This is a genomic window from Enterobacter cloacae complex sp. HYC074_NIDB (genome assembly GCF_056673345.1).
In genome coordinates, this window is the sequence record NZ_CP114214.1 from 1,372,107 (window position 1) to 1,429,777 (window position 57,671).

Annotated in this window: 51 protein-coding genes, 7 tRNA genes and 1 pseudogene (2 of these 59 cut by a window edge); 10 read left to right on the forward strand and 49 right to left on the reverse strand. The window is 54.8% G+C overall.

The window, feature by feature from the left end:
• Positions 1-215: the 5' portion of a fluoride efflux transporter CrcB gene (crcB, locus tag O1724_RS06740; protein ID WP_017382474.1), read on the reverse strand. 169 nt of this gene lie to the left of the window's left edge; the window shows 215 of its 384 coding nt (coding positions 1-215); the start codon lies at positions 213-215; its stop codon lies off the left edge, out of view.
• A gap of 67 nt (positions 216-282) precedes the next feature.
• Between crcB and O1724_RS06745 the strand changes: the two genes are divergently transcribed.
• Both O1724_RS06745 and tatE read left to right on the forward strand, forming a co-directional pair.
• Positions 283-1,071: a deaminated glutathione amidase gene (locus O1724_RS06745; RefSeq protein ID WP_050870439.1), complete on the forward strand. Its 789-nt coding sequence runs from the start codon at positions 283-285 to the stop codon at positions 1,069-1,071.
• 125 nt (positions 1,072-1,196) lie between these two features.
• Positions 1,197-1,400, forward strand: a complete 204-nt coding sequence (tatE, locus tag O1724_RS06750) for a twin-arginine translocase subunit TatE (protein ID WP_003858723.1) — start codon at positions 1,197-1,199, stop codon at positions 1,398-1,400.
• 80 nt (positions 1,401-1,480) lie between these two features.
• Here the strand turns inward: tatE and lipA are convergent, their stop codons facing one another.
• The 14 genes from lipA to leuS form a co-directional block, all read right to left on the reverse strand.
• Complete coding sequence (gene lipA / locus O1724_RS06755) at positions 1,481-2,446, reverse strand: lipoyl synthase (protein WP_006809637.1); 966 nt, start codon at positions 2,444-2,446, stop codon at positions 1,481-1,483.
• A gap of 207 nt (positions 2,447-2,653) precedes the next feature.
• Positions 2,654-3,607, reverse strand: coding sequence for a YbeF family transcriptional regulator (locus O1724_RS06760; RefSeq protein ID WP_023315623.1), 954 nt, complete (start codon positions 3,605-3,607; stop codon positions 2,654-2,656).
• 291 nt (positions 3,608-3,898) lie between these two features.
• Positions 3,899-4,540 carry a lipoyl(octanoyl) transferase LipB gene (lipB, locus tag O1724_RS06765; protein ID WP_022650601.1) on the reverse strand — a complete coding sequence of 214 codons (642 nt, stop codon included), beginning with the start codon at positions 4,538-4,540 and terminating at the stop codon, positions 3,899-3,901.
• A 94-nt stretch (positions 4,541-4,634) separates the two neighbouring features.
• A complete protein-coding gene (gene ybeD / locus O1724_RS06770; protein WP_003858718.1) occupies positions 4,635-4,898 on the reverse strand; it encodes a DUF493 family protein YbeD in 264 nt (87 codons plus the stop codon).
• 107 nt (positions 4,899-5,005) lie between these two features.
• The gene (gene dacA / locus O1724_RS06775) at positions 5,006-6,217 is read right to left on the reverse strand and encodes a D-alanyl-D-alanine carboxypeptidase DacA (RefSeq protein WP_003858714.1); all 1,212 of its coding nucleotides are present in this window, start codon (positions 6,215-6,217) and stop codon (positions 5,006-5,008) included.
• A gap of 138 nt (positions 6,218-6,355) precedes the next feature.
• Positions 6,356-7,462 (reverse strand): endolytic peptidoglycan transglycosylase RlpA, encoded by a 1,107-nt coding sequence (gene rlpA / locus O1724_RS06780; protein WP_126296968.1) that lies wholly within the window; start codon positions 7,460-7,462, stop codon positions 6,356-6,358.
• A gap of 16 nt (positions 7,463-7,478) precedes the next feature.
• On the reverse strand, positions 7,479-8,591 hold the full coding sequence (gene mrdB / locus O1724_RS06785) for a peptidoglycan glycosyltransferase MrdB (protein WP_015571139.1): 1,113 nt from the start codon (positions 8,589-8,591) through the stop codon (positions 7,479-7,481).
• 2 nt (positions 8,592-8,593) lie between these two features.
• Positions 8,594-10,495, reverse strand: coding sequence for a peptidoglycan DD-transpeptidase MrdA (gene mrdA, locus O1724_RS06790; protein ID WP_015571138.1), 1,902 nt, complete (start codon positions 10,493-10,495; stop codon positions 8,594-8,596).
• Positions 10,496-10,523: 28 nt separating this feature from the next.
• Complete coding sequence (rlmH, locus tag O1724_RS06795) at positions 10,524-10,991, reverse strand: 23S rRNA (pseudouridine(1915)-N(3))-methyltransferase RlmH (protein WP_003858701.1); 468 nt, start codon at positions 10,989-10,991, stop codon at positions 10,524-10,526.
• 3 nt (positions 10,992-10,994) lie between these two features.
• Positions 10,995-11,312, reverse strand: coding sequence for a ribosome silencing factor (gene rsfS / locus O1724_RS06800; RefSeq protein ID WP_003858696.1), 318 nt, complete (start codon positions 11,310-11,312; stop codon positions 10,995-10,997).
• Between the two features lie 268 nt (positions 11,313-11,580).
• Entirely contained in the window at positions 11,581-12,246 is a 666-nt protein-coding gene (nadD, locus tag O1724_RS06805; RefSeq protein ID WP_032608857.1) for a nicotinate-nucleotide adenylyltransferase, read from the reverse strand.
• A complete protein-coding gene (holA, locus tag O1724_RS06810) occupies positions 12,239-13,270 on the reverse strand; it encodes a DNA polymerase III subunit delta (RefSeq protein ID WP_100154326.1) in 1,032 nt (343 codons plus the stop codon). The genes nadD and holA overlap by 8 nt, the downstream gene beginning before the upstream one ends.
• Positions 13,270-13,839: an LPS assembly lipoprotein LptE gene (gene lptE, locus O1724_RS06815; RefSeq protein ID WP_022650604.1), complete on the reverse strand. Its 570-nt coding sequence runs from the start codon at positions 13,837-13,839 to the stop codon at positions 13,270-13,272. The genes holA and lptE overlap by 1 nt, the downstream gene beginning before the upstream one ends.
• Positions 13,840-13,853: 14 nt before the next feature.
• Positions 13,854-16,436, reverse strand: a complete 2,583-nt coding sequence (gene leuS, locus O1724_RS06820) for a leucine--tRNA ligase (protein WP_022650605.1) — start codon at positions 16,434-16,436, stop codon at positions 13,854-13,856.
• A 214-nt stretch (positions 16,437-16,650) separates the two neighbouring features.
• On the opposite strand from leuS, the gene O1724_RS06825 reads away from it, so the two are divergent.
• Entirely contained in the window at positions 16,651-17,133 is a 483-nt protein-coding gene (locus O1724_RS06825; RefSeq protein ID WP_003858689.1) for a zinc ribbon-containing protein, read from the forward strand.
• Between the two features lie 56 nt (positions 17,134-17,189).
• On the opposite strand, the gene rihA is transcribed toward O1724_RS06825, so the two are convergent.
• The 10 genes from rihA to miaB form a co-directional block, all read right to left on the reverse strand.
• Positions 17,190-18,131 carry a pyrimidine-specific ribonucleoside hydrolase RihA gene (rihA, locus tag O1724_RS06830; RefSeq protein WP_126296967.1) on the reverse strand — a complete coding sequence of 314 codons (942 nt, stop codon included), beginning with the start codon at positions 18,129-18,131 and terminating at the stop codon, positions 17,190-17,192.
• Between the two features lie 119 nt (positions 18,132-18,250).
• The gene (locus O1724_RS06835) at positions 18,251-18,976 is read right to left on the reverse strand and encodes an amino acid ABC transporter ATP-binding protein (RefSeq protein ID WP_006809622.1); all 726 of its coding nucleotides are present in this window, start codon (positions 18,974-18,976) and stop codon (positions 18,251-18,253) included.
• Positions 18,976-19,650, reverse strand: a complete 675-nt coding sequence (gene gltK, locus O1724_RS06840) for a glutamate/aspartate ABC transporter permease GltK (protein WP_003858686.1) — start codon at positions 19,648-19,650, stop codon at positions 18,976-18,978. The genes O1724_RS06835 and gltK overlap by 1 nt, the downstream gene beginning before the upstream one ends.
• Positions 19,651-20,391: a glutamate/aspartate ABC transporter permease GltJ gene (gene gltJ / locus O1724_RS06845; protein ID WP_015571133.1), complete on the reverse strand. Its 741-nt coding sequence runs from the start codon at positions 20,389-20,391 to the stop codon at positions 19,651-19,653.
• Positions 20,392-20,546: 155 nt separating this feature from the next.
• Positions 20,547-21,452 (reverse strand): amino acid ABC transporter substrate-binding protein, encoded by a 906-nt coding sequence (locus O1724_RS06850; protein WP_003858681.1) that lies wholly within the window; start codon positions 21,450-21,452, stop codon positions 20,547-20,549.
• A gap of 383 nt (positions 21,453-21,835) precedes the next feature.
• The gene (lnt, locus tag O1724_RS06855; RefSeq protein WP_126296966.1) at positions 21,836-23,374 is read right to left on the reverse strand and encodes an apolipoprotein N-acyltransferase; all 1,539 of its coding nucleotides are present in this window, start codon (positions 23,372-23,374) and stop codon (positions 21,836-21,838) included.
• 5 nt (positions 23,375-23,379) lie between these two features.
• Positions 23,380-24,258 carry a CNNM family magnesium/cobalt transport protein CorC gene (gene corC, locus O1724_RS06860; RefSeq protein ID WP_003858679.1) on the reverse strand — a complete coding sequence of 293 codons (879 nt, stop codon included), beginning with the start codon at positions 24,256-24,258 and terminating at the stop codon, positions 23,380-23,382.
• An 84-nt stretch (positions 24,259-24,342) separates the two neighbouring features.
• Positions 24,343-24,810, reverse strand: a complete 468-nt coding sequence (ybeY, locus tag O1724_RS06865; protein WP_003858677.1) for an rRNA maturation RNase YbeY — start codon at positions 24,808-24,810, stop codon at positions 24,343-24,345.
• On the reverse strand, positions 24,807-25,853 hold the full coding sequence (locus O1724_RS06870; protein ID WP_003858674.1) for a PhoH family protein: 1,047 nt from the start codon (positions 25,851-25,853) through the stop codon (positions 24,807-24,809). The genes ybeY and O1724_RS06870 overlap by 4 nt, the downstream gene beginning before the upstream one ends.
• A 163-nt stretch (positions 25,854-26,016) precedes the next feature.
• Complete coding sequence (miaB, locus tag O1724_RS06875; protein ID WP_003858672.1) at positions 26,017-27,441, reverse strand: tRNA (N6-isopentenyl adenosine(37)-C2)-methylthiotransferase MiaB; 1,425 nt, start codon at positions 27,439-27,441, stop codon at positions 26,017-26,019.
• A gap of 135 nt (positions 27,442-27,576) precedes the next feature.
• On the opposite strand from miaB, the gene ubiF reads away from it, so the two are divergent.
• Complete coding sequence (ubiF, locus tag O1724_RS06880) at positions 27,577-28,752, forward strand: 3-demethoxyubiquinol 3-hydroxylase (protein ID WP_045345763.1); 1,176 nt, start codon at positions 27,577-27,579, stop codon at positions 28,750-28,752.
• Positions 28,753-28,860: 108 nt separating this feature from the next.
• Here ubiF and O1724_RS06885 read toward each other — a convergent pair.
• From O1724_RS06885 to nagB, 12 genes are all read right to left on the reverse strand, one after another.
• A tRNA-Gln gene (locus tag O1724_RS06885) sits at positions 28,861-28,935 on the reverse strand.
• A gap of 34 nt (positions 28,936-28,969) precedes the next feature.
• Positions 28,970-29,044: transfer RNA gene (locus O1724_RS06890), tRNA-Gln, on the reverse strand.
• 41 nt (positions 29,045-29,085) lie between these two features.
• Positions 29,086-29,162, reverse strand: a tRNA-Met gene (locus O1724_RS06895).
• A gap of 17 nt (positions 29,163-29,179) precedes the next feature.
• Positions 29,180-29,254, reverse strand: a tRNA-Gln gene (locus O1724_RS06900).
• Between the two features lie 32 nt (positions 29,255-29,286).
• Positions 29,287-29,361 (reverse strand) — tRNA-Gln (locus O1724_RS06905).
• Between the two features lie 23 nt (positions 29,362-29,384).
• Positions 29,385-29,469: transfer RNA gene (locus tag O1724_RS06910), tRNA-Leu, on the reverse strand.
• Positions 29,470-29,477: 8 nt separating this feature from the next.
• Positions 29,478-29,554: transfer RNA gene (locus O1724_RS06915), tRNA-Met, on the reverse strand.
• Between the two features lie 225 nt (positions 29,555-29,779).
• On the reverse strand, positions 29,780-31,444 hold the full coding sequence (gene asnB, locus O1724_RS06920) for an asparagine synthase B (RefSeq protein WP_003858669.1): 1,665 nt from the start codon (positions 31,442-31,444) through the stop codon (positions 29,780-29,782).
• Positions 31,445-31,694: 250 nt separating this feature from the next.
• On the reverse strand, positions 31,695-32,447 hold the full coding sequence (gene nagD, locus O1724_RS06925) for a ribonucleotide monophosphatase NagD (protein ID WP_003858667.1): 753 nt from the start codon (positions 32,445-32,447) through the stop codon (positions 31,695-31,697).
• A gap of 45 nt (positions 32,448-32,492) precedes the next feature.
• Positions 32,493-33,713 (reverse strand): DNA-binding transcriptional regulator NagC, encoded by a 1,221-nt coding sequence (gene nagC, locus O1724_RS06930; protein WP_126296965.1) that lies wholly within the window; start codon positions 33,711-33,713, stop codon positions 32,493-32,495.
• An 8-nt stretch (positions 33,714-33,721) separates the two neighbouring features.
• Positions 33,722-34,870 (reverse strand): N-acetylglucosamine-6-phosphate deacetylase, encoded by a 1,149-nt coding sequence (nagA, locus tag O1724_RS06935; protein ID WP_126296964.1) that lies wholly within the window; start codon positions 34,868-34,870, stop codon positions 33,722-33,724.
• A gap of 55 nt (positions 34,871-34,925) precedes the next feature.
• Positions 34,926-35,726, reverse strand: coding sequence for a glucosamine-6-phosphate deaminase (gene nagB, locus O1724_RS06940; protein WP_003858663.1), 801 nt, complete (start codon positions 35,724-35,726; stop codon positions 34,926-34,928).
• Between the two features lie 325 nt (positions 35,727-36,051).
• Between nagB and nagE the strand changes: the two genes are divergently transcribed.
• From nagE to chiQ, 4 genes are all read left to right on the forward strand, one after another.
• Positions 36,052-38,001 carry a PTS N-acetyl glucosamine transporter subunit IIABC gene (gene nagE, locus O1724_RS06945; RefSeq protein ID WP_126296963.1) on the forward strand — a complete coding sequence of 650 codons (1,950 nt, stop codon included), beginning with the start codon at positions 36,052-36,054 and terminating at the stop codon, positions 37,999-38,001.
• A gap of 169 nt (positions 38,002-38,170) precedes the next feature.
• Positions 38,171-39,838, forward strand: a complete 1,668-nt coding sequence (gene glnS / locus O1724_RS06950; protein ID WP_023315634.1) for a glutamine--tRNA ligase — start codon at positions 38,171-38,173, stop codon at positions 39,836-39,838.
• A 447-nt stretch (positions 39,839-40,285) separates the two neighbouring features.
• Entirely contained in the window at positions 40,286-41,683 is a 1,398-nt protein-coding gene (chiP, locus tag O1724_RS06955; RefSeq protein WP_003858660.1) for a chitoporin ChiP, read from the forward strand.
• A 47-nt stretch (positions 41,684-41,730) separates the two neighbouring features.
• Positions 41,731-42,057: a ChiQ/YbfN family lipoprotein gene (gene chiQ / locus O1724_RS06960; protein ID WP_126296972.1), complete on the forward strand. Its 327-nt coding sequence runs from the start codon at positions 41,731-41,733 to the stop codon at positions 42,055-42,057.
• A gap of 89 nt (positions 42,058-42,146) precedes the next feature.
• On the opposite strand, the gene fur is transcribed toward chiQ, so the two are convergent.
• The 4 genes from fur to ybfF all read right to left on the reverse strand — a co-directional run bounded on the left by fur (position 42,147) and on the right by ybfF (position 44,760).
• Positions 42,147-42,593, reverse strand: coding sequence for a ferric iron uptake transcriptional regulator (fur, locus tag O1724_RS06965; protein WP_003858655.1), 447 nt, complete (start codon positions 42,591-42,593; stop codon positions 42,147-42,149).
• Positions 42,594-42,884: 291 nt separating this feature from the next.
• Positions 42,885-43,415, reverse strand: coding sequence for a flavodoxin FldA (gene fldA, locus O1724_RS06970; RefSeq protein ID WP_003858653.1), 531 nt, complete (start codon positions 43,413-43,415; stop codon positions 42,885-42,887).
• Positions 43,416-43,570: 155 nt separating this feature from the next.
• A complete protein-coding gene (gene ybfE, locus O1724_RS06975) occupies positions 43,571-43,858 on the reverse strand; it encodes a LexA regulated protein (protein ID WP_003858652.1) in 288 nt (95 codons plus the stop codon).
• Positions 43,859-43,986: 128 nt separating this feature from the next.
• Positions 43,987-44,760, reverse strand: coding sequence for an esterase (ybfF, locus tag O1724_RS06980; RefSeq protein WP_003858651.1), 774 nt, complete (start codon positions 44,758-44,760; stop codon positions 43,987-43,989).
• Positions 44,761-44,943: 183 nt separating this feature from the next.
• Here ybfF and seqA point away from each other — a divergent pair, with 183 nt between their 5' ends.
• Both seqA and pgm read left to right on the forward strand, forming a co-directional pair.
• Entirely contained in the window at positions 44,944-45,489 is a 546-nt protein-coding gene (gene seqA, locus O1724_RS06985; protein WP_003858650.1) for a replication initiation negative regulator SeqA, read from the forward strand.
• 24 nt (positions 45,490-45,513) lie between these two features.
• Positions 45,514-47,154 carry a phosphoglucomutase (alpha-D-glucose-1,6-bisphosphate-dependent) gene (gene pgm / locus O1724_RS06990; protein ID WP_003858649.1) on the forward strand — a complete coding sequence of 547 codons (1,641 nt, stop codon included), beginning with the start codon at positions 45,514-45,516 and terminating at the stop codon, positions 47,152-47,154.
• Between the two features lie 103 nt (positions 47,155-47,257).
• On the opposite strand, the gene potE is transcribed toward pgm, so the two are convergent.
• From potE to kdpA, 8 genes and pseudogenes are all read right to left on the reverse strand, one after another.
• A complete protein-coding gene (potE, locus tag O1724_RS06995; RefSeq protein WP_003858648.1) occupies positions 47,258-48,571 on the reverse strand; it encodes a putrescine-ornithine antiporter in 1,314 nt (437 codons plus the stop codon).
• Positions 48,568-50,767, reverse strand: a pseudogene (gene speF / locus O1724_RS07000) (ornithine decarboxylase SpeF). The gene potE and the pseudogene speF overlap by 4 nt, the downstream one beginning before the upstream one ends.
• Positions 50,768-51,022: 255 nt before the next feature.
• Positions 51,023-51,127, reverse strand: coding sequence for a leader peptide SpeFL (speFL, locus tag O1724_RS07005; protein WP_003858645.1), 105 nt, complete (start codon positions 51,125-51,127; stop codon positions 51,023-51,025).
• 277 nt (positions 51,128-51,404) lie between these two features.
• Positions 51,405-52,082, reverse strand: a complete 678-nt coding sequence (kdpE, locus tag O1724_RS07010; RefSeq protein WP_003858643.1) for a two-component system response regulator KdpE — start codon at positions 52,080-52,082, stop codon at positions 51,405-51,407.
• Positions 52,079-54,766 (reverse strand): two-component system sensor histidine kinase KdpD, encoded by a 2,688-nt coding sequence (gene kdpD / locus O1724_RS07015; RefSeq protein WP_023324324.1) that lies wholly within the window; start codon positions 54,764-54,766, stop codon positions 52,079-52,081. The genes kdpE and kdpD overlap by 4 nt, the downstream gene beginning before the upstream one ends.
• Positions 54,767-55,342 carry a potassium-transporting ATPase subunit KdpC gene (gene kdpC, locus O1724_RS07020; protein ID WP_003858641.1) on the reverse strand — a complete coding sequence of 192 codons (576 nt, stop codon included), beginning with the start codon at positions 55,340-55,342 and terminating at the stop codon, positions 54,767-54,769. It abuts the gene before it with no gap.
• A gap of 12 nt (positions 55,343-55,354) precedes the next feature.
• Entirely contained in the window at positions 55,355-57,403 is a 2,049-nt protein-coding gene (kdpB, locus tag O1724_RS07025; RefSeq protein WP_022650611.1) for a potassium-transporting ATPase subunit KdpB, read from the reverse strand.
• Between the two features lie 18 nt (positions 57,404-57,421).
• On the reverse strand, positions 57,422-57,671 hold the final stretch of the coding sequence (gene kdpA / locus O1724_RS07030; protein WP_063401314.1) for a potassium-transporting ATPase subunit KdpA. The gene runs 1,430 nt beyond the window's last position; 250 of the gene's 1,680 nt are visible here — the last part of the coding sequence; the start codon falls outside the window, past its right edge; the stop codon is at positions 57,422-57,424.

Below are 57,671 nucleotides of genomic sequence, written 5' to 3' on the forward strand. Positions count from 1 at the left end.
CCGGTTGTAATCAGAACCTTCCACATAGGGTCGATGTTGGTCATGCGATTAAACCAGGCCAGCCCCATCCCAATAATAAACGCCCCGATCAGATTTGCCGCCAGTGTCCCCATCGGAATGGCCTGATGCAGAGGGTTAAACCGCATGCTTAAGAGCCACCGCGCAACGCTACCCGTGCCTCCACCAATAAAAACGGCTATAAGTAGTTGTAACACTGTCAGTACCTGCTATTTGCTGTGTAAGTGCGTCGAGTGTAACGCTGTTTTTGACCGGGAGACAATTATGTATGTTGCAGTAGGGCAGTTCGCGGTGACGCCGGACTGGAATGAAAACGCGGAAAAATGCGTCTCCCTGATGCATGCGGCGAAGCAAAAGGGGGCGTCGTTGCTGGTACTTCCCGAGGCGTTACTGGCCCGTGATGATGGCGATCCGGACCTGTCGGTAAAGTCTGCGCAAACGCTGGAAGGGGCGTTTCTGAAACGACTGCTGGCCGAAAGCGTTGGCAGCGCGCTCACCACGATATTGACGGTCCATATTCCGTCCTCGCCGGGGCGCGCGGTGAACACGCTGGTGGCGATACGTGAGGGTGCCATTGTCGCGAGCTACGCCAAACTTCATCTGTATGATGCGTTCAGCGTTCAGGAGTCGCGCCTGGTCGATCCGGGGAGTGTAATTCCGCCGCTGATTGAGGTGGAGGGTTTTAAGGTTGGCCTGATGACCTGCTACGATATCCGTTTTCCCGAGCTGGCGCTGAACCTGGCATTGCAGGGGGCGGAGGTGCTGGTTCTGCCCGCCGCGTGGGTCAAAGGACCGCTTAAGGAGCATCACTGGGCGACGCTGCTGGCAGCACGCGCGCTGGATACCACCTGTTACGTGGTAGCCGCGGGTGAATGTGGTAACAAAAATATTGGGCAGAGCAGGGTTGTCGATCCGCTGGGGGTGACGGTTGTTGCGGCAGCGGAGACGCCTGCGTTATTGCTGACGGAGATAATTTCAGCCCGAATAGCGCTTGCGCGGCAGCAATTACCTGTTCTGCGCAACCGCAGGTTTGCGCCACCGCAATTAATGTGATGTTTTTTTCAACAATGCTTGATTCACCTTGTTACAGATTGCTATTGTGTGCACGCACCAAATGACCGTTAATACGTTCAGGTTTTTTGGCGGAATGCAGCCTGTTTCATGTAAAGAAGGTATTTATGGGTGAGATTAGTATTACCAAACTGCTGGTGGTTGCCGCACTGGTCGTCCTGCTGTTCGGTACCAAGAAGTTACGCACGCTGGGTGGAGACCTGGGTGCTGCCATTAAGGGCTTTAAGAAAGCAATGAACGATGACGACGCGGCAGCGAAGAAAAGTGCCGAAGATGACATCACTGCACAGAAGCTTTCACACAAAGAGTAATGGCAATGCTGCAAGGCTTGCATAAAAAAACCGGCTCACGAGGCCGGTTTTTTGTTTTACTGTAAATAAATTTTACAGCTTTATTTCACTTCTTCGCCCTTCGCCTGCATATCGGCGTGATAAGAGGAGCGAACAAACGGACCGCACGCGGCATGGGTAAAGCCCATCGCCATCGCTTCGGCTTTCATTTCATCGAACTCATCCGGGCTTACGTAACGCTGTACAGGCAGGTGGTGACGGCTTGGCTGGAGGTACTGGCCCAGCGTCAGCATGGTGACGCCGTGGCGGCGCAGATCGCGCATCACTTCAATGATCTCAGCGTTGGTTTCACCCAGGCCGACCATCAGACCAGACTTGGTTGGAATATGCGGATGGGCTTCTTTAAAGCGTTCCAGCAGCTTCAGCGACCAGTTGTAGTCTGCACCGGGACGTACCTGACGGTAGATACGCGGTACGTTCTCCAGGTTGTGGTTGAACACGTCTGGTGGCGTCGCGGTCAGGATATCGAGCGCGCGATCCATACGGCCACGGAAATCCGGCACCAGCGTCTCAATCTTAATGTTCGGGCTTTTTTCGCGGATGGCGGTAATACAGTCAGCAAAATGCTGAGCACCGCCATCGCGCAGATCGTCACGGTCAACGGAGGTAATAACAACATAACGCAGCGCCATATCGGCAATCGTCTGCGCCAGTTTTTGCGGTTCGTTAGCGTCTGGCGCAACAGGACGGCCATGGGCAACGTCACAGAACGGACAGCGGCGGGTGCAGATGGCACCCAGAATCATAAATGTCGCGGTACCGTGATTGAAACATTCAGCAAGGTTAGGGCACGAGGCCTCTTCACAGACAGAGTGAAGACCATTTTTGCGCATCGCCGCTTTGATCCCCTGGATACGCGAAGAGTCGGCCGGAAGTTTGATTTTCATCCATTCCGGTTTTCTTAACAGCGCCTCGCGCTCTGTAGCCACGTTTTTAACCGGGATAAGGGCCATTTTATCGGCATCGCGGTATTTAACACCGCGTTCCATCACAATGGGTTTACTCATAGCGTGCGTGTTCCAGTTGCGAATATCGAAGGAAAGCGTTTCAATTCAAGGGAATGTTGTAATTATCAACTATTTTTGAACGAACGACAGGCAGTATATCATTTAAAGGGGCGATAAAGCAGCCTGCCAGGTCGCCAATTTGTAAAATAGTTGTTGTTTTGTGCCTTTTGCCCCGCTTGCGGCAGGGGCTTGCGCTGAAAGGCGGGATCAGAAAGCCTGGCGGATCACGTTAATGACGTTTTCCAGCACCGGATCGCGCAGGCTTAGCTTGTTGTAATGCAGTGAGATTTCAACAGATTCCGTCGTAAGTTGACTCAATGGAATGCTCTCCAGCGGCCAGCATTTTTGAAGTAAAGCGAAGAGACGCACAGGCATAATACAGAGCAAATCGCTGCTGCCAATCAGGGCCGCGAGGGTAAACATATTGTAACTGCTGAAGCTGATCAGACGGTCCGGGAACAGTTCGTCAATACGCTGGCGCAGCGGATCCGGGCCCTGCCCCTCGGACATAAAGGTTGCATGTTCGTAATGACGCAAATTTTCAGGCGTCAAAGGTGCGCTCAATACAGGATGATTCTGACGACAAACGAGCGCCAGAGAGTCGGTATAGAGAACGTTATGCCCTAATGCTCTGGCCGCGAAGCTGTTGCTGTCGATGATCAGGTCCGTCTGGAATTGCGCCAGCTGAGTTTCCGGATCGTTAACGGGCACATTGCGGATCAGCAGCTGTGGCGCATGCTGTTTAACAGCCTGGTAAATAGCGGGCATGACCAGAACGCCCACAGAGGGAGAAGTGCCTATGGTGATGGTTCGTTGCTTATCGTAACTGCCGGTGAGATCCAGCGCGCCCAGAATCGATTCCAGACCCTGGCTGATGTACTCATGCAGATGGGTTGCGTACGCGGTGGGGGTTACGCCCTGGCCTTTACGAATAAATAAGGGATCGGGAAATATCGCGCGCAATTTTTGAATTGACTGGCTAATAGCAGAGGGTGTGAGATTAAGAATTTTCGCAGCATTAACGATACCTTTGTGGACATATACCGCCTCAAAAATAGTCAATAAATTGAGATCAATATTACGTAAAGTCCGGAAAATTTGCGGCTTATCTTCGCCGCTGGTTTCATTCAGGCGTTTGGCTGGTAAATTAGTAGGCTCCACGCTCTTACTCCGTATCCATTCACAATATGAATGATAGTTGAATTTATTTATTATGCTTGCAGAGATTAGTAAAGTGTTTCGTAAGTTTCCCTTGTTTATCGAAAACAAGCAGTTGGGTGATTATCACGCACGTTACACGATACCCGGTGATGGTACTATTAAGGTTCTAATTAATATGGGACGCTAATATATGGGCGACTCGAAAATATAGAATATGCGGTTTATTGTAAAGCGTAAATGCGGCAATTAAGCAGTGGCTGGTCAAATAACCGAACCACTGCCGGAAGTGTGTTAAGCAGCAATATATTCGTAGTCAGGATTGTTAAGCAGCGCTAAAAACTTCTTCAAAAGCACGGGGCGGATATTCTCAGGCGTGGCGGTAGCGACCCACTGGCGCATTTGCGTCATTTCCATACCCGCATACCCGCATGGGTTGATGCGCTGGAAAGGGGTCAGATCCATATTGATATTCAGCGCCAGCCCGTGGAACGAGCAGCCTTTACGGATACGCAGCCCCAGCGAACAGATTTTCTTCTCTCCCACGTAGACGCCCGGGGCATCGGCGCGAGGATGAGCGTCGATACCGTACTCAGCGAGCGTGTTCACCACGGTCTGTTCCAGTAAGGTCACGAGCTCACGTACGCCCAGCTTTCTGCGTTTCAGGTTAAGCAGGACATACATTACCTGCTGGCCCGGGCCGTGGTAGGTTACCTGTCCACCGCGATCGCTCTGGATCACCGGGATATCACCCGTCATCAATAAATGTTCGGCTTTTCCTGCCTGGCCCTGAGTAAACACCGGCATGTGTTCAACCAGCCAGATTTCATCAGGGGTGGTGTCATCGCGCATATCGGTAAAGTCATGCATAGCCTGAGAGACTGGCTCGTAAGGCTGTATCCCAAGATGGCGAACAAGAATTTTATCCTGGTACAAAAGGACGTCTCCGAAGACAAGGGAGAATAGGTAACGCGGAGTATATCACAGCGGGGAAGTGGGTTACCCGGCAAACCGGGTAACCGCAGAGGGACTACAGCACCATACGAACAATTTCGATATTGCCGAGCTCTTCGTACAGCGTCTCAACCTGCTCAATGTGTGTCGCAGTGATGGTGATTGAGACCGAGTGGTAATTACCTTTGCTGCTCGGTTTGACTGATGGAGAGTAGTCGCCCGGCGCATGGCGCTGTACCACTTCAACCACCTGATCAACCAGCTCAGGTTTCGCCAGACCCATTACTTTGTAAGTAAAAGGGGTAGGGAATTCAAGCAGTTCGTTAAGTTTGGTTTTCATGTCAGCTCCGGCGTGTGTGTAAAAAATAATAACTCCCGCCACGGGGCGGGAGTTTTACTGATACGTAGTATATGGGGATCAAAATCACACTTTCAAGTGTTCAATTTTTAACCAAACCAGTGATGGAACATCAGCTTAATGTAATCAATGATTTTGCCGAAGAAATTGCCTTCAGGAATCTCCTCCAGCACCACCAGCGGGCGTTGATCGATGGTTTTGCCATCCAGCTGGAAGTTGATAGTACCCACGACCTGATTCTTTTGCAGCGGGGCGTGCAGCTCGGTGGTATTCAGCACATAGCTGGCTTTCAGATCTTTCATACGACCGCGTGGGATAGTCAGATAGAGATCTTTGTCCACGCCCAGGGAAGCGCGGTCGTTATCGCCAAACCAGACAGGTTCAGAGGCAAATTCTTTACCGGCTTTCAGCGGGTTCACGGTTTCGAAGAAGCGGAAGCCCCAGGTCAGCAGTTTTTTGCTTTCCGTTTCGCGTCCTTTAAACGTACGCCCCCCCATCACGGCAGAGATCAGACGCATCTGGCCTTCAGTGGCGGAGGCCACCAGGTTATAGCCAGCTTTATCGGTGTGGCCGGTTTTGATACCGTCGACGTTCAGGCTGTTGTCCCACAGCAGGCCGTTACGGTTGGTCTGACGAATGCCGTTGAAGGTGAACTCTTTCTCTTTGTAGATAGAGTACTCGTTTGGCACGTCGCGGATCAGCGCCTGACCGATCAGCGCCATGTCACGCGCGGAGCTGTACTGACCCTCGGCGTCCAGGCCGTGAACGGTCTGGAAGTGGCTGTTTTTCAGACCCAGCGCGGAGACGTAGCTGTTCATCAGGCCCACAAACGCGTCCTGGCTGCCCGCGGCAAAATCAGCCATGGCCACGCAGGCGTCGTTACCGGACTGCAAGTTGATGCCACGGATAAGCTGAGAGACCGGAACCTGCATGCCAGGTTTCAGGAACATCAGCGATGAACCTTTGAACACGGGGTTGCCGGTTGCCCACGCATCGTTACCGATAGTCACCAGGTCGGTTTCTTTGAATTTACCTGCTTTCATAGCCTGACCGATAACATAGCTGGTCATCATTTTGGTCAGGCTGGCCGGATCGCGGCGGGCATCGGCGTTCTGTTCTGCCAGAACTTTGCCGGAGTTGTAATCAATCAGGATGTAGGATTCCGCGTCGATCTGCGGAACGCCAGGGATCATGGTCTTGATGTTCAGGTCATCCGCGTGAGCTGCGGAGAACGCAGCAGCGCAAAGGGCCGTGGTCAGCGCCATGCGCTGCACAAAACGAGCAGAAAAAGTGGTCTTCATGGTCAGAACTACGACATCCGTGATGGAATTAAAAAAGTGCCTTACTATAGCAAATGCTATACAGGCAGGCATCCGACTTTCATCATGAGAGTGTTAACGTGATTTACACAAACTGACATTTCGGATACCACCGAATAATTATTTTGCAACAGCGATAAACGACTGGAGCTGCGCCTCGCTCTGCAAACGCTGTTGCAGGGATGCTGCCTGCGATTTGCTGGCAAACGGACCCATCTGGATACGCCATACCGCACCGTTTTGCTCAACGCGGCCTGGCACGCCAAACTGTTTGCTTAAACGCTGCTGATATTGCTCTGCACGGGTCCGATCGCTGACAGCGCCAACCTGAACCACGTAGCTGCCGCTCGCCGTCGCAGGCGCCGCAGTCTGCGTAGCAGCAGGCGCGGTCACCGGGGCGGGTTGTGCAGCGGGTGCAGCAACGACGGGCGCAGGCGCTGGGGCAGGTTCATTTGATTCAATCACGCCCGGCGCTAACGTGGTGGGTGCGCCAAGGAAACCACTGCTTTTCACCGGGGCGCCTGTCGCGTCTTCACTTTGCAGCGTATCGTTGCTGATGGCGCGCACTACACCCTGAGGCTGCGCGGGCTCTGCCGGCGTTGAAGCCCCCCCCATACCACCGCTCAGATCCGGGCGAGCGGGCAGGGCATAGGTCTGTTTCGCTACCGTGGTACAGGCCGTGCCCGGGCCAGACAGCGAACCATCCTGCGCCACGATAATTGGGTCGATACGCACTTTAGTATTGTTTGAGGTGTTCAGACGGTCGGCCGCCGCGCGGGACAGGGAGATGACGCGATCGGTGCCGTAAGGACCGCGATCGTTGATACGCACCACGATCATTCGGCCATTCGCCAGGTTAGTGATGCGTGCATAGCTCGGAACAGGCAGCGTCGGGTGTGCAGCCGTGATCTGCATCGGATCGAAGGTTTCACCCGACGCGGTCAGGTTGCTGCCGGGCTCAGCGTCATAGATGGCAGCAAAGCCAGCCTGGCTGAAACGGGAAGGATCCTGAACGATTTTATAGCTTTTACCGTCGCGCTGATAATCCTGATTCACGCTGGCGTTCAGCGGTTCATAAACGGGATCGGCACCGCTAATCTCGACAATCGGGCCATTACAGACCGCAGGCTGCGGCGGCGCGACGGTTGCCTGTTGCTGACCATCATCACTTGTACAGGCGGCAAGTAAACTTGCTGCGATGCAGATCCCCAGCCACTGCTTACGCATTGCGATCCCCTTATTTTTATACGCTTTTGGACAACATTTTCCTGTGGGTATGGATCGACATGACGATACCAAACCCGGCCATCAACACGATCAGTGCCGAGCCCCCGTAACTCACCAGCGGCAGCGGTACGCCGACAACCGGCAGAATCCCACTCACCATACCAATATTTACGAAGACATAAACGAACAAAATCAACATTAATCCGCCTGCCATCACGCGACCAAAGGTGGTTTGGGCGCGTGCGGCAATCCACAAACCTCGCATGATCAGCAGCACGTAGAGTGCAAGCAGAACCAGGATGCCAACCAGCCCTAACTCCTCAGCCAGAACGGCAAAGATAAAGTCGGTGTGGCGTTCCGGTAAAAATTCGAGCTGCGACTGCGTACCGTGCAGCCAGCCTTTGCCGCGCAGGCCGCCGGAGCCAATCGCAATCTTCGACTGAATAATATGATAGCCTGCGCCCAGCGGATCGGTCTCGGGATCGAGCAGCATCATAACGCGCTGACGCTGGTAATCATGCATCAGGAAGAACCAGAGGATAGGAATAAACGCGGCAACCAGCACCACGGCGATACCAATCAGACGCCAGCTCAGGCCGGACAGGAACAGGACGAACAGGCCGGAGAGGGCGATAAGAATCGAGGTGCCGAGGTCCGGCTGTGCGGCCACGAGCAGCGTCGGCAGGAAAATCAGCACCAGCGCAATGGCGGTATTTTTCAACGACGGCGGGCAGACGTCGCGGTTAATAAAGCGCGCCACCATCAGCGGGACGGCGATTTTGGCGATTTCCGACGGCTGGAAGCGGACAATCCCCAGATCCAGCCAGCGTTGTGCCCCCTTCGAGATGGCGCCGAAAGCATCTACTGCCACCAACAAAATGATACAGAAAATATAGAGATAGGGCGCCCAACCCTCGTACACGCGCGGCGGTATTTGCGCCATCACCACCATAATAACCAGACCCATGGCGATCTGGCCGATTTTACGCTCCATCATGCCGATATCCTGGCCGCTGGCGCTCCAGATAACGAGGGCGCTATAGACCAGCAGAGCCAGCAGAATCAGCAGCATGGCTGGGTCGATGTGGATCTTGTCCCACAGCGATTTTTTATTCGGATTATCCGTCATGATTATTGGTCCTCCGCCGCAGCGGCTGCCGGGTTTTCAGCTGGCAGTTCGGTGTTGTTGTCACCCAGCATGATGTGGTCGAGGATTTGACGCATGATGGTACCCACCGCCGGGCCTGCGCCGCCGTTCTCCAGAATCATCGCCACCGCAACCTGCGGGTTATCATAAGGGGCAAACGCCGTCATGAGCTTGTGGTCACGCAGACGTTCGGCAATTTTATGTGCGTTGTAAGTTTCATTCGCTTTAAGACCGAAGACCTGAGCCGTACCTGATTTCGCGGCTACCTTATACGGTGCGCCAGCGAAATATTTGTGCGCCGTCCCGTTAGGGCGGTTGGCTACACCGTACATCCCGTCTTTCGCGATTTCCCAGTATCCGGAATGAATGTCACCCACCGGCGGCTCGTGCGGCTGTATCCATGGCACTTTTTTGCCGTCTTCAACGGTGCTTTGCAGCAGGTGCGGCACTTTCACGACGCCATCGTTGATGAGGATCATCATCGCCTTGTTCATTTGCAGCGGCGTTGCCGTCCAGTAGCCCTGGCCGATCCCCACCGGAATGGTGTCACCCTGATACCAGGGTTTTTTAAAGCGCTTCAGCTTCCATTCGCGGGTTGGCATGTTGCCGGAACGCTCTTCCGCCAAATCTATACCGGTGTAATGCCCGTAGCCGAACTTGCTCATCCATTCAGACAGACGGTCAATACCCATGTCGTAGGCGACCTGATAGAAGAAGGTATCCGCCGACTCCTCCAGTGATTTGGTCACGTTCAGATGGCCGTGGCCCCATTTTTTCCAGTCGCGGTAGCGTTTCTCAGAGCCAGGCAACTGCCACCAGCCGGGGTCAAACAGACTGGTATTACGGGTGATGACGCCCGCGCTCAGCGCAGACACGGCCACATACGGTTTAACCGTTGAAGCTGGAGGATAAACCCCCTGCGTCGCGCGGTTTACCAGCGGCGTGTTTGGATCGTTGAGCAGGCCGGAGTAATCCTTGCTGGAGATGCCATCCACGAAGAGGTTCGGATCGTAGCTTGGCATCGAAACCATCGCCAGAATGCCGCCGGTACGCGGGTCGGTCACAATAACCGCAGCACGGCTACCCGCCAGCAGCGTCTCGATATACTGCTGTAGCTTCAGGTCGAGCGTCAGATAGACGTCATGCCCCGCCTGCGGGGGCACCTCTTTCAGTTGTCGGATCACACGGCCACGGTTGTTAACTTCAACCTCTTCATACCCGGTCTGACCGTGCAGCACATCTTCGTAATAACGTTCGATCCCCAGCTTGCCAATATCATGGGTTGCGGCGTAGTTAGCCAGCTTGCCATCTTTATCAAGGCGTTCGACGTCTTTATCGTTGATTTTGGAGACGTAACCAATGACGTGCGTCAGCGCGGAGCCGTAAGGATAGTAGCGGCGTTTATAGCCTTTGACTTCCACACCGGGGAAACGGTACTGGTTAACGGCAAAACGGGCGACCTGCACTTCCGTCAGGTTGGTTTTTACCGGAATGGAGGTGAAGCGGTGAGAACGTGCGCGCTCTTTTTTGAACGCAGCGATATCGTCATCAGTCAGGTCGACAACGCTTCTCAGCGCGTTCAGGGTATCCTGCACGTTATCCACTTTCTCGGGCATCATCTCTATCTGGTAGATGGTGCGATTAAGCGCCAGCGGCGTGCCGTTACGATCGTAGATAATGCCGCGGCTGGGCGCGATGGGCACCAGCTTGATACGGTTTTCGTTTGAGCGGGTCTGGTAATCGGTATAGCGGACAATTTGCAGATTATAGAGGTTGGCGATCAGCACGCCGGTAAGCAGCAAAATCCCCGTAAAGGCGACCAGCGCCCGGCGCACAAACAGCGCGGACTCAGCCGTATAGTCGCGAAAAGAATTCTGTAGTTTCATCCGCTGCTTAAATTACCCTGGTCAGTCATTACTCGCGGTGATAAGGGTGGTTGGTAGTGATGCTCCATGCGCGATACAAACTTTCTGCCACGAGAACCCGTACAAGCGGGTGGGGCAGCGTCAGCGCCGAGAGTGACCAACTTTGTTCTGCTGCCGCTTTGCAGGCGGGAGATAACCCCTCTGGTCCGCCAATCAACAGACTGACGTCCCGACCATCCTGCTTCCAGCGCTCCAGTTCGTGCGCCAGCTGCGGCGTATCCCAGGGTTTGCCCGGGATATCGAGGGTCACGATGCGGTTTTTGCCTGCGGCAGCCAGCATCAGCTCTCCCTCTTTATCGAGAATACGTTTGATATCTGCGTTCTTGCCGCGCTTTCCTGCTGGGATCTCCACCAGTTCGAACGGCATATCTTTTGGGAAACGACGCAGATACTCAGTAAAACCGGTTTGTACCCAGTCCGGCATTTTGGTGCCGACGGCGACCAGTTGCAACTTCACGCATTAACCCCAGAGTTTTTCCAGCTCATACAGGCGACGACTCTCTTCCTGCATGACGTGGACAATCACATCGCCGAGATCGACAACCACCCAGTCAGCGGTCGCTTCACCTTCAACGCCCAGCGGAAGCAGCCCTGCCGCGCGCGATTCCTGAACAACATGGTCAGCAATCGAAACAACGTGACGAGTTGAGGTGCCGGTGCAGATGATCATGCAGTCGGTGATGCTGGATTTACCCTTAACGTCGATAGCGATGATGTCCTGACCTTTCAGGTCATCAATTTTGTCGATAACAAAATCCTGGAGTGCTTTACCCTGCAAGTTTTCCCCCTGGGTGAATGAGATTGTACAACTATGAATTCGTGGCCAGTCAGTATACCTGAACTGACGCCAGTCGCGGGACAAATGTCACCGCCCGGCTTTTGAAGGCGGGTATCATCCCACCCTCCGCCTGAGATTGCATCGCCATTTTTGTAAAACAATTTCTGTAAAGCAGCGATCGGCGGGAAAGTCTGGCAGCGGAGGATATCAGTATGGCTTAGCCTGTCAAGGCAGGATAATCATTAACGGACAATTTCGCCGGCGATGCTCAGACATCTGTACTTTTCTGATACAGACCGTGCGCAAGGATATAGGCCAGCACGGGCGAGGGGAGGAGATCGTCACAGTCTAAACCCTGCTGGAGACGCTCGCGGATGAGGGTCGCGGAAATATCAAACCACGGCGTTTCAGCGAGGTAAATTTTCCCGGCGGGGAGACTGTGCAGGTCTTCTATATTGTCCGTCAGATGTGCGTCAAGCCACTGCTGATGCTGCGCGTCGCGCATGGTCAGCGGGTAGCCCGGACGGCGGCAGACCAGCAGATGACTGTTTTCCAGAATGGTTTCGTACTGGTACCAGCTGGGAAAGTTGAGCAAGGAATCCTGGCCGATGATAAACGCCAGCGGTTTCATGGGCCCCTGCTCAGCGCGCCACTCCCGCAGCGTTTGCGATGTCCAGGAAGGGGTATCCCTGCGCAGTTCACGCTCATCCAGCGTGAAGAGAGGCTTATCGGCGATAGCCAGCGCGAGCATCGCTTTACGCTGCTCGCTGGTTGCTTCTGGCTGAGGACGGTGCGGCGGAACATTGTTGGGCATGATGATTACCCGCTGCAACCCAATCAAATTCGCGAGGATTTCTACCGGCTTAAGATGCCCATAGTGCACCGGGTCGAAGGTCCCGCCATACATTGCCTGTAAAGAATGCATATCACCCATCGATAAATACGTCTGCCAGCGCCTTATGGCAGAGCAGCAAAGAGAGACTCTCCAGCTCCGCCCAGACAGACTGACCGTAATCCTGTTTTAACGTCAGTTCGGCGCGCATCAGAAGTTGCACTGCCTGACGCAACTGCTCCTGGCTCAGGCGATTTATCGCCTCCGTTGTCATCGCCCGACGGTTTTGCCAGACGCGATGTTTGTCGAATAAGGCGCGCAGGGGCGTGTGTGCTGACTGGCGTTTAAGGTTGTTCAGCAGCAGTAATTCGCGCTGGAGCGTACGGAGCAGGATGACCGGCTCACTCCCTTCCAGGCGCAACTGTTGCAGGATGTGCAGAGCACGTTTACTTTTCGCCGACAGCAGCGCATCAACCCAGTGGAAGGGGGTAAAGTGCGCGGCATCATTCACCGCCTGTTCCACGCGCGGCAGCGTCAGCTTGCCATCGGGCCACAGCAGGGCGAGCCTGTCCAGCGCCTGCGCCAGTGCCAGAAGGTTGCCTTCGTAGCAGTAGCAAAGGAGCTGACTGGCGGCCTCATCCAGCTGCAAATTGTGCTGCTTTGCTCGCGCGGCAACCCATTTTGGCAGTTGCGCCTGCTCTGGAGTCTGGCAGGAGACAAGCACCGCACTGGGGGTTAGCCGGGTAAACCAGGCAGCGTTTTCCTGCGCTTTTGTGAGTTTGTTGCCGCGTACGATAAGCAGCAGATCGCCGTGTAACAAACTCACCAGCATAGCCAGCTGTTCATTGATGGCAGCGTTAGGACCATTCTCAGGCAGCAGGATCTGGATTGTCTGACGAGAGGCAAACAGGCTCATGGCCTGACAAAGCGAGAAGATAGCGTTCCAGTCGGTACTGTTATCGATCTGGAACGTATGATGCTCATCGAAACCCTGCGCGGCTGCCGCATGGCGAACCGCATCAAGGCTTTCCTGTAGTAACAGGGGGTCGTTGCCGAGTAGCAGATAGGCCGCGCGCAGCCCTTCGTTGAGCTGCGCGCGGAGTTGTTCAGGATACAACCTGATCATCAGTTACCCAGAGACGTTGGCATATCCGGCGTGCTGGCATCCGGTGTTTCGATAACGTCAGCGCCTTTTTTCGTCGACGCGGCAATGGCAGGCAGCCTGCGGATCAGCTGTTCCGCGGCCTTATCATACATTTCCTTGATGATAATCTGCTGTTCGGCGTCTTTTGCCAGCGCCGTCTGCGGGTTATCGAAGAACGAGCGGTAGACTTTGGTATTGATAGGGTAAATATCTTTACCTGGCATCAAGACGGCCGCATCAACGGTAAGCACCATCTGATATTCCGCCGTCCGCCCATCCTGGAAGATCGAGGCCGTATCTTGTGACAGCGTTGATTTCAGGACACGGAGCGAAGGAACATCCTGACGTAGGGTTCCCTTCTCGATCAGCTTAACATCGTTCAAACGCAGCTGGTTACGAATGGCCCGGCTCAGCGGTCCGTTCGGATCGGATGAGTCGAAGATCATCGTTTTCATCTGCGCAGGCACTGCCGTGGTGTTGCGCAGGTGCCAGCCGCAGCCAGCGGTGACAAGCACCGCCAGAGATAAGAGTATTGTTGCCAGTTGTCGCACGTTTCCTCCCGCGCTTAGCCAACGACCAGATTCAGCAGTTTACCAGGTACGTAGATCACTTTACGTACGGTAACGCCCTCAAGGTATTTAGCGACCAGATGCTCCTGGCCTGCGCGCTCGCGAACCTGTTCTTCGGTTGCGTCGACCGCGACGGTAATTTTACCGCGCACTTTACCGTTAACCTGCACCACCACCAGCGTGGTGTTTTCCACCATAGCGGATTCATCCGCCACTGGCCACGGCGCATTGTCGATATCGCCTTCGCCTTTCAGTTCCTGCCACAGGGTAAAGCTAACGTGCGGCGTGAACGGGTTCAGCATGCGAACGACCGCCAGCAGCGCTTCACGCATTAACGCGCGATCCTGCTCGCCATCCTGCGGGGCTTTCGCCAGCTTGTTCATCAGTTCCATAATAGCCGCAATTGCGGTATTGAAGGTCTGACGACGACCAATATCATCGGTGACTTTCGCAATAGTTTTATGAACATCACGACGCAGCGCCTGTTGATCTTCAGTCAGTGCAGCTACGTTCAGCGCTGGCGCATCGCCCTGAGAGGTGTGCTCGTAAACCAGTTTCCAGACGCGCTTCAGGAAGCGGTTGGCCCCTTCAACGCCGGATTCCTGCCACTCAAGGGTCATATCTGCCGGGGAAGCGAACATCATGAACAGACGCACGGTATCCGCACCATAACGCTCAACCATCACCTGCGGGTCGATGCCGTTATTTTTAGACTTGGACATCTTGCTCATGCCGGTATAAACCAGTTCATGACCTTCAGCGTCTTTCGCCTTCACGATACGGCCTTTCTCGTCGCGCTCGACAATCGCATCAACCGGAGAAACCCAGTTACGCTCGCCGTTCGCGCCAACGTAGTAGAACGCATCTGCCAGCACCATACCCTGACACAGCAGCTGTTTTGCCGGCTCGTCGGAGTTGACCAGGCCTGCGTCACGCATCAGTTTGTGGAAGAAGCGGAAGTAGAGCAGGTGCATGATGGCGTGTTCAATGCCACCGATGTAAATGTCTACCGGCAGCCAGTAGTTTGCTGCATCAGAATCCAGCATGCCTTCTTTGTACTGCGGGCAGGTGTAGCGCGCATAGTACCAGGAGGATTCCATAAAGGTGTCAAAGGTGTCGGTTTCACGCAGCGCTGGCTGACCGTTGACGGTGGTTTTCGCCCACTCAGGATCGGCTTTGATCGGGCTGGTGATGCCGTCCATGACCACGTCTTCCGGCAGGATCACCGGCAGCTGATCTTCCGGCGTTGGCATCACGGTACCATCTTCCAGCGTCACCATTGGGATTGGCGCACCCCAGTAACGCTGACGGGAAACGCCCCAGTCGCGCAGACGGTAGTTCACTTTACGCTCGCCCACGCCCAGGGAGGCCAGCTTGTCGGCGATGGCGTTGAAGCCCTCTTCGAAGCTCAGGCCGCTGAACTCACCGGAGTTAAACAGGGTGCCTTTTTCAGTCAGCGCTTGCTCAGAGAGATCGGGTTCAGAGCCGTCAGCAGCAAGAATAACAGGCTTGATGGTCAGGCCGTATTTGGTGGCAAATTCGTAGTCGCGCTGGTCGTGACCCGGCACGGCCATCACGGCGCCTGTGCCGTATTCCATCAGTACGAAGTTGGCGGCCCAGACAGGGATCGCTTCGCCTGTCAGCGGGTGAATAGCTTTAAAGCCGGTATCAACGCCTTTTTTCTCCATCGTCGCCATGTCGGCTTCGGCCACTTTAGTATTGCGGCATTCGTCGATGAAGGTCGCCAGTTCTGGATTGTTTTCTGCCGCTTTCTGCGCCAGCGGGTGACCTGCGGCCACGGCCAGGTAGGTCGCGCCCATGAAGGTGTCCGGGCGGGTGGTGTAGACGGTCAGGGTCTGATCGTAGTTCTCAACGTTGAAGGTAATTTCCACACCTTCGGAACGACCGATCCAGTTGCGCTGCATGGTCTTAACGGTATCTGGCCAGTGGTCCAGATTGTCCAGATCGTTCAGCAGTTCGTCAGCGTAGGCGGTGATTTTGATAAACCACTGCGGGATCTCTTTACGCTCTACTTTGGTGTCGCAGCGCCAGCAGCAGCCATCGATAACCTGTTCGTTCGCGAGAACGGTCTGGTCATTTGGGCACCAGTTAACGGCAGAGGTCTTCTTGTACACCAGGCCTTTTTTATACAGCTCGGTGAAGAATTTCTGCTCCCAGCGGTAGTATTCCGGGGTACAGGTTGCCAGCTCACGGCTCCAGTCATAGCCGAAGCCCAGCATTTTCAGCTGGTTTTTCATGTACGCGATGTTGTCGTACGTCCACGGAGCCGGTGCCGTGTTGTTTTTCACCGCCGCGCCTTCAGCAGGCAGGCCGAACGCATCCCAGCCGATAGGCTGAAGAACGTTTTTGCCCAGCATGCGCTGGTAGCGTGCAATCACGTCACCGATGGTGTAGTTACGCACGTGGCCCATGTGTAGTCGACCAGAAGGATAGGGAAGCATCGACAGGCAGTAATACTTCTCTTTGCTCTCGTCTTCGGTTACTTCAAAGGTGCGCTTCTCGTCCCAGTGTTGCTGGACTTTTGATTCTATCTCTTCCGGGCGGTATTGCTCTTGCATGGCAGCCAGTGGTCCTGTGTTCAATACAGCTACAAATGTAGCCAATGGATGTGGTAATTCAGATCCGCATAGCATAGCCCAAACGCCCGCGTCAAAACAGCCTTTCACGCAAATGCACTTTGCAGGAATTTACCGGGTCTGTGCTTCACCTGACAAAGCGGCGACGAAATAAGGTCTATTATTAGAGACAGTTACTTACCCGGGAGGCAAAATGATGAACAAGGTTGCTCAATTTTACCGTGAACTGGTAGCGACTCTGACGGAACGGCTGCGTAACGGCGAGCGTGATATCGACGCGCTGGTCGAACAGGCACGCGCACGCGTGACGCAAACGGGTGAGTTAACGCGAACCGAAGTGGAAGAGGTAACGCGCGCCGTGCGCCGCGACCTGGAGGAGTTCGCGCGAAGCTATGAAGAGAGCCAGGACGAGATCGCCGACAGTGTTTTTATGCGGGTCATTAAAGAGAGCCTGTGGCAGGAGCTGGCGGATATTACCGATAAAACTCAACTGGAGTGGCGCGAGGTGTTCCAGGATTTAAACCACCACGGTGTCTATCACAGCGGCGAAGTAGTGGGGCTGGGGAACCTGGTGTGTGAGAAGTGCCACCACCATATTGCCGTTTATACGCCGGAGGTGTTGTCGCTGTGTCCGAAGTGCGGGCACGACCAGTTCCAGCGTCGGCCGTTTGAGCCGTAGGTAAAAGCAAAACTGTTTGCACCCTCTCCCTGTGGGAGAGGGTCGGGGTGAGGGCATCAGGCCGCAGAATAATAAGCCAGCCGCTCCGCCAGCAAATCCACAAACGCTTCCCGATCGATATCCACCATCACCGTGGTATTCGGCTTGTTTCCCGTTAGCGAGTAATAGTCCACCACCGTCATTCCCTGGGTATATTTCCCCTGTGTTTCCACACCAACCCAACGCTCGACCGTGGTAAACATTTCCGGCTTCAGCAGCCAGGCGATGGTGCATGGGTCATGCAGCGGGGCGCCGTGGAAGCCCCACTTCTCGGCTTTGTGATACTCCATAAAGAAGTCGAGCAGCTCTGCCACGGTCGTTGCAACCGGGTTGCCCACAGAACGGAATCGTTCAATGTCCTGCGCCATAATTTGTACGCGGTGGGTAACGTCCAGCCCCGCCATCACAATCGGCAGGCCCGACTGGAAGACGATTTCCGCGGCTTCCGGGTCAACGAAGATGTTGAACTCTGCTGCTGGCGTCCAGTTCCCCAGCCCCATTGCCCCGCCCATGATGACGATACGGGCGATGTTGCTGTGCAGTTCAGGATGGCTGTTCAGCAGCAGCGCTACGTTGGTCTGCGGGCCGGTAGCCACCAGCGTCACGGGCTCTGCGCTCTCACGCAGCACCTTCGCCATGAGCTCGACGGCAGTGCAGTTTTGCGGTGCGAAATCCGGCTCCGGCAGCGCCGGACCATCCAGCCCACTTTCACCGTGAACGTTATCCGCAATGATCAGCTCGCGCATCAGCGGCTTAACGGCGCCACCTGCGACAGGAATATCGGTGCGTTTCAGCAGCGTCAACATGCGCAACACGTTTCGCAAGGTTTTATCCGGCGTCTGGTTTCCGGCGGAGGAGGTGATAGCTTTTACGTCCAGTTCAGGGGAAGCAAGAGCAAGGACGAGTGCGATCGCGTCATCATGACCCGGATCGCAGTCGAGAATAATTGGCTGTGCCATAGCGTTCTCCATTCTCAGCATTATTTGTGACAAGGTTAACGCTGTGATGTGAAGCCGAATAGAAAAAGAGATCTAAATCGTGAAGCAGTGCGCAATCCGCAGATTGCGCACTAAAAAGATTAATGCAGGATTTTGGCGAGGAAGTCTTTTGCACGTTCAGATTTAGGATTTGCGAAGAACTCTTCTTTTGGTGAGTCTTCAACAATTTTCCCTTCGTCCATGAAGATCACGCGGTTGGCCACTTTACGGGCGAAGCCCATTTCGTGCGTCACCACCATCATGGTCATCCCTTCGTGCGCCAGCTCCACCATGACGTCCAGCACTTCGTTGATCATCTCAGGATCGAGCGCGGACGTCGGCTCATCAAACAGCATAGCCACCGGATCCATGCACAGCGCACGCGCGATTGCCACACGCTGCTGTTGGCCGCCCGAAAGCTGCGCCGGGAACTTATCCGCATGTGCAGACAGCCCGACGCGTTCCAGCAACTTCAGCCCCTTTTCGCGCGCCGCTTTTTTGTCGCGCTTCAGCACTTTCACCTGCGCCAGCGTCAGGTTCTCAATGATGGAGAGGTGAGGGAACAGCTCAAAATGCTGGAACACCATCCCTACGTGGGAGCGAAGCTGGGCAAGGTTGGTTTTGCGGTCATTCACTTTGGTGCCGTTAACGACAATCTCGCCCTGCTGGACAGGTTCCAGCCCATTAACGGTTTTGATAAGCGTGGACTTACCGGAACCGGACGGACCGCATACCACCACCACATCGCCTTTTTTCACTTCTGTTGAGCAGTCGGTCAGCACCTGAAAGTGCCCATACCATTTAGAAACATTTTTCAGGGAAATCATTATACCGTCCTTTTCTTCAGCCAGCTGACCAACAGCGATGCGCTTAAACTAATCACAAAATAGACCCCGCCCGCGAAGAGGATCATCTCAACCTGCGTTCCGTCACGTTCGCCAATGGTGGAGGCGGTACGGAAGAAGTCTGCCAGACTCAGCACGTAGACCAGGGAGGTATCCTGGAACAGGACGATGCCCTGCGTCAGCAGCAGCGGAACCATGGCGCGAAACGCCTGCGGCAGAATAATGAGCTTCATAGACTGCCAGTGCGTCATACCGAGCGCCAGCGCAGCGCTGGACTGCCCGCGCGAGATACTCTGAATACCGGCGCGGATGATCTCTGAGTAGTAGGCGGCTTCAAACATGGAAAACGCCACCATGGCAGAGATCAGGCGGATATCGGTCTTTGGCGACAGTCCCAGTACGTTCTGTAAAAAGCCGGGAACAATCAGATAAAACCACAGCAGCACCATGACCAGTGGAATGGAGCGGAACACGTTAACGTAAGCCGTGGCAAACCAGGCGAGCGGCTTAAAGCTCGACAGGCGCATCACTGCCAGCAGGGTGCCCCAGACAATACCGACGATAATGGCGATAACGGTGATCTTTAAGGTGATTGCCAGTCCATCCAGCAGATAGGGCATGGAGGGAACAATGGAACTCCAGTCAAAATCGTACATTTATTTGCCCCCCAGATTGCCCGGCAGGCGTACTTTGCGTTCAACCAGGTTCATCACCAGCATGATGAATGCGTTAATCAGAACATAGGCGAGCGTGATCGCCGTGAAGGATTCCCATGCGTGAGCGGAATAATCCAGCAGTTTGCCCGCCTGCGCCGCCATATCTACCAGACCAATGGTTGAGGCGATAGCCGAGTTTTTTACCAGGTTCATCATCTCGGACGTCATCGGCGGAACGATGACGCGGTAAGCGTTCGGCAGCAGTACGTAACGGTAGGCCTGAGGCAGAGTCAGGCCCATCGCCAGTGCCGCATTCTTTTGCCCGCGCGGCAGTGACTGTATGGCGGCACGTACCTGCTCGCAGACGCGCGCAGCGGTGAACAGCCCCAGACACAGCATAGAGGAGACAAAAAATTGTACGTTAGGATCCAGCTCGGCCTTAAACCACATGCCGAGATCTTCCGGCAGCAGTTCCGGGATCACCAGATACCAGGTAAAGAACTGCACGATCAGCGGAACGTTACGGAACAGTTCCACATAGAGCGTGCCAATCGAAGAGAGAAAACGGTTAGGGACGGTACGCAGAATACCGAACAGCGAACCGACAAGAAACGCGATAATCCACGCCGTTATCGATAATGCAACGGTAACCTGAAAGCCGCTCCACAGCCAGCCGAGATAGGTGGTGTTGCCGAACGGGGCTTGTTGCAGAAAGATGCCCCAGTTCCAGTCAATTGACATAGTAAACTCCAGAAAAAAAAGGGTAGCAGCGCTACCCTCGAAGATTGGTGAGAAGCTCAATTTTTGCGCTGAGTGGGGAACGACCACTCAACGTATAGTCTGTCCATGCTTCCCGACAATCGAGAGGGCAGGAGATCCCGCCCCTGTCGTTCTAATTAGTTAAGAGCTTTGTCGTTTGGTGATTTGAACAGCGCTTTCATGTCGTCAGACAGTTCAAAGTTCATGTTCAGGTTTTTTGGTGGAATTGGGTTCTTGAACCATTTGTCGAACCATTTTGCCGCTTCGCCGGAGGTTTGCGCCTGAGCGATGGTGTCATCGATCAGTTTCTTGAAGTCCTCGTCACCTTTACGCAGCATACAGCCGTAGGCTTCTTTCGACTGGGCGGTACCGACGATTTCCCAGTTGTCTGGTTTCTTCGCCTTGGCGCGCTCGCCTGCCAGCAGAGCGTCATCCATCATAAACGCGACGGCACGGCCGCTTTCCAGGGTACGGAAGGAGTCGCCATGGTCTTTCGCGCTGATGATGCGCATGTCCATTTTCTTTTCGTCGTTCAGCTTGTGCAGCAGCACTTCGGACGTGGTACCGGAGGTCACAACAACCGCTTTGCCTTTCAGGTCAGCAAAATCTTTGATGTCGCCGCCTTTCTTCGTCAGCAGGCGGGTGCCCACAACGAAGATGGTGTCCGAGAAAGCGGCCTGTTTCTGACGCTCAAGGTTGTTGGTGGTTGAGCCACATTCAAAATCAAATGTGCCGTTTTGCAGCAGAGGAATACGGTTCTGTGAAGTGATGGGGATCAGCTTCACTTGCAGGTCAGGTTTGTTCAGCTTTTTCTTCACGGCTTCAACGATGGCGTTGGAGTAATCCTGTGAATAGCCCACGACTTTTTGCGTGTTGTCGTAGTAAGAGAACGGGACAGAAGATTCACGGTGGCCGACCACGATCACGCCGTTTTTGGCAATCTTGTCGAGAGTGCTTCCTGCTGCCGGAGCGTCTTCAGCGTGGACAACCCCCGCAGACATTCCCATAACCAGCATTGCTGTGGCCAGTTTACGTAATTGCATACCCAACTCCTTTCTTATCAGCGCCAGTGACGCATAGATACCCATTGTGATGTTGTTATATCTCGCGCAATGCGAGTGCAGTGTTATGCAAGCTTGTTAACATTTAGTCTGGCTTAATGTAAAGATTTTGCTGCGTTATTGTTTATTTTTGCGAAGCGCGCCGCACCATTCAGAGGCAATAATCCCTCGTTGCACCGTTTCGGTGCTACCGATGATCTACGCTGGTGCGACAAGGTTGCACGTTAAGCCAGACAGCGTTGATGTAATTAAACAAAGCAACAGGCGTGCCAGAATTGAAGTTTGGGAGGAAATTGTCGGGTGGCGGCGGCGCCGGAGAGCAGGCCGGGTAAGGCGTAGCCGCCACCCGGCAACAGAAGGTAAGGTTATTTACGACGCTGACGCAGGCTCATCAGCACTGCGCCAAAGCCGAACAGCACGGTCAAAATCCACAGCGGCCAGTTCCCGGTGCGCGCGTAAGGGGTGAGCCCGGTAGTTGGCGTGACGTTAGTAGTCAGCACCTCACGGGTAAATTGCGGGATCATGGCCTGGATTTCACCCTGCGGACCAATCACGGCAGTAATGCCGTTATTGGTGCTGCGCAGCAACGGACGCGCCAGCTCCAGAGAACGCATTCTCGCCATCTGGAAGTGCTGCCACGGGCCAATCGATTTACCGAACCACGCATCGTTTGAGATGGTCAGCAGATAGTCGGTGTCCGGGCGGAAATTATCGCGCACCTGCTCGCCGAGGATAATCTCGTAGCAAATGGCGGCCGTCAGGGCAAAACCGTGCGCATGCAGCTGCGGCTGAACGTAAGGGCCCCGGCTGAATGAGGACATCGGCAAATCAAAGAACGGTGCCAGTGGGCGCAGAATAGACTCCAGCGGAACAAATTCGCCAAACGGTACAAGGTGGTTTTTGTTGTAACGATTGGTGGAGGTATAGCTGTATTCGCTGTCCTTACCGAGCGTAATGATCGTGTTGTACGTGTCATAGCGGTTCTGCTGATTGAGACGCGCATCCACAATTCCGGTAATCAGCGTACTGCCGCGTGCGCGCAGCAGATCGTCCATCATCTTCAGGAAGGGCTGCTGATTGATCTCCAGGTCCGGGATCGCAGACTCAGGCCAGATGATGAGCTGCGATTTGCCCATCACCTTTTCAGTGGCGTTGGCGTAGATTTTCAGCGTGTTCAGCAGCTGATTCTCATCCCATTTCAGGGACTGCGGGATATCGCCCTGGACCAGAGAAACCTGCGTGGCGCGCGCGGGCTCCAGCGTAAACCACTGGATATAACGCAGCGGGAAGGGCAGAGCAAACAGGATTAACGCGGCAACCAGCGGCTTCCAGTTACGTGTCACCAGGGCCAGCACCAGCAGGCCGCTGACGATCATCAACAGGAAGTTGATGGCTTCCACGCCCATGACCGGGGCCAGGCCTTTCAGCGGGCCGTCTACCTGGCTATAGCCGAACTGCAACCACGGGAAGCCGGTCAGTACCCAGCCGCGCAGAAATTCGGTGATTTGCCAGACAACGGGTGCCGCTATCGCCACGCGCAGCCAGGTCGTTTTTGGCCACAGGCGAGACAGGATGCCCGCGAACAGGCCAGTGTAGAGCGAAAGATAGGCGGCGAGCAGCACAACCAGGAAGACGTTAACCGGCCCCGGCATTCCGCCAAATTGCGCGATACTGACGTAGACCCAGTTGATACCAGAGCCAAACAGTCCCAGCCCCCAGAAGTAGCCGATGGCCGCGGCCTGTACCGGACGACGGTTCAGGGTAAGCCCCTGTATCCCCATCAGGGAGAGAATAGCGGCTGGCCAGATATCGTAAGGAGAAAAAGCCAGCGTACCGCTGGCTCCGAGTAACAGCGCCAGCAGCAAACGGACGCGCTGGCGTTCAAAGAGTGGGGCAAATGCCATTTACATTAATCTTCCAGTTTTGGCACCGGTGAGTCGTCCGGCATTCTGACGTGAACCTGAATAATACGTCGGCTGTCAGCCATTGCGACCTTGAACTGGTAACCATCGATGTCAACGGTTTCACCGCGGGCCGGAAGATGGCCGAAGGCCTGCATCACCAGACCACCAATGGTGTCCACTTCTTCATCGCTGAAACTGGTGCCAAAGGTATCGTTGAAGTCTTCAATGGAGGCCAGCGCGCGCACGGTCCAGGTGTGGCGGCTCAGCTGACGGAAGTCAATATCCTCTTCTTCGTCATACTCGTCTTCGATTTCGCCCACGATCAGCTCAAGGATGTCTTCGATTGTGACCAGACCGGAAACGCCACCAAATTCATCAATAACAATCGCCATGTGATAGCGCTGGGAGCGAAACTCCTTCAGCATCCGATCCACACGCTTACTTTCCGGCACAACCACGGCCGGGCGTAACACCTTTTCCATACTGAAGGCTTCGGCATCGCTGCGCATAAACGGCAGCAGATCTTTCGCCATCAAAATCCCTTCAATGTGATCTTTATCTTCGCTGATGACCGGGAAACGTGAGTGAGCCGATTCGATAATCACATCGAGGCACTCGTCCAGCGTCTGGTTGCGTTTCAGGGTAATCATCTGCGAGCGGGGGATCATGATGTCGCGGACGCGCTGGTCGGCGATGTCCATCACCCCTTCGAGCATTTCGCGCGTATCTTCGTCGATAAGGTCGTTCTGCCCGGAATCACGAATCAGCTCCAGCAGTTCATCACGGTTTTTCGGTTCGCCGTGGAAAAGCTGGTTCAGAATGAGGGAGAAAAATCCCTTTTTAGTGGTTGTCGTGTCGCTACTGTGTGAATTGTCGTCGCTCATGGCGTTTGTTAAGGGTTCTCTTGTTAGTTCAACGTTAACCGCCGCGCTATGTCCCTGCGCGGCGGCATGGTAGTCAGTGACTGACTATTCTTTCTCGGCAATGTACGGATCCTCATAGCCCAGAGCAAGCATTATCTCTGTCTCGAGGGATTCCATCTCTTCCGCTTCGTCATCTTCAATATGGTCGTAACCCAGAAGATGCAGGCTACCGTGCACCACCATGTGTGCCCAGTGCGCTTCCAGCGGCTTTTGCTGCTCTTTGGCTTCCTGCTCAACCACCTGACGGCAGATGATCAGATCGCCCAGCAGCGGCATCTCAATGCCCGGAGGGGCTTCGAACGGGAAAGAGAGCACGTTGGTCGGCTTATCTTTCCCGCGGTAGGTCAGGTTGAGCTCATGGCTTTCTGCTTCATCCACCAGGCGAATCGTGACCTCAGATTCTTCCTGAAACTGGGGGATAACGGCATCCAGCCATTTCTGAAACTGTGCCTCTTCTGGCATGCCGGAATTATCTTCACAGGCCAGCTGTAAATCGAGGATCACCTGACTCATTTCTGTTCATGCTCCTGCGCTTCGCGCTTACGTTCCGCGGCCAGTTCGGCCCTGCGCTTCTGATCTGCCTCTTCCCAGGCCTCATAAGCGTTAACGATACGCGCGACCACCGGATGGCGTACCACGTCTTCACTGTGGAAGAAGTTGAAGCTGATTTCCTCTACCTCGGCCAGGACTTCGATGGCGTGACGCAGACCCGATTTGGTGTTACGCGGCAGGTCAATCTGGGTGACGTCACCGGTGATAACCGCTTTCGAGTTAAAGCCAATACGCGTCAGGAACATCTTCATCTGTTCGATAGTGGTGTTCTGGCTCTCATCCAGAATGATGAACGCGTCGTTAAGCGTACGGCCACGCATGTAGGCCAGCGGGGCCACTTCAATCACGTTACGCTCGATGAGCTTTTCAACTTTCTCGAAGCCGAGCATTTCGAACAGCGCGTCATACAGCGGGCGCAGATACGGGTCGACCTTCTGGCTCAGATCGCCCGGCAGGAAGCCCAGTTTTTCACCGGCTTCAACAGCAGGGCGGGTCAGCAGGATACGGCGGATCTCCTGACGCTCAAGCGCATCGACCGCAGCAGCAACGGCCAGATAGGTTTTACCCGTACCCGCCGGGCCCACGCCGAAGGTGATGTCATGGTCGAGAATATTGGCGATGTACTGCGCCTGGTTCGGGGTACGAGGCTTAATCACGCCGCGTTTAGTTTTGATGTTGATGGCTTTGCCATAGTCCGGCACGCTCTCCGCGCTCTGCTCAAGCACGCGCGCCTCTTTGATGGCAAGGTGGATCTGTTCAGGTTCAATATCCTGGATCTCTCCGCGCATCGGGGCGGTATCAACATACAGGCTGCGGAGAATATCTGCCGCGGCGTTGACGCAGATTGGGCGTCCGGTGAGTTTGAAATGGTTATCGCGACGATTGATTTCGATACCCAGACGTCGCTCCAGTTGTTTGATGTTGTCATCAAACGGCCCGCACAGGCTCAGCAGGCGAGCGTTGTCTGCGGGCTCAAGGCTAATTTCACGCGTATCTATGTTCAAACTGTTCCTCTTTAATTGGTTAACTGACCTGTGGCCACACGGCGTAATAAAACGGTCATTACCGAAATTATTCACGCCATAGAATAAAGGCGCAAGCGTTGCGGTAGATATTGGGGGTGATGAGAGGAAATACAAGGCCTGCCGGACAGGCAGGCCAGGAGGATCACGGCTGGTAAATACCTACGCCAGAGTCGTTGACCTTGCGGGTGCGAGAGATAACGGATTCCGGAGTCTGTGCAATTCGCAGACCCATTTCGTCCTCAGTGCGTACCACCTTCCCGCGCAGCGAGTTCGTGAGCACTTCGACAATCTCGACGTCCACAAACTTACCGATCATGTCCGGGGTGCCTTCAAAATTCACCACGCGGTTATTTTCGGTTCGACCAGACAGTTCCATGATGCTCTTACGGGAGGTGCCTTCCACCAGAATACGCTGGACAGTGCCGAGCATGCGACGACTCCAGGCGTTGGCCTGCTGGTTGATACGCTCCTGTAAAATATACAGACGCTGCTTTTTCTCTTCTTCCGGTACATCATCAACCATATCGGCCGCAGGGGTGCCCGGGCGCGCAGAGAAGATAAAGCTGTAGCTGACGTCGAAATTCACCTCGCCGATGAGCTTCATGGTGCGCTCGAAGTCATCAGCGGTTTCGCCAGGGAAGCCGACGATAAAGTCGGAGCTAATCTGGATATCCGGGCGCGCTTCACGCAGCTTGCGGATGGTGGACTTATACTCCAGCACCGTATGTGGACGACCCATCAGGTTCAGCACGCGGTCAGAGCCGCACTGGATCGGCAGGTGCAGGAAGCTCACCAGCTCTGGCGTATCGCGATAGACGTCAATAATGTCGTCGGTAAATTCCATCGGATGGCTGGTGGTAAAGCGAATGCGGTCGATGCCGTCAATCGCCGCCACCAGACGCAGCAGTTCAGCAAAGCTGCCGGTGGTACCGTCGTAGTTTTCCCCGCGCCAGGCGTTCACGTTCTGCCCCAGCAGGTTCACTTCGCGAACGCCCTGCGCGGCAAGCTGCGCGATTTCAAACAGGATATCGTCTGCCGGGCGGCTCACTTCTTCACCGCGGGTATAAGGCACCACGCAGTAAGTACAGTATTTGTTGCAGCCTTCCATGATGGAGACGAAGGCGGTCGGGCCATCAGCGCGCGGCTCTGGCAGACGGTCAAATTTCTCGATCTCCGGGAAGCTCACGTCAACCACCGGGCTACGGCTGCCGCGAACCTGGTTAATCATCTCTGGCAGGCGGTGCAGGGTTTGAGGGCCAAAAACGATATCCACATAGGGGGCTCTCTGGCGGATCAGCTTACCTTCCTGCGATGCGACGCAGCCACCCACGCCAATGATCAGGTCCGGATTTTTCCGTTTGAGAAGCTTCCAGCGGCCTAACACATGAAAGACTTTTTCCTGTGCTTTTTCACGAATTGAACAGGTGTTCAGCAGCAGCACATCGGCTTCTTTCGCATTTTCAGTCAGCTGGTATCCGTGGGTGGTATCCAGCAGATCGGCCATCTTCGATGAATCGTATTCGTTCATCTGACAGCCCCAGGTTTTTATATGGAGTTTTTTAGTCATCGACTTGCTCAGCTCAGGATTGCAAGCCGCGTATTGTAATGCTTTGGTGCGGTTGTGACCAGTATGAAGGTTGTCAACCTCAGGGCCGCAAAAATCCGGTAAACTTAAGGTATTCTTCAATAAGGAATAGTGACCATGACACTCCTGAACACCGAAGTTGCCGTTGTTGGCGGCGGTATGGTCGGCGGCGCACTGGCGCTGGGGCTGGCGCAGCAGGGATTTGACGTAACCGTTATTGAACAGGCGGCTCCGCCGGCATTCGATCCTGCCAGCCAACCGGACGTACGTATTTCCGCCATCAGCGCGGCCTCTGTTGATCTGCTTCGCGGGCTGGGCGTCTGGGAGGCGGTGCTGGCGATGCGCGCGCATCCTTACAGCCGTCTCGAAACCTGGGAGTGGGAAAATGCTCATGTGTCGTTTGATGCCGCCGAGCTGAAACTGCCGCGCCTGGGCTATATGGTGGAAAACAACGTGCTCCAGCAGGCACTCTGGCAGGCGCTGGAGGCGCACCCGAAGGTGACGCTGCGCGTGCCGGACTCGCTGAAAGACCTGCATCGTCATGAGGGCGGGTATCTCCTGACGCTGGACAACGACGATGAGCTGGCCGTAAAGCTGGTGGTGGGAGCGGATGGCGCGAACTCGCAGGTCAGGCAGATGGCAGGCATTGGGATCCATGCCTGGCAGTACCAGCAGTCCTGCATGCTGATCACCGTTCAGTCAGAAAACGCGCCGGGCGAAAGCACCTGGCAGCATTTTACGCCGAACGGCCCGCATGCATTCTTACCGCTGTTTGATAACTGGGCTTCGCTGGTGTGGTACGACAAACCGGCGCGCATTCGACAGTTGCAGGGGCTGTCCATGGATCAGTTGCAGCGCGAAATCCGCCAGCACTTCCCGAGCCGTCTGGGCAACGTGACCCCGGTTGCCGCCGGCGCATTCCCGCTGATGCGACGCCATGCGTTGCAGTATGCCCGTGAAGGACTGGTGCTTGTGGGGGACGCGGCGCACACCATTCATCCGCTGGCGGGGCAGGGGGTGAATCTGGGATACCGTGACGTCGATGCGTTACTGGATGTGCTGGGTAACGCTCGCGCCCACGCGGAAGCCTGGGCCAGCCATCAGGTTCTGAAGCGCTACCAGACGCGCCGTATGGCGGATAACTTCATTATGCAGTCGGGGATGGATCTGTTCTATGCCGGGTTCAGCAATGATGTTGGTCCGGTGCGTATAGTGCGCAATATTGGATTGATGGCAGCGGAACGTGCCGGTGGTCTGAAGCGTCAGGCCCTGAAGTACGCCCTCGGACTCTGATCTTTATTCCCTCTCCCCGTGGGAGAGGGTTAGGGTGAAGGCATCAGGCCGCACTATTCTGAACAACAAAAACAAAAAAGCCCGCAGAGCGGGCTTGTTTGTTTAAAGTGGCTGGGGTGCAGGGATTCGAACCCCGGAATGCTGGTATCAGAAACCAGAGCCTTACCGCTTGGCGACACCCCAATTGCGTTAAACAAACTGCTTAACGACTTTAAAGTGGCTGGGGTACGAGGATTCGAACCTCGGAATGCCGGAATCAGAATCCGGTGCCTTACCGCTTGGCGATACCCCAACAATGTTCAGTTTACCGAATCGTATTCGATAACGTAAATATGGTGGCTACGACGGGATTCGAACCTGTGACCCCATCATTATGAGTGATGTGCTCTAACCAACTGAGCTACGTAGCCAGTACTGCAATCTTCGATGGCTGGGGTACCTGGATTCGAACCAGGGAATGCCGGTATCAAAAACCGGTGCCTTACCGCTTGGCGATACCCCAATACCGCGGAGAACCGCATGATCGAAGAAATATGGCTGGGGTACCTGGATTCGAACCAGGGAATGCCGGTATCAAAAACCGGTGCCTTACCGCTTGGCGATACCCCATCCGTGCAACGCTTACCTGGGAATGGTGCGGGAGGCGAGACTTGAACTCGCACACCTTGCGGCGCCAGAACCTAAATCTGGTGCGTCTACCAATTTCGCCACTCCCGCAAAAAAGATGGTGGCTACGACGGGATTCGAACCTGTGACCCCATCATTATGAGTGATGTGCTCTAACCAACTGAGCTACGTAGCCATCTTTTTTTCGCGTTACCTTATCGGCGTTGCGGGGCGCATTATGCGTATAGACCCTTGCAGCGTCAACACCTTTTTCAATGAAAATAGCCGGAATGTGACTGTTTGGTTAGGTTGCGAACAGCGAGGCCGAATATTCGACAATTATTGGTTATTAATCGATTTTATGCCGGGAAAAGAGAGGCAAAAAAATCAGGCCCCGGAGGGCCTGATTATAGTCTGGACATTATTTATAAGCAGACTGGTGAACGCCCACCGCGCGTCCTGACGGATCGTTCATCGCTTTGAAGGATTCATCCCATTCAATGGCTTTAGCAGAAGAGCAGGCGACCGAAGGACCACCCGGTACGCACTCGGCTGCGCTTGGAACCGGGAACAGCTCCTCAAAGATCTCACGGTACAAATACGCCTCTTTCGAGGCTGGCGTGTTGTACGGGAAACGGAAGCTCGCAGTTTCCAGTTGTTGATCAGAAACCTGTTTCGCCGCCACCTCTTTCAGGGTGTCGATCCAGCTGTAGCCTACGCCATCGGAGAACTGCTCTTTCTGACGCCACGCCACGCTCGCCGGCAGGTAGGATTCAAAACATTCACGCAGGATATGTTTCTCCATTTTGCCGTTGCCGCACATTTTGTCCTGTGGGTTGATGCGCATCGCCACATCGAGGAATTTCTTATCGAGGAACGGCACGCGGGCTTCTACACCCCAGGCTGACATCGCTTTGTTGGCGCGCGCGCAGTCAAACATGTGCAGCGCCTGTAGCTTACGCACCGTTTCTTCATGCAGCTCTTTGGCGTTCGGTGCTTTGTGGAAATAGAGGTAACCGCCAAACACTTCGTCAGAACCCTCGCCGGAGAGCACCATCTTGATGCCCATCGCTTTGATCTTCCGCGACATCAAATACATCGGCGTGGAGGCGCGAATGGTGGTCACATCATAGGTTTCAATGTGATAGATCACATCGCGGATCGCATCCAGACCTTCCTGTACGGTGAAGTGAATTTCATGGTGCACCGTGCCAAGATGGTTCGCCACTTCCTGGGCGGCTTTCAGGTCAGGTGCCCCTTCCAGACCCACGGCAAAGGAGTGCAGTTGTGGCCACCAGGCTTCAGAGCGCTCCTGATCTTCCACGCGACGTGCGGCGAATTTCTTGGTGATCGCGGAGATCACGGAGGAGTCCAGACCGCCGGAGAGCAGTACACCGTAGGGGACATCTGACATCAGGTGGCTTTTCACTGACTCTTCCAGCGCCTGACGCAGTTCCGCTTTGTCCGTCACGTTGTCTTTCACCGCTTCATAATCAAACCAGTCGCGCTGGTAGTACGGGCGGATCTCGCCGTCCTGGCTCCACAGGTAGCTACCTGCCGGGAACTCTTTGATGGTGCGGCATACCGGTACCAGGGCTTTCATCTCTGAGGCAACGTAGAAGTTACCGTGTTCATCGTGTCCCATGTACAGCGGGATAATACCAATATGGTCGCGGCCAATCAGGTAAGCGTCTTTTTCGCTGTCGTACAGGGCGAAGGCGAACATACCTTGCAGGTCGTCGAGGAACTCCGGGCCTTTCTCCTGATACAGCGCCAGGATCACTTCGCAGTCTGAGCCGGTCTGAAACGCGTAGCGATCGCCGTACTCAGCGCGCAGCGCCTGATGGTTGTAAATTTCACCGTTAACAGCCAGCGCGTGCGTTTTTTTCTCGTTATACAGCGGCTGTGCGCCAGCGTTGACATCAACAATGGAGAGACGTTCGTGAGCCAGAATCGCTTTATCGCTGGCGTAAACGCCTGACCAGTCCGGACCGCGATGGCGCATCAGGCGGGACAATTCGAGTGCTTTTTTACGCAGTTCGCCCGCGTCAGTTTTAATATCCAGTACGCCAAAAATAGAACACATAACCTTCTCCGTTAACCCTGTTGCGTTGTGATGTTGCTTGCTTATGAAAATGCCGCAAAAAGGGGAGGGGGCGCAAGCGTTTTACCGATGAAAACGTAAAAAGTGCAATGGCAATTGCCGAATCTTAAAAAAAGTGTATGCCTTAAGCGATTCTATTGATGATTTCTCAATGAAGAGCTGATTTCGTTAGATGAAGTGATGTTTTAAGACAGCAGAAATGAAAAACCACGCCCTGAGGCGTGGTTCTGAATCAAATAACGTCGATTTCGTCGACAGAGGGGTAAATCCAGCTTGGCCGGAACGGCATCGTATCAATGTCATCAAGCTGTGAAACGCCAGAAAGCACCAGGATGGTTTCAAGCCCCGCCTGGAAGCCAGCAAGAATATCGGTACGCAGGTTGTCGCCCACAATGACGGTTTCTTCTGAGTGTGCCTGCATCGTATTCAGTGCGGCGCGGATAATCCACGGGCTCGGTTTACCGACAACAAACGGCTTACGGCCCGAGATTTTTTCGATACCGGCACACAGCGCACCGCAGGCGGGATAAAAACCGCGACCGTGCGTGTCCGGGTTGGTGGCGATAAAACGCGCACCGTTGGCGACAAAGTAGGCTGCCTTATGCATCATCTCCCAGTTAAAGGAGCGCGTTTCGCCCACGATGACAAAGTCCGGGTTCACGTCGGTGATGGTGAAGCCCGCTTTATACAGCTCGTGGATCAGCGCACCTTCACCAACCACATAGGCTTTTTTGCCTTCCTGACGCTTCAGGAAATCCGCGGTCGCCATCGCAGAGGTATAGAACACGCTGTCCGGGACGTTGACGCCCGCAGTAGCAAAGCGGTTTGCCAGATCCTGACCAGTCTGTGAAGGGTAGTTCGTGAGAAGAACCAGTGGCATTCCTTTATCGATGATGCGGTGAAGAAACTCCGCAGCACCCGGCACGGCAACGTTGTCGTGCATCAGCACGCCGTCGATATCACAAATTACATTCTTAATGGTCATGGACAATCCGACATCAAAAAAAGAAGGCGTTACTATAAGATCCGATCAGGATTCCAGCAAATGTTGCAGCAGGATCCCGTTCAGCATGGCACGTTTTACCAGGGCGAATGCGCCAATTGCCGAGCGGTGATCGAGCGTAGATCGCACCACCGGCAAATTCTGGCGAAATGCCTTCAGCGCCTGGGTATTGATGCAGCCTTCAATGGCGGGCAGTAACACTTTTTCGGCTTCAACGATCTCGCCGGCAATCACCACCTTTTGCGGATTAAACAGGTTGATGGCAATGGCGATGGTCTTACCCAGGTGGCGTCCTACCTGTTCGATCACTTCGCAGGCCAGCGCATCGCCTTTGTTTGCCGCTTTGCAGATGGTGCCGATCTTACAATCGTCCAGCGTGACGCGGCTCTGGTAACCCTGCTCCAGCAGATGGCGAACGCGATGTTCAATGGCGGCGTTGGCGGTAACGGTTTCAAGACAGCCAAAATTACCGCAGTGGCAGCGCTCGCCAAGCGGTTCCACCTGGATATGACCAATCTCGCCTACGTTACCGTTACGACCAATAAAAATGCGGCCATTCGAGATGATGCCCGCACCTGTACCACGGTGAACGCGCACCAGAATAGAGTCTTCGCAGTCCTGGCTCGCTCCAAAGTAGTGCTCCGCCAGCGCCAGCGAGCGAATATCGTGACCAACAAAGCAGGTCAGCTTGAAGCGCTTTTCCAGCGCCTCAACCAGCCCCCAGTTCTCTACCTTAATATGCGGCATGTAGCGAATAACGCCGCTTTCCGGGTCAACCAGGCCGGGCAAAATCACCGAGATGGCGATGAGTTCACGGATCTTGCGCTGACAGCTTTCGATAAACTGCGCAATGGTATTCAGTAACGCATGTTCAAGCGTCTCCTGCGTGCGCTCAGGAAGGGGGTAATGCTCTTCGGCAATGGCCTTGCTGCTCAGGTCGTAGAGCGTAAGCGTGGTGTCATGACGTCCTAAGCGAACGCCAATGGCCTGAAAATTGCGGGTTTCCGTGACGATGGAAATCGCGCGGCGGCCCCCGGTGGAGGCCTGCTGATCGACTTCTTTGATCAGGCCGCGCTCAATAAGCTGACGTGTAATTTTTGTCACGCTGGCGGGAGCAAGCTGGCTTTGTTCGGCTATCTGAATGCGTGAGATTGGCCCGTGCTGGTCAATCAGGCGATAAACTGCCGCGCTGTTAAGTTGTTTAACGAGATCGACATTACCGATTTGAGCTTGTCCGCCTGGTGTCATACTTTTACTTACTCAGTGACGACCTCGTTACCATTAACGATGGTCTTAATAATTTTATAATCGTGTGTGAACGCCGTCAGGTTTGCAACCATACTTGGCGCAATACCACCGAGCTGTTTATCGACGCCAATGGCGCGCGCCGGATAAAGCGTGGCCATGCGCAGCACTTCCTCAAGTGCGATGCCGCAATGTTCAACGAGGTTACGTACCCCTTCGATCATCGTCAGAGAAGAACCGCTCAGCGTGCCGTTCTCATCCACACACAGTCCATTCCGGTAGTATATTGTTTTACCAGCAAAAATGAACTGGTCAATATTCGCTCCTGCCGGAGCGGTAGCATCCGTCACCAGGCAGAGCTTGTCGCCTTTCAGGCGTTTGGCGTTGCGGATGTTGGTGTAATCGACATGCAAGCCGTCGGCGATAATGCCGCAGTAGACGTCTGGTTCATCCAGAATTGCGCCAACCAGTCCCGGTTCGCGGCCAGTAATATAGGGCATCGCGTTATAAAGGTGTGTGGCAAATGTAATGCCTGCGCGGAAACCGGCCTTCGCCTCTTTCAGCGTCGCGTTCGAATGGCCCGCAGATACCACAATCCCGGCGGCGGCCAGTTTGCTGATAACGTCCGTGCCGGTCATTTCCGGGGCCAGCGTCACTTTGGTGATCACATCGGCATTGGCGCACATGTAATCCACCAGCTCGGCATCCGGTTTGCGCACGTAGTTTGGGTTATGGGTGCCTTTCTTGACCATATTCAGCCAGGGCCCTTCCAGGTGCAGGCCCAGCGCCTGATTCGGATGTTTTGCCAGGTATTCGCGCATGACGCGGATACCCTGTTTCATCAGGTCATCGCTGCTGGTGATCAGCGTTGGCAGATAGCTGGTGCAGCCCGATTTCTCGTTGGCTTTCTGCATAATTTCCAGCGTTTCAACCGTCACCGCTTCTGCGGTATCGTTAAACTGGACACCGCCGCAGCCGTTAAGCTGTACGTCGATGAAACCGGGGGAGATTACAGCTCCATTGAGTGAACGCTGTTCGATCTCCGGCGGCAGTTCCGCCAGCGGGCAAACACGTTCAATCAGGCCATTGGCGATTACAATCGCATGGTCATCCAGAATTTCATGGCCGGTATAAATCCGACCGTGGGTTAAAGCGTACATATCGACCCCCGGTTAAAAAAAGCGACCGCCCCGGATAAAAGAGGCGGTTATTCAATTACAGACCTTTGATGTTCTCAGCTTCCAGCTCGTTGAAGTATTTCAGCGTTTTCACTTTCAGCTCCATGGTGGACGGTTCGTCACACACGACAACCGCTTTTGGATGCAGCTGTAAGCAGCTGATCGTCCACATATGGTTCACGTTGCCTTCAACGGCAGCCTGAAGCGCTTGCGCTTTCACCGCGCCCAGCACCAGAATCATCACTTCTTCGGCATCCAGCAGCGTGCCCACGCCCACGGTCAGCGCGTATTTAGGCACCTGATTGACGTCGCCGTCAAAGAAGCGGGAGTTAGCCACGCGCGTATCATGGGTCAGCGTTTTAATACGGGTACGGGAAGCCAGTGAAGATGCCGGTTCGTTGAACGCGATATGACCATCGTTGCCTACGCCGCCCATAAACAGGTGGATTTTACCGTAGGAACGGATTTTTTCTTCATACTGACGGCATTCTGCGTCAATATCAGGCGCGTTTCCATTCAGCAGGTTAATGTTTTCAGCCGGAATATCAACGTGATCGAAGAAATTACGGTGCATAAAGCTGTGGTAACTTTCCGGATGTTCCTTTGGCAGGCCGACATATTCGTCCATGTTGAAGGTCACAACGTGTTTAAAGCTAACCTGGCCCGCTTTGTGCATTTCAACCAGAGCTTTATAAGCGGTCAGGGGCGTGCCGCCGGTTGGAAGACCGAGAACGAAAGGACGATCGGCTGTTGGTTTGAACGCGTTGATGCGGTTAACGATATGACGAGCAGCCCATTTTCCGACTTGTTCAGCTGTTGCCAGGGGAATCAGTCTCATTATTCACCTCTAAAGTTTAAGTAAAAGTGGGCGGATGATTAGTGCAACCTGAACTAAGCGTAACCTGGAACCTTTCAGGCCGGATCAATCCGTCTTGATTTTTTGAATGATAAAATAAGTTTTCGTCGTTAGCCAGTGACAGGGAGGGTTTAATACGATATTTGGTGACAATAATCACAAAAAATAGGTGTTTAATTTGCGATACGAATTAATTTTTCACACACTCACACTGCCAGTGAATCATCAACTGTATCTATCGTTCGTGACACAATAAAAACATAGTTTATGCGCGAGTCTTAACAAAGGGTCTCGTAGGGGGAATAGGATGAATATTTTAGGTTTTTTCCAGCGCCTCGGTAGGGCTTTGCAGCTCCCTATCGCCGTGCTACCGGTTGCAGCATTGCTGCTGCGATTCGGGCAACCCGATCTTCTTAACGTGCCGTTTATTGCCCAGGCAGGCGGCGCAATTTTTGACAACCTGGCGCTGATTTTCGCCATCGGTGTGGCGTCAAGCTGGTCAAAAGACAGCGCGGGTGCCGCGGCACTGGCAGGGGCTGTCGGTTACTTCATCCTCACGAAAGCGATGGTAACCATCAATCCTGAAATCAACATGGGTGTGCTGGCAGGTATCATTACTGGCCTGGTGGGTGGTGCCGTGTACAACCGTTGGGCAGGTATCAAACTTCCTGACTTCCTGAGCTTCTTCGGCGGTAAACGTTTTGTGCCGATTGCGACGGGCTTTTTCTGTCTGATCCTCGCCGCCATCTTTGGCTACGTTTGGCCACCGGTGCAGCATGCTATCCATGCGGGTGGCGAGTGGATCGTGTCTGCGGGCGCAATGGGTGCGGGCATCTTCGGTTTCATTAACCGTCTGCTGATCCCAACCGGTCTGCATCAGGTACTGAACACCATCGCCTGGTTCCAGATTGGTGAGTTCACCAACGCGGCCGGCGCGGTATTCCACGGTGATATCAACCGCTTCTACGCAGGCGACGGCACCGCGGGCATGTTCATGTCTGGCTTCTTCCCAATCATGATGTTTGGTCTGCCTGGCGCGGCGCTGGCAATGTACCTGGCTGCGCCGAAAGCGCGTCGCCCAATGATTGGCGGGATGCTGCTGTCCGTTGCGATCACCGCCTTCCTGACCGGCGTGACCGAGCCACTGGAATTCCTGTTCATGTTCCTGGCTCCGCTGCTGTATCTGATGCACGCGATCCTGACCGGTATCAGCCTGTTCGTCGCCACCCTTCTGGGTATCCATGCTGGCTTCTCCTTCTCCGCAGGCGCCATCGACTATGTGTTGATGTACAACCTGCCGGCGGCAAGCAGCAACGTCTGGATCCTGATGGTGATGGGCCTGATCTTCTTCGTTATCTACTTCGTTCTGTTCAGCGCGGTTATTCGTATGTTTAACCTGAAGACGCCTGGTCGCGAAGATACGAAAGATGATGTTGTGACCAGTGAAGCCAACAGCAATACCGAAGAGGGTTTAACCCAGCTGGCAACCAGCTACATTGCCGCTGTGGGTGGCACCGACAACCTGAAAGCGATCGATGCCTGTATTACCCGTCTGCGTCTGACCGTAGGCGACTCCGCGCGCGTGAGCGATGCAATGTGCAAACGCCTGGGTGCGTCTGGTGTGGTGAAACTGAACAAACAAACCATCCAGGTTATCGTGGGTGCGAAGGCCGAATCTATCGGCGATGAAATGAAAAAAGTGGTTGCCCGTGGGCCGGTCGCTGCCGCCTCAACGGATAACGCACCGGTGGCTGACGCGCCGGTTGCAAAACCGCAGGCTGTGCCAAACGCGGTGACCATCGCTGCGCTGGTTTCTCCGGTGACAGGTGACGTTGTTGCGCTTGAACAGGTGCCTGACGAAGCGTTCGCCAGCAAAGCGGTCGGTGACGGCGTGGCGGTAAAACCAACGGACAAAACCGTGGTCTCTCCGGCTGCCGGTACTATCGTGAAAATCTTCAACACCAACCACGCGTTCTGCCTGGAAACGGAAAAAGGCGCGGAGATCGTAGTCCATATGGGTATCGATACCGTTGCGCTGAACGGTCAGGGCTTTACTCGCCTGGTGGAAGAGGGCGCAGAAGTGGCGGCAGGCCAGCCGATTCTGGAAATGGATCTGGACTTCCTGAATGCCAACGCGCGCTCCATGATCAGCCCGGTAGTGTGCAGCAACATCGACGACTTCAGCGGTCTGGTGATCCAGGCGCAGGGGCAGGTAGTTGCAGGCCAGACGCCACTATATGAGATTAAAGGCAAGTAATCGCTCCTGAGTAGAGTTATGCCTTTAGCGGCGGGGGATATCCTCCGCCGCTTTTTTTTGCAGCAATTGCCCCCATTATTTTCTTCCGGGACGTTTTAAGGGTTGTCACTACGTCCGGCTTATAAGATCATATGCCGTTATACGTTGTTTACGCTTTGAGGAATCCACGATGAGTGAGGCAGAAGCCCGCCCGAGTAACTTTATTCGCCAGATCATCGATGAAGATCTGGCCAGTGGTAAGCACACCACAGTCCACACGCGTTTCCCGCCGGAGCCAAATGGCTACCTGCACATTGGTCACGCCAAATCGATCTGCCTGAACTTTGGTATTGCGCAAGATTACCAGGGACAGTGCAACCTGCGTTTTGATGACACCAACCCAGTAAAAGAAGACATCGAATACGTTGAGTCGATTAAAAACGACGTGCAATGGCTGGGCTTCAACTGGTCTGGCGATATCTGCTACTCCTCAGACTATTTCGATCAGCTGTATGCCTATGCGGTTGAACTGATTAACAAAGGTCTGGCATACGTCGACGAATTGTCTGCTGACGAAATCCGTGAATACCGCGGTACGCTGACTCAGCCTGGCAAAAACAGCCCGTTCCGCGATCGTAGCGTGGAAGAGAACCTGGCGCTGTTTGAAAAAATGCGTGCCGGTGGCTTCGAAGAAGGTAAAGCGTGTCTGCGTGCCAAAATCGATATGGCGTCTCCGTTCATCGTGATGCGCGATCCGGTGCTGTACCGCATTAAGTTCGCTGAACACCACCAGACCGGTAACAAGTGGTGCATCTACCCGATGTACGACTTCACCCACTGCATCAGCGATGCGCTGGAAGGCATTACGCACTCTCTGTGCACGCTGGAATTCCAGGACAACCGTCGTCTGTACGACTGGGTGCTGGATAACATCACCATTCCTGTGCATCCGCGTCAGTACGAGTTCTCTCGTCTGAACCTGGAATACACCGTGATGTCCAAGCGTAAGCTGAACCTGCTGGTCACCGACAAGCACGTTGAAGGCTGGGACGACCCGCGTATGCCGACCATCTCTGGCCTGCGTCGTCGTGGCTACACCTCGGCGTCCATTCGTGAGTTCTGCAAACGTATTGGCGTCACCAAGCAGGACAACACCATCGAAATGGCGTCTCTGGAATCCTGCATTCGTGAAGACCTGAACGAAAACGCGCCGCGCGCGATGGCAGTGATCGATCCAGTGAAACTGGTTATCGAAAACTATCCGCAGGGCGGAAGCGAACAGGTCTCGATGCCTAACCATCCGAACAAACCGGAAATGGGCACCCGCGACGTGCCGTTTAGCGGTGAAATCTGGATCGATCGTGCCGACTTCCGCGAAGAAGCGAACAAGCAGTACAAGCGTCTGGTGCTGGGCAAAGAAGTACGTCTGCGTAACGCCTATGTAATCAAAGCCGAGCGCGTAGAGAAAGATGCGGAAGGTAACATCACGACCATCTTCTGTACGTATGACGCAGAGACGCTGAGTAAAGATCCGGCGGATGGCCGTAAAGTAAAAGGTGTAATCCACTGGGTGAGCGCGCAGCATGCGCTGCCGGTTGAGATCCGTCTCTACGATCGTCTGTTCAGTGTGCCTAATCCAGGCGCTGCGGAGGACTTCCTGGCGGTCATTAACCCTGAGTCTCTGATTATCAAGCAGGGGTATGCCGAGCCGTCTCTGAAAGCCGCTGAAGCCGGTAAAGCGTTCCAGTTTGAACGTGAGGGTTACTTCTGCCTGGACAGCCGTTACAGCACGGCAGAAAAACCGGTATTTAACCGTACCGTCGGTCTGCGTGATACCTGGACTAAGATCGGCGAATAATAACGCTGCTCTGGTCAATGAGAAACAAACGCCGCGTAATGCGGCGTTTTTTTATTTAACGATCATGTCGTTAAGCATCGGGATAATCATTTAAACCCAACATTCCAGGTCAATGTGGTGCTACTTATTTTATTTAAAAAAAGTTTGTTGTTTTCCAAAAACAGAAACACTGAAAAATATATTCACAATATCAATGTTACTTACTGAAAATTAGCGCATTCCCCCGCCAGTACTCGCTTTCCGGTAAATGTTACAAAGCACTACGAAATATGTGCTCTTCGTCATAATCCTGACTTTTGCCTGATTAAAACCATTGATAATTCGCGTCGCGAAAAATAACCTAAAGACGGTAGTTAATTCGAGGGTATTTCTGACTACCCCTGACCATTTGGTCTTTTCTGTTTTTCGCCGTTTAGGGCGTTTTAATTCGTCAAAGAGGAATAATCTATGCGTACGTTTAGTGGCAAACGTAGTGCGCTGGCGCTAGCTATTGCCAGTGTGACAGCAATGTCGGGCCTGGTGATTGCGCCAGAGGCAAAAGCAGCAGGTTTCATTGAAGATTCCACCCTCACGGGCGGTATTTATTACTGGCAGCGTGAGCGTGACCGTAAAGACGTCACTGAAGATAAATACAAAACCAACCTTTCTCACTCGACATGGAACGCCAACCTGGATTTCCAGTCGGGATATGCCGCCGATATGTTCGGGATCGATATTGCCGCATTCACCGCAATTGAAATGGCCGAAAATGGCGACAGCGGCCATCCGAACGAAATTGCGTTCTCCTCCAGTAATAAAGCCTACGACGAAGACTGGTCCGGCGATAAAAGCGGTATCAGCCTGTATAAAGCGGCTGCAAAATTCAAATATGGCCCGGTCTGGGCGCGGGGTGGTTATATCCAGCCAACCGGCCAGACGTTGTTAGCGCCGCACTGGAGCTTTATGCCAGGCACCTATCAGGGGGCGGAAGCCGGTGCTAATTTTGACTACGGCGATGCGGGGGCGTTGAGCTTCTCCTATATGTGGACCAACGAGTACAAAGCGCCGTGGCACATTGAGATGGACAAGTTCTATCAGAACGATAAAAAAACCAAAGTTGATTATCTCCACTCGCTGGGAGCGAAGTACGACTTTAAAAACGATCTGGTGCTGGAAGCTGCATTTGGTCAGGCTGAAGGCTATATCGATCAGTACTTTGCTAAAGCCAGCTACAAATTTGATATCGCGGGTAGCCCGCTGAGCACCAGCTATCAGTTCTACGGTACGCGCGACAAGGTCAGTGATGGCAGCGTAAATGATATCTATGACGGCACCGCGTGGTTACAGGCGCTGACCTTCGGCTACAAGGTAGGTCAGGTTGATTTGCGTCTGGAGGGAACATGGGTCAAGGCAGAAGGGCAGCAGGGCTACTTCCTGCAACGTATGACCCCAACCTACGCCTCCTCTAACGGTCGTCTGGATATCTGGTGGGATAACCGCTCTGACTTTAACGCCGACGGCGAAAAGGCGGTCTTCTTCGGGGCAATGTATGACCTGAAAAACTGGAACCTGCCCGGCTGGGCAGTGGGCGCGTCCTACGCGTACGCCTGGGATGCGAAGCCAGCGGATATGGCTACGCCAGACGCGTACTACGATCCAAACTACCGTCTGAAAGAGTCTTCATACAGCCTGGATGCGATTTACACCCTTCAGGAGGGCCGTGCGAAAGGCACGATGTTCAAACTGCACTTCACCCAGTATGACAACCACTCCGATATCCCGAGCTACGCGGGCGGCTACGGCAACATCTTCCAGGATGAACGTGACGTGAAATTCATGGTCATTGCGCCATTTACCATCTTCTGATGAATGCTGCGGCGGGCGGTGTCCCGCCGTTATGGAGACTGAACATGATGAATAAAAGGGTAATCGTTGCGTTGCTGACCTTCGGGCTGGTGGCATGCGCGCAGGATCAGGCGCCGAAAGAGGACTCCCGTCTGAAAGAGGCCTACAGCGCGTGCATCAATACCGCACAGGGTTCACCTGAGAAGATTGAGGCCTGTCAAAGCGTGCTGAACGTGCTGAAAAAAGACAAAACCCATGAGCAATTCGCCACGCAGGAAAACGTTCGCGTAATGGATTACCAGGCCTGTATTCAGGCGCGTAAAACCAGTAACGATCAGGAAGTGGCGAAGCGTTGCGATAAGATCTGGAACGAGATACGCAATAACAATAAATAAGTTGCTTTACGCCCGGTGGCGCAGCGTCACCGGGCTTTTCAGGCAAAAAAAAGCCAACCTCACGGCTGGCTCAGAGTATGAACACTCACTTATTTTGCGTCGTGCGCATGTTCATTTTCGCGGCAATCACCTTCAGCACAGTGACCGTACAGGTACAGGCTGTGGTTGGTCAGGCGGATGCCATGACGGGCGGCGATTTCACGCTGGCGCGATTCAATGGAATCATCGCTAAATTCAATGACCTTGCCACAGTCGAGGCAGATCAGGTGATCGTGGTGGTGCTGCTGAGTCAGCTCGAACACGGATTTACCGCCTTCGAAATTATGACGAGTAACAATGCCCGCGTCATCAAACTGGTTCAGCACACGATAGACGGTTGCCAGCCCAATCTCTTCACCCATATCGATAAGACGCTTATAAAGGTCTTCCGCACTGACATGGTGATTGTCTGGCCCCTGAAGCACTTCAAGGATTTTTAACCGAGGAAGCGTTACTTTCAGGCCAGCTTTCTTTAATGCGGTATTGTTGTCAGTCATGCGGAATCTGTCCTGTTGCTAAACGATTCACTTCAAAAGAAGAAGTGACAGAAAATGCACTTGGGATAATGCGTCTCATTATAGAACTGCCATGGCTAAATGAAAACTGCAAGTCTCAAGCAAAGTATGCTTATAAAAACGTGGTATCACCAACAAACTTGTTCGATGGCACCCACTTTTTACCAGGGGGATATTGTACAGGTCTGGGCGAAAAAGTTAAAAGTTTGTAGCAATTAATTTAATCGGTTTTACCTGGAAAACGGGCGCAACCGGAGTTGCGCCGCAGGGATATCAGGCGTTAAGGATATCGTCCAGGTTCAGCTCTTCACGAACCTGCTTAACCCATTTTTCTACACGCTCAGCGGTCAGCTCTGGCTGACGGTCTTCATCAATGGCCAAGCCAACGAAGTGATCGTCATCTGCCAGACCTTTGGAAGCTTCGAAATGGTAACCCGCCGTTGGCCAGTGACCGACGATCGCCGCACCGCGTGGCTCAATGATGTCGCGAATAGTGCCCAGCGCATCACAGAAATACTCAGCATAGTCTTCCTGATCGCCACAGCCAAACAGGGCAACCAGCTTGCCGTTGAAGTCTACTTCTTCCAGCGTCGGGAAGAAATCGTCCCAGTCACACTGTGCTTCACCGTAGTACCATGTGGGGATGCCCAGCAGCAGGATGTCATAGCCCTCGAGATCTTCTTTGCTGCTCTTGGCGATGTCATGCACATCAGCAACGTCTTTACCGAGCTGTTTTTGAATGTTTTTTGCGATATTTTCAGTGTTGCCAGTATCACTGCCAAAGAAAATGCCGATGATTGCCATGAGTAAAATAACCTCTTGAAACTTAATGGTATGGTGGCGCAAATTGTCCACGGATAAGGGCAATAATAGCAGAACAGGCAACCCTGCGGAAACAGCTATCACGCAGGACTGCACTCTGTGCTACATGAAAAAGGTAATATTGGGGATTTTCTGACTCACGCCTTGCCGCGTAACGTCTCAAGCTGGGCGATCAGCATCTCTTCGATCAATTCGCTGCGGCTGATGTTGCGCGCGTCAGCTAATTCGTTAAGCGCATCGACGGCATCGGCATTCAGCTTCAGTTCGACACGCTTAAGCCCACGATTTTTATCGCGTTTAAGCTGGTTGCGTTTATTGATACGCAGCTGTTCATCGCGCGAAAGCGGATTCGTTTTCGGTCGTCCCGGTCGACGCTCATTCGCGAACAGATCTAGTGTCGTACGGTCCGTTTGTTCTTTGGCCATGATTCTGAGACTTCGGGGGAAACACGCCGCCCTGCTAATGCCCGGGCGATAAGCGCGCCATCATACATCACCCAAATCCACACGCCAACGACTGGAAGCCCGTCGTCTTCCGGTCGCTGGCTTTTTAATCAATTCGCTGTATCAGTAAGATAGCGGCGAATGGCGCGCAGGACGGCATCCGGTTTTTCCGCGTGTACCCAGTGCCCGGCACCCGCAATGACGTGAGCGCGAGCCTGCGGGAATTGCGCCAGCAGCGCGTCACGGTACGCGTCAGTGACGTAAGGGGAGTTGCCGCCGCGAATAAAAAGGGTAGGGTGCGGCCAGGCGGGGACGGCTTCCCAGCCCACAATATGCGAATACTGATCCCACAGCACCGGGACGTTAAAGCGCCATTGCCCGTCAACAAACGATTTCAGCAGGAACTGGACCACGCCTTCTTCATCAAGATGCTCGCGCATAACGGCAGCCGCCTGTTGGCGGGTTGCGACACCCGCTTCGGTGACCGCATTGATGGCGGCAAAAATCTCATCGTGACGGCGAACGTCGTAATTGACGGGCGCAACGTCGATGACCACCAGCCCGGAAATTCGCTCAGGTGCCAGCGCAGTGAGCGCCATCACCGCTTTACCGCCCATTGAATGCCCGATAAGCGTCGCTTTCTGAATATTATTCGCATCGAGGGTGTCCCGCAGATCCTGCGCCATGGCTGCGTACGTCATCTCCTCCGAGCGCCCTGAAAGACCGTGATTGCGCATATCAACCTGGAGGATCTCGTGATCGGTCACTAAATCGCGCGCCAGCACACCCAGATTATCCAGGCTACCAAACAGGCCGTGAACCAGTACGATGGGAGAATTATTGTTCGGCGATTGTGCAGTTTGCGCTCGGGTATTCAATTTCATGGCAAAGTTCTTTTTTTAGGTTTGTCAGGTTAGGGTATCATGTTGACCATTCTGCCGCCCGGGGGCAAGGATCCAGTTTAATCTGACTTTTGCCGCCAACCTGGTTTGACGCTATCCGCTGTTGGGATTTGACCTTATAATCTCAACGACTTGTATTCAGATAAGATATCGCACTGGATTAAGATGAAAACAATCGAAGTTGATGACGAACTCTATCAGTATATTGCCAGCCAGACGCGGCATATTGGGGAGAGCGCGTCCGACATTTTACGGCGCATGCTTAAAATTTCCGCCGCCTCACAGCCCACTCCTGTCACTAAAGATGTCGTGTCTCAGCCGAGCGTTGTTGCACAAGTAAAACCTGCCGTCATGCCGGCAAAGGACAAAGTGCGCGCGATGCGCGAGCTGCTGCTGTCCGATGAATATGCCGAGCAGAAAAAGGCCGTTAACCGCTTTATGCTGGTGCTGTCTACACTTTACTCACTGGATAACAACGCATTTGCAGAAGCGACAGAGTCGCTGCACGGTCGCACGCGCGTTTATTTCGCAGGCGACGAGCAGACCTTGCTGCAAAATGGCAACCAAACCAAACCCAAACACGTTCCCGGTACGCCATACTGGGTGATCACTAATACCAATACGGGCCGCAAGTGCAGCATGATCGAACATATCATGCAGTCCATGCAGTTCCCGGCGGAATTGATCGAAAAGGTTTGCGGTACAATTTAACCCTTGCATCAGAAGGACCAGGCAATGGCAAATCACAGCCGTGCAGGACAACCTGCGCAACAACGCGATTTGATTAACGTCGCTCAACTGACCGCGCAGTACTACGTGCTGAAACCGGTGGTGGGCAACGCAGAACACGCAGTGAAGTTTGGTACATCTGGCCACCGCGGCAGCGCGGCGCGCCACAGCTTTAACGAACCGCACATTCTGGCCATTGCTCAGGCCATCGCGGAAGAGCGCGCCAAAAATGGCGTCACCGGTCCGTGCTATGTAGGGAAAGATACCCACGCCCTGTCTGAACCTGCTTTTATCTCCGTGCTGGAAGTGCTGGCGGCGAACGGCGTAGACGTGATTGTTCAGGAGAACAACGGTTTCACGCCAACGCCTGCGGTGTCTAACGCTATTCTGGTACACAACAAAAAAGGTGGCGCGCAGGCTGACGGCATTGTGATCACCCCGTCCCACAACCCACCGGAAGATGGCGGCATCAAGTACAACCCACCAAACGGTGGCCCGGCGGATACCAACGTCACGAAAGTGGTGGAAGATCGCGCCAACGCGTTACTGGCTAACGGTCTGAACGGCGTGAAGCGTATCTCACTGGATGAAGCCATGGCCTCCGGCCACGTGAAAGAGCAGGATCTGGTTCAGCCGTTCGTGGAAGGGCTGGCGGATATCGTCGATATGGCCGCTATCCAGAAAGCCGGTCTGAAGCTGGGCGTGGATCCACTGGGCGGCTCCGGTATTGAATACTGGAAACGCATTGCCGAGCACTACAAGCTGGATCTGACCATCGTGAACGATCACGTCGATCAGACCTTCCGCTTTATGCACCTGGACAAAGACGGCGCGATCCGTATGGACTGCTCCTCCGAATGCGCAATGGCTGGCCTGCTGGCGCTGCGCGACAAGTTCGATCTGGCGTTTGCTAACGACCCGGACTACGACCGTCACGGTATCGTCACCCCGGCTGGGCTGATGAACCCGAACCACTACCTGGCTGTGGCCATTAATTATCTCTTCCAGCACCGTCCGCAGTGGGGCAAAGAGGTCGCGGTGGGTAAAACGCTGGTCTCTTCCGCCATGATTGACCGTGTGGTCGATGCGCTGGGCCGCAAGCTGGTGGAAGTGCCGGTGGGCTTCAAGTGGTTTGTTGACGGTCTGCACGACGGCAGCTTCGGCTTTGGCGGTGAAGAGAGCGCGGGGGCATCCTTCCTGCGCTTCGACGGCACCCCATGGTCAACCGATAAAGACGGCATCATCATGTGCCTGCTGGCGGCGGAAATCACCGCGGTCACCGGTAAGAACCCGCAGGAACATTACAACGAGCTGGCGGAACGTTTTGGTGCGCCAAGCTATAACCGTATCCAGGCTGGCGCCACGTCTGCGCAAAAAGCAGCTCTGTCAAAACTCTCTCCGGAGATGGTCAGCGCCAGCACCCTGGCAGGTGACCCGATCACCGCGCGTCTGACGGCGGCACCGGGTAACGGCGCATCCATCGGCGGCCTGAAGGTGATGACCGAAAACGGCTGGTTCGCCGCGCGTCCATCCGGTACGGAAGATGCGTACAAAATCTATTGCGAAAGCTTCCTCGGCGCTGAGCATCGTCAGCAGATTGAGAAAGAAGCGGTAGAGATTGTCAGCGAAGTGCTGAAAAACGCGTAAGTGGTGTTTGGTGCGGGCTGATGCCCTCACCCCGGCCCTCTCGCACGGGGAGAGGGAGAAAACACTAAAAACGGCAACCTCAGGGTTGCCGTTTTGCTTTTACCTAACTGTGCTTGTTCTTCAATTCAAATCTCGGCGACACCAGACCGTACAGCGTCCAGCCCATAAAGGTCACCATCGCACCATACAGCATCGCTTCCTGGCCGGAGGAATAGAGCGCATAGAAGCTGTAAATTGCGCCAATCAGCGCCACAATATTGGCCGCACGGGCTTTGCGCGGATCAACCTTCGCCACCTTCTGAATAATCACCAGCGCCGCCATCGACAAAATGTACGGAATGATGTTCGTCACCACCGCCAGGTTGACCAGCACGTTAAACTGGCTGTTCAGTGACGGGCTGATGGTCATCAGCGACAAACCACTCTGGAAGATGACAATCGCCAGCATCCCTTGCACTGGCGCATCCGCTTTGGTCACGCGGGAGAAGATTTTCGGGAAATAGCCTTCGTCAGCCGAGGATTTAAACACCTGAGCGATGGTGAACTGCCAGCCCAGCAGCGAGCCGCAGCAGGACATCACCATCAGTCCCATGATCACTTTCCCTACCTCCGGCGTAAACATCTGCGCAAACGCCAGCCCGAACGGCGCCGTGGAGTTGGCCAGATCCATGTTGGGCACAATTCCCGCAATCACGTTGGTCGAGACGATATAGATCACCGCCGCCCCCAGCGTCCCGCCGAGTACCGCGATCGGCACATTTTTCTCCGGGTTTTCCACCACTTCCGCATTCGCACAGGCTGACTCCAGCCCGAGGAAGGCCCACAGCGTCATGGCGATGGACGATCCCACGGCAGTGAAGAACGGTACGTGATGCGGATTCCAGGAGTTGGCGTACAGGGTCGGGCTGAACCAGAACCAGCCGATGATGCACAGGCCGACAACCGGGATGATCACGCCCCAGACGGTAATGCTGCTAAGTTGTCCGGTGATGCGCGCGCCGCCAAAGTTGGCGACGGTACAGATCCACAGCACGCCGATGGTTGCCAGCCCAATCTGCACCGGGGTCAGCGTCGCCCCAAACAGCTCCGTACCGTAACCGACAGCGGAAATGGCAATCGCCACGTTGGCGATCAGCAGCGACACGCCGTAGGTATAGTTCGCCATAAAGTTACCGGACTTACCGAACGCATATTCGGCATAGCCACCCATCCCGCCGGACTTGCGGCTGAACATTCCGCACTTGGCAAAGGCCCATGCCAGCGCCATCGAACCCACGGCGGTAACAAGCCAGGAGATAATCGAAATCGTCCCCACTTCAGCGAGCTTGGTGGGCAGCATGATGATCCCCGAACCCATCATATTCACCATGGTGAGAATAGTGAGTTGCACCACGCCCATCTTGTTGGCCTTACTCATAATTTTTCTCCTTTCAGCAGCGATGGCTGAGCGGCAGGTTGTTTGATGACGTAGCAGCGCACCTGTTTGCGACCGTCACACTCCTCGACGTAAACCCCCTGTAACTCCGGCGCAAAGCCCGGCAGCAGATTGATCCCGTCTTCCAGCGCGGCGAAGTAGCGCAGCACGGAACCGCCCCAGACTTCCCCCGGAACCACGCACAACACCCCCGGTGGGTAAGGCAGCGCGCCTTCCGCGGCGATACGGCCTTCCGCGTCGCGCAGGGACACCAGCTCGACCTCACCGCGCAGATAGGCATAGTTCGCCTCCTGCGGGTTCATCATGACGCGCGGGAAGTGAGACCTGCGGAACATCTCTTTTTGCAGCTGCTTCACGTTATGGCGGGCATAGAGGTCGTGCATCTCCTGACAAATCTGACGCAGGGTATAATCCGCATAACGTTCCGGATGTTGCTTATAAAGAGAGGGCAGAACCTCTTTCAGCGGCACATCGCTCTGGAGCAGTTTTTCGAAGCGCACCAGCTGGGCGACGAGCTGCTGCAATTTGCCCATGTCCTCCGCCGGGGTGAGCAGGAACAGAATGGAATTGAGGTCGCATTTTTTCCGGCACGATGCCGTTTTCACGCAGGAAGTTGGCGAGGATGGTGGCGGGCACGCCGAAATCATCGTACTCGCCGGTGCGGGCGTTGATGCCTGGCGTGGTCAGCAGCAGTTTGCAGGGATCGATAAAATACTGATGCTCGGCATATCCCTCAAAGGCGTGCCAGCGTTCGCCCGGAACAAAATGGAAGAAGCGCAGATCGGTAGCAATCTCTGCCGTATCCCAGCTTTCCCATGGACGGCCATCCACCGTCTCTGGCACGAACGGACGAATAAACTGACAGTTCTGAAGGATCAGTTTTCGCGCTTCGATACCGGTCACCACGCAGTCCATCCACATGTTGCGCCCACTTTGCCCCTCGTGCATGCGGGCGTTGATATCCAGGGCGGCAAACAGCGGATAGAACGGGCTGGTGGAGGCGTGCATCATAAAGGCGTTGTTGAGGCGCTTATGCGGGACATAGCGCGCCTGGCCTTTTATATGGCTGTCCTTCTTATGGATTTGCGAGGTTTGCGAGAAGCCCGCCTGCTGCTTATGCACCGACTGGGTAACCAGAATGCCTGGATCGTTTTCGTTCAGCTCCAGCAGCAGCGGTGAGCAGTCGGCCATCATCGGGATAAACTGCTCGTAACCCACCCAGGCGGAGTCAAACAGAATGTAATCGCACAGGTGACCAATCTTATCCACCACCTGACGGGCGTTATAAATGGTACCGTCGTAGGTGCCCAGCTGGATCACCGCCAGACGGAAGGGACGTTCATCCCGCGCGCGACCAGGCGCGACCTCTGACACCAGTTCCCGCAGGTAACTCTCGTCGAAACAGTGTGCGTCAATACCGCCGATAAACCCGTACGGGTTGCGCGCCGTTTCCAGATACACCGGCGTCGCGCCTGCCTGTAACAGTGCTCCGTGGTGATTAGATTTATGGTTATTGCGATCGAACAGCACCAGATCGCCTGGCGTGAGGAGGGCATTGAGCACCACTTTGTTGGAAGAGGAGGTGCCGTTCAGCACGAAGTAGGTTTTATCCGCATTAAAGACTTTTGCCGCATGCTGTTGGGCGATGCATGGCGCGCCTTCATGGATCAGCAGATCGCCCATTGCCACGTCGGCATTGCACAGATCGGCGCGGAAAAGCGTTTCGCCAAAGAAATCGACAAACTGGTTTCCGGCCGGATGGCGGCGGAAGAACTGGCCTCCCTGATGTCCGGGGCAGTCAAACGCACTGTTCCCCTGCTGGATGTAATCGACCAGCGCGCGGAAGAACGGCGGGCGGAGCTGGGTTTCGTACTTCTGCGCAGCCGCTTCAAGCTGGCGTCCGTAGTACGCATTGCTGGTATCGGAGTACTCAAAAACGCCGTGAATACGCGACAGAAATTCAGCCGGAACCCTTTCTTCTTTATGCGTGGCAATAAACACCGGAATACCGAATCCCGTGGCTTCTATTTCTTCTATGGCGCCATTGAAAATATCGCTGACGGCCAGAACCACGGCTGCCACATCAATATAATCCGATGCGGTGATATCCACAATGTCGCGCGAAGTGGTAAAGCATTCAGGGCAGGCACGGCTGACGGCAATTTTTAACGTTTTCATCTTTATCTCTTTATTTCAGGCAATATGGGGCCCTCGACTTCTTGCGGTAAAGAAATCGATTATTTCCGGAAAAAAAAGCAAAGCGTGTCCGCTGATACGAAATCAGTTAATTGCTTTTTTGCTGAGTAGAATTCAGTCCGCCCGGTTGCGGAGAATCTGAATCACAAGGAATGAGCGCAGGTGTTCACAGGCAACAGCCTGTAAAATAGCGTTTTTCAGGATGACCTGTAAGCAGATGCGCCAGAAGTCGAAGGACTACCGGGCGTTAAAGAGATGAAAGTCAAAACAGTTTCGGTGGGCAAACATCATGATATGTGTTGTCCGCCTTATATGGGGCATTAAACGATTATTGTTTTCCATGTTCAGTTTCCTTTCAGTAATTGAAAGCATGGTCATTTTATCCAGGGAAAAGGGATTAACTGTGAAACAGATCACCAATAACCGATCATTTCAGAAATAATTAGTCGTTTTGAGTGAATAACACAGATCAAAATGCTGTTTTGTTGGTTCGGTGTTAAATGGATGTTTTAATTGTGTTTAAGGAGGGCGAATATAGCCGTGAAAATAATCTCATCGTTATTTTCATGGCTATATTCAGGCTGGTAAGTTTTTATTTAAAATTAAAGTGAATGCTTATTCAGATCATAAACCGATATCCGATACCGGTTTCTGTTAATAAATGACGAGGACGCGCGGGATCGGCTTCAAGCTTCTGGCGAAGGTGTCCCATATAAATGCGTAAATAGTGACTATGCTCGACAGCATTCGGCCCCCAGACCTGGCTTAACAGCTGTCGCTGCGTTAACACTTTACCATGGTTATTGAGCAGCACGGCCAGCAGACGAAACTCAATAGGCGTAAGGTGGATCTCTTCTTCTCCTCTTACGATGCGGCGTGCAGCAAGATCGACGCGGATATCGCCAAAGGCGTACACCGGATCAGAAGGGGAGGTGGCACTGTGTCGACGCAGCGCCACACGAAGCCGGGCCTGTAACTCGCCAATGCCAAACGGTTTGATCAGATAATCATCCGCTCCGGCATCCAGCGCGGCGATTTTATCCGTCTCTTCGGTGCGGGCAGAGAGCACCAGAATAGGCATCTGGCTCCACTGACGCACCTCACGAATAAAATCGATGCCGTCGCCATCCGGAAGTCCCAGATCCAGGATAACCAGATCTGGCTTGCGGGTCGCGGCTTCAATCAACCCTCGTTGAAGCGTTCCGGCTTCATGAACGCGCAAACCGTCGCCTTCCAGCGCGGTACGCAGAAATCGGCTGATAGCGAGCTCATCTTCAACAATCAGAACGTTAATCACAAATCCTCTGGTAATTCATCAAGTTCTGGTGGGCTTTCCAGAGGAAGTGTAACACAAAAGCGTGCCCCACCTTCCGGGCGGTTCTCTGCGGAAATGGTGCCGCCATGCACGTCGACAATCGCCTGGCAGATCGCCAGCCCCAGCCCAACGCCAGGAATGGCGGATTCCTTATTACCGCGCGCAAATTTTTCGAATATGGCGCGCTCCTGACCGGCCGGAATACCCGGCCCGTTATCCCAGACGTCGAGCCGCAGCACACGTTTATCCACCCTGGCAGCAATCCCCAGCCGGGCCTTTGCCCCGGCGTATTTAGCGGCATTTTCCAGAAGATTAATCAGCACGCGCTCAAACAGCGGGCCATCCACATGGATTAACGTCAGGGGTTCCGGCATGTCCAGCTCAATATGGCGCCCGCCGAGACCCGGCTCCAGCATCTTCAGCGCACTGCCGACAACCTCCTCAAGGGTGAGCCACTCTTTTTTGAGGTTAAACCCGCCGGACTGAATGCGCGCCATGTCCAGCAGGTTGTTCACCAGGCGCGTGGTATTCAGCACGTGCTGGCGAATTTCGCTGGCCTGCATCGCGTGCTTTGATCCTTCCGCCGCCAGATCCAGCGTCAGAATTTCGGACTGGCCAAACAGCACGGTAAGCGGCGTGCGCAAATCGTGAGACAGCGCTGCCAGCAGCGAGTTGCGAATACTTTCGCGCTCGCTTGCCAGCCGCGCCTGCTCTTCGCTGGCGGTGAGCGCCAGCCGTTCAAGGGCGCTGGCGACCAGCAGGGTGAAGGTTTCAAGCAGGCGCTGCTGCTCGGGGATCATCAGCTGACGCAGGTTAGACGGCTCGACGATGACCAGCCCGTGATTTTTATCCGCGCTGCGCAGCGGCAGGATCTGGTAAGGCACGCCGGGCAGCGTGTCGGTGCCGGCGCCGGCAGGTAAACCCTTATCGAAACTCCAGCGGGCAATCGCTTCATCCCAGGGCGTCATCCCCGAAGGGGAGGTCAGCGGGCGAAGGCGCCCTTGTTCGTCGGGGAGCAAAATCAGGTTACTGGCATGAAAGGTCGAACGGATAAACTGCTCGCTGGTCTGCACGATATCTCGCTGCGTGCGGCCAACCGCCAGCGATTTTGACATTTCATACAGATGGCGCGTGCGCTGCTCGCGATAGCGGGCAATGCGTGCCTGGTAGCGCACGCCTGCCGTCAGATTCCCGATCACCAGCCCGACGGTAAGCATCACGGCAAAGGTCAGAATGTACTGCACGTCCGAGACAGCAAGCGTCCCGCGCGGAGCAATAAAGAAGAGATCGAAGCTGATGACGTTGATCACCGTCGCCAGCACCGACGGCCAGCGGCCATAAAAGAGCGCGACCACAACGACGCCGAGCAGATAAATCATGACCAGATTGGCGGCGTCGAAGGCGATGAGCCACTGGCTGGCAATCACCGTAATCAGGGCGCAGAGGACCACGGCCACCATGCAGCCCCGGATCTGAATGCGCCATTTATCGCCAAAGGTGCGAGCGTCCGGCGTACGGTTGGGCAGGGGGGCGGGCTTGTCATCCAGCGCGACGATGACTAAATCAAGATCCGGCGCGCGGCGGGCCAGCCTGTCGGCAAAAGATTCGCGGCTAAACCAGCGGCGGTGCTGGCGACGTCCAATGACAATCTTGCCCAGGTTGTGCTCCCGCGCGTAGCGCAGAATGGCTTTATCTTCCTGCGGATCGGAAAGGGTTGCGGTTTCGGCGCCCAGCTCCTGCGCCAGCCGCAGCGCGCTCAAAATGGCGCGGCGCTGATTTTCCGGCAGGCCATGCAGCTGCGGCGTTTCGACGTAGACCGCGTGCCAGACGCTGCCAAACTTCGCTGCAAGCCGGGCGGCGGTGCGAACCAGTTTTTCGTTGCCGCTGCCGTGACCAATGCATAACAGAATGGCGTCCCGCGTGTGCCAGACGCGCTCTTGTCCCTGTAGGTCTCGCCAGGCGCGCATCTGGTCATCAACGCGATCGGCGGTGCGGCGCAGGGCCAGCTCGCGCAGGGCAATCAGGTTTCCTTTGCGGAAAAAATGTTCGATGGCGCGTTCGGCCTGGCCGGCAATATACACTTTGCCTTCATGCAGGCGCTGGCGCAGATCGTCCGGCGGCAGGTCAACCAGTACGACTTCATCGGCAGAATCAAAAAACGGATCGGGGACGGTTTCCCGCACCTGGATACCGGTTACGCCGCTCACCACGTCGTTCAGGCTTTCCAGATGCTGAACATTCACCGTGGTGAAGACGTCAATGCCTGCCTCAAGCAGCTCCTCAACATCCTGCCAGCGCTTCGGATGGCGGGAGCCTGGCGCATTGCTGTGCGCCAGTTCGTCCATCAGGATCAGGGCAGGGCGGCGGGCAAGGGCGGCATCAAGATCAAACTCCGTGACCAGCCGCCCGCGATGGCTGATACGCTGGGGCGGCTGCGTCGCCAGCCCCGTCAGCAGCGCAGCCGTCTCTTTGCGACCGTGGGTTTCCACCACGCCGATGAGAATATCAAGCCCTTGCGCCCGAAGCCGCTGGGCTTCCATCAGCATGGCGAAGGTTTTCCCGACACCCGCGCAGGCGCCGAAAAAAATTTTCAGCTTGCCACGGTGGGCTTCAGCCGTCTGTTCAAGCAGCCTGTCCGGATCCGGGCGCATGGGCTCGTCGGTCATTTAATTCTTCCTTAGCGCATCCAGCGCCAGATTCAGCTCAACAATGTTCACTACCGGCATGCCGATGAAGCTGACCAGCGGCTTTTGCGTATGTTCTGCAACCAGCTGGCTCACCTGCTCGACGGTCAGCTGACGGGCGGCGGCCACGCGTGGGATCTGCCAGACCACCGCGTCCGGCGTCAGGCTGTAATCCAGCCCGCTCGCGGAGGCGGTGACCAGCTCAACCGGCACCTCACGGCTGGCCTGCGGATTCGCAGCGCGCAGGGCGGCAACGCGTTCAGCAATGGCTTTGTCCAGGTCAGGGTTACTGCCCGCCAGATTGCTGCCGCCGGAGGCCATTGGATTATACGGGCTTTCCGCAGTGGCGGAAGGGCGTCCCTGGAAGTAGCGTGGGTCCGTAAAGTTCTGCCCAATCAGACGCGAGCCGCGGTTTTCACCGTTCTGGATAATCAGCGAGCCGTTGGCCTGATCCTGAAACCACCACTGGCCCAGCGCGGTAGTCATCAGCGGGTAAAGCCCGCCGGTAATCAGAGACAGCAGAATAAACAACAGTATAGCGGGACGTAACATCGTCATTGGATCCACCTTTTAAACCAGCCCGAACAGCGTTAACAGCATGTCGATAACCTTGATCCCAATAAAGGGCACCACTAGCCCACCCAGACCGTAAATCCACAGGTTACGGCGCAGCATGGCGGCGGCCGTCAGCGGCTTATAGCTCACCCCTTTCAGCGCCAGCGGAATAAGAAAGACAATAATCAGCGCATTGAAGATCACCGCGCTCAGAATGGCCGAGGCCGGAGAGTGCAGGTGCATCACGTTCAGGGCATTTAGCTGCGGGTAGGTTGCCGCAAACGCCGCCGGAATGATGGCGAAATACTTTGCCACGTCGTTGGCGATACTGAACGTGGTCAGCGAGCCGCGCGTCATCAGCATCTGTTTCCCGATGTGCACCACCTCGATCAGCTTGGTCGGGTTCGAGTCGAGATCCACCATGTTGCCCGCCTCTTTTGCCGCCTGGGTACCGGAGTTCATTGCCACCGCCACGTCGGCCTGCGCCAGCGCCGGGGCGTCGTTGGTGCCGTCGCCGGTCATCGCCACCAGACGACCTTCCGCCTGATACTGGCGAATGAGCGCCAGCTTCGCTTCCGGCGTCGCTTCGGAAAGGAAATCATCCACGCCCGCTTCGGCGGCAATGGCCGCCGCAGTCAGACGGTTATCCCCGGTGATCATCACCGTTTTAATGCCCATCTTACGCATCTGGGCGAAACGCTCTTTTATACCGCCTTTAACGATATCCTTCAGAGCGATCACCCCCAGAACGCTTGCACCTTCCGCCACCACCAGCGGGGTTGCCCCCTGACGCGCCACGCTTTCCACCAGATGGTCGACTTCCGGGGGGAAGTGTCCATTATTGGCTTCAATATGACGGCGAATGGCATCAACGGACCCTTTACGGATCATCCGGTCCTGAATGTTAATGCCGCTCATGCGGGTTTGCGCCGTGAAGGGAACGAACGTGGCGTGCAGGCTTTGTACGTCGCGCTGACGCAGGTTAAAGCGCTGCTTGGCGAGGATCACGATACTGCGGCCTTCCGGCGTTTCATCAGCCAGCGAGGAAAGCTGCGCCGCGTCAGCCAGCGTTTTTTCATCCACGCCGGGAGCAGGTAAAAAGTCAGAGGCCTGACGATTGCCCAGGGTGATGGTCCCGGTTTTATCCAGCAGCAGAACGTCTACGTCCCCCGCCGCTTCAACGGCGCGTCCGCTGGTGGCGATGACGTTCGCGCCCAGCATCCGGCTCATCCCCGCCACGCCAATCGCGGAAAGCAGGCCACCAATAGTGGTGGGGATCAGACAGACCAGCAGGGCGATCAGTACGGTGATGCTGACCGCTGTACCGCCGTAGGCGGAGAAGGGCCACAGGGTCGCCGTTGCCAGCAGGAAGACAATGGTGAGCGCCACCAGCAGAATGGTCAGGGCGATCTCGTTCGGCGTTTTACGACGCTGTGCGCCTTCCACCATGGCGATCATCCGGTCGAGAAAGGTTTCGCCCGGGTTAACGCTGCACTGGATCACCAGCCAGTCGGAAAGAATGCGCGTTCCGCCGGTAACTGAGGCGAAATCTCCGCCCGACTCACGGATCACCGGTGCGGATTCCCCGGTAATGGCGCTTTCGTCTACCGACGCGCCGCCCTCAATCACTTCCCCGTCGCAGGGGATGATGTCGCCGGCTTCCACCAGCACCACGTCACCTTTACGCAGTTCATCCGCCGGTACGTGGTCCATCTGCGCGCCGTATTTAGGTTCGCGTAATTTGCGCGCAAAGGCGGTTTTTTTGACCCCTTTCAGACTGTTGGCCTGCGCTTTACTGCGGCCTTCCGCCAGCGCTTCGGCGAAGTTGGCGAACAGCACGGTAAACCACAGCCACAGGCTGATGGCGCCGGTAAAGGTTGCATTCCCCAAAAGGTGTCCCGTTCCCATGGCAATCGCCAGTACGGTGGTGAGTAAACTTCCAGTCCAGACAATAAACATCACCGGGTTGTGCCACTGGACGCGCGGGCTCAGTTTTTTTACCGCATCCATGAGGGCCTGACGAACTAAGGTCGGTTCGAGCAGGGCCAGTTGTTTACGACTCATGAAAAATTCTCCGCAAAATCAGCGTAAAGAGAGATATTCCGCAACCGGGCCTAACGCGAGGGCGGGGATAAAGGTCAGGGCACCTACCAGCAGAACGGTGCCAATCAGCAGGCCGACGAACAGCGCGCCGTGAGTCGGTAACGTACCGGTGGTGGTCGGCTGGATCTTCTTATTCACCAGTGTTCCGGCGATCGCCATGACGGGAATAATCACGCCGAAACGACCGACGAACATGCAGAACGCCAGCAGACAGTTCCAGAACGGTGAG

Coding starts and splice junctions, on each gene's coding strand:
- O1724_RS06745 (WP_050870439.1), top strand. CDS start 283: ATGTATGTTGCAGTAGGGCAGTTCGCGGTGACGCCGGACTGGAATGAA.
- tatE (WP_003858723.1), top strand. CDS start 1,197: ATGGGTGAGATTAGTATTACCAAACTGCTGGTGGTTGCCGCACTGGTC.
- lipA (WP_006809637.1), bottom strand. CDS start 2,446: ATGAGTAAACCCATTGTGATGGAACGCGGTGTTAAATACCGCGATGCC.
- ybeD (WP_003858718.1), bottom strand. CDS start 4,898: ATGAAAACCAAACTTAACGAACTGCTTGAATTCCCTACCCCTTTTACT.
- dacA (WP_003858714.1), bottom strand. CDS start 6,217: ATGAAGACCACTTTTTCTGCTCGTTTTGTGCAGCGCATGGCGCTGACC.
- rlpA (WP_126296968.1), bottom strand. CDS start 7,462: ATGCGTAAGCAGTGGCTGGGGATCTGCATCGCAGCAAGTTTACTTGCC.
- mrdB (WP_015571139.1), bottom strand. CDS start 8,591: ATGACGGATAATCCGAATAAAAAATCGCTGTGGGACAAGATCCACATC.
- mrdA (WP_015571138.1), bottom strand. CDS start 10,495: ATGAAACTACAGAATTCTTTTCGCGACTATACGGCTGAGTCCGCGCTG.
- nadD (WP_032608857.1), bottom strand. CDS start 12,246: ATGGGTGATATGCATTCTTTACAGGCAATGTATGGCGGGACCTTCGAC.
- holA (WP_100154326.1), bottom strand. CDS start 13,270: ATGATCAGGTTGTATCCTGAACAACTCCGCGCGCAGCTCAACGAAGGG.
- leuS (WP_022650605.1), bottom strand. CDS start 16,436: ATGCAAGAGCAATACCGCCCGGAAGAGATAGAATCAAAAGTCCAGCAA.
- O1724_RS06825 (WP_003858689.1), top strand. CDS start 16,651: ATGAACAAGGTTGCTCAATTTTACCGTGAACTGGTAGCGACTCTGACG.
- rihA (WP_126296967.1), bottom strand. CDS start 18,131: ATGGCACAGCCAATTATTCTCGACTGCGATCCGGGTCATGATGACGCG.
- O1724_RS06835 (WP_006809622.1), bottom strand. CDS start 18,976: ATGATTTCCCTGAAAAATGTTTCTAAATGGTATGGGCACTTTCAGGTG.
- gltK (WP_003858686.1), bottom strand. CDS start 19,650: ATGTACGATTTTGACTGGAGTTCCATTGTTCCCTCCATGCCCTATCTG.
- gltJ (WP_015571133.1), bottom strand. CDS start 20,391: ATGTCAATTGACTGGAACTGGGGCATCTTTCTGCAACAAGCCCCGTTC.
- O1724_RS06850 (WP_003858681.1), bottom strand. CDS start 21,452: ATGCAATTACGTAAACTGGCCACAGCAATGCTGGTTATGGGAATGTCT.
- lnt (WP_126296966.1), bottom strand. CDS start 23,374: ATGGCATTTGCCCCACTCTTTGAACGCCAGCGCGTCCGTTTGCTGCTG.
- corC (WP_003858679.1), bottom strand. CDS start 24,258: ATGAGCGACGACAATTCACACAGTAGCGACACGACAACCACTAAAAAG.
- ybeY (WP_003858677.1), bottom strand. CDS start 24,810: ATGAGTCAGGTGATCCTCGATTTACAGCTGGCCTGTGAAGATAATTCC.
- miaB (WP_003858672.1), bottom strand. CDS start 27,441: ATGACTAAAAAACTCCATATAAAAACCTGGGGCTGTCAGATGAACGAA.
- ubiF (WP_045345763.1), top strand. CDS start 27,577: ATGACACTCCTGAACACCGAAGTTGCCGTTGTTGGCGGCGGTATGGTC.
- asnB (WP_003858669.1), bottom strand. CDS start 31,444: ATGTGTTCTATTTTTGGCGTACTGGATATTAAAACTGACGCGGGCGAA.
- nagD (WP_003858667.1), bottom strand. CDS start 32,447: ATGACCATTAAGAATGTAATTTGTGATATCGACGGCGTGCTGATGCAC.
- nagC (WP_126296965.1), bottom strand. CDS start 33,713: ATGACACCAGGCGGACAAGCTCAAATCGGTAATGTCGATCTCGTTAAA.
- nagA (WP_126296964.1), bottom strand. CDS start 34,870: ATGTACGCTTTAACCCACGGTCGGATTTATACCGGCCATGAAATTCTG.
- nagB (WP_003858663.1), bottom strand. CDS start 35,726: ATGAGACTGATTCCCCTGGCAACAGCTGAACAAGTCGGAAAATGGGCT.
- nagE (WP_126296963.1), top strand. CDS start 36,052: ATGAATATTTTAGGTTTTTTCCAGCGCCTCGGTAGGGCTTTGCAGCTC.
- glnS (WP_023315634.1), top strand. CDS start 38,171: ATGAGTGAGGCAGAAGCCCGCCCGAGTAACTTTATTCGCCAGATCATC.
- chiP (WP_003858660.1), top strand. CDS start 40,286: ATGCGTACGTTTAGTGGCAAACGTAGTGCGCTGGCGCTAGCTATTGCC.
- chiQ (WP_126296972.1), top strand. CDS start 41,731: ATGAATAAAAGGGTAATCGTTGCGTTGCTGACCTTCGGGCTGGTGGCA.
- fur (WP_003858655.1), bottom strand. CDS start 42,593: ATGACTGACAACAATACCGCATTAAAGAAAGCTGGCCTGAAAGTAACG.
- fldA (WP_003858653.1), bottom strand. CDS start 43,415: ATGGCAATCATCGGCATTTTCTTTGGCAGTGATACTGGCAACACTGAA.
- ybfE (WP_003858652.1), bottom strand. CDS start 43,858: ATGGCCAAAGAACAAACGGACCGTACGACACTAGATCTGTTCGCGAAT.
- ybfF (WP_003858651.1), bottom strand. CDS start 44,760: ATGAAATTGAATACCCGAGCGCAAACTGCACAATCGCCGAACAATAAT.
- seqA (WP_003858650.1), top strand. CDS start 44,944: ATGAAAACAATCGAAGTTGATGACGAACTCTATCAGTATATTGCCAGC.
- pgm (WP_003858649.1), top strand. CDS start 45,514: ATGGCAAATCACAGCCGTGCAGGACAACCTGCGCAACAACGCGATTTG.
- potE (WP_003858648.1), bottom strand. CDS start 48,571: ATGAGTAAGGCCAACAAGATGGGCGTGGTGCAACTCACTATTCTCACC.
- speFL (WP_003858645.1), bottom strand. CDS start 51,127: ATGGAAAACAATAATCGTTTAATGCCCCATATAAGGCGGACAACACAT.
- kdpD (WP_023324324.1), bottom strand. CDS start 54,766: ATGACCGACGAGCCCATGCGCCCGGATCCGGACAGGCTGCTTGAACAG.
- kdpC (WP_003858641.1), bottom strand. CDS start 55,342: ATGACGATGTTACGTCCCGCTATACTGTTGTTTATTCTGCTGTCTCTG.
- kdpB (WP_022650611.1), bottom strand. CDS start 57,403: ATGAGTCGTAAACAACTGGCCCTGCTCGAACCGACCTTAGTTCGTCAG.